Below are 57,671 nucleotides of genomic sequence, written 5' to 3'. Positions count from 1 at the left end.
GCTGTTTTTGAATAGATCAAAAGAGGAATGGCCCATTTATAATCACCCACAAATGAAGCCCATGATTTCCAACGGGAGATATGGTAAAATAGTAATGGGTAATAAGAGATAAGGGGGGTTAGTTTTGAAGGATCAGGCAGTTGTATTTTTTTCAGGGCAAGAAGAATACTCGTTACCGATTGAACACGTTCTTTCAATTGAAAAAATCGATTCTATTCATCCGCTTTCACATTTACAAGGTTATGTAAAAGGTGTTGTGAAAGTTAGAAATGAATTAATTCCTATCATTGACTTTGAATATTTGCTATATGAGAGAGAATTAAATCGACTAGATGATGGTCGTTTAATTGTCATTCGAACGGATTCTCTTACATTTGGAATCTTTGTGAAGGAGGCAAAGGAAATTATCAATATTCCTCCTGGCTCTATAAAACAAGTAGGTCTCATCGCTTATGGAAAGACAAAGTATTTTTCATCTGTCGTTCATTTAGAAAACAGACTCATCACCATGATAGATCCAGATATTCTTGTTTCCTCATTAGATGGGATAAAGGAAATAGAAGACTATATGACAAACTATCGGTCAGATGATGGGAACGTAGAATAAGTGAAGAATGATGTAATCTCGTGATAAATTGCCTCTTTTTAGCTTACTCTCTTCCTAAAAAGCATTCCTATGCCTTTGGTGAAATTTGACGAAAGTAGAAGAAATGTCTTTTCACATGGACTTTTATTCTTATGCTAAAATAGAAGAATATTCAGAATGTTTAAAGGGGGAGTATACTTGCGAACACATTTTATTGCTGGACATGCTAAACTACCATCTGGAATGGCTGCAAAGAGTATTTATGAAACCTTAACAATCACAGCAGAAGTGGACAAAAAATACGGGGTAATTATTAATGCTTCTTGTACATTGGCGACAGAGCACGGGAGAAGCTATATTTCGAACTTATTAAAAGGTTATAGTTTGCAAGATGGAATTGAAGAACCACTCATTCATTTAAACAATCATTACTTAGGAAAAGCATGCAATGCATTAACTTCAGCTTTAAAAGATTTATACAAGCAGTACAGAATTCTACATAAAGTTTCTTAAAGGCCAGAAAGTAGATCATACATCTCCTTTTGAAACCTAAGGCCACCGGTCGATTGCCGATGGCTCTAAAGTTTCCCTATCGGTATTCCCACTATTGGTTAATTATTTCCTCATTCCTTTTTTGTTCAACCCCTTCTATATTAGCAAATAAGAGGCTATCCCGTTAGCATCTAAAAGATAGGGGATAGCCTCATTCTTTATTGTCTAGGAACTTTATCTCAGTCGAAGACTATGAAATCCGTACGCCGCTGAACAGGCGCTTCCGCATTTGTTGACGTCTAGCTTCAGCGCCTATCGGCTAGCGAATTTCTCCGCCTTCTCCCTACGATAAGTCAACATCAGCTCGTGGAAGACCTCGCTGTGTTTCCTTTATCTCAGTCGAAGACTATGAAATCCGTACGCCGCTGAGCAGGCGCTTACGCATTTGTTCTTCATAAATTTTTCGTTACTTCTATAATCGAAGCTCTTAAGATCTCGAACACTTTTTCAATTTCTTGTTTATTGATAATGAGTGGTGGAGCAAATACGATTGTATCTGCCTCATTAAATGTAACGGTTCTTAATATGAGTCCTCGTTTTCTAGCTTCACTGACGACAAGAGCGGAGACTTTTGTTGGGAAGCGTTCGTTTGTTTTTTGATTTTTCACGATTTCCAACGCACCTATTAATCCTAATGAACGAACTTCACCGATGACAGGTAATTCACTTTGTAATGATTTTAGCTGTTTGTGAAGTTCCTCTCCCATTTTTCTTGAGTTCTCAACTAAATTTTCTTCCTCAATGATTTGAATATTGCGAAGTCCAACTGCACAAGAGGTAGGATGTCCACTATAGGTAAATCCATGAAGTAATGTTCCTTCTGATAATTCAATAAATTCCTTGTGAAGCTTCTCGCGGATAACGACCCCACCTAATGGGATATAGCCACTTGTAACTCCTTTCGCAATCAACATCACATCAGGTACAACATTCCAGTGTTCGCACGCAAACATTTTACCTGTTCTACCAAAGCCTGTAATGACTTCATCGGCGATCAATAAAATATTATGCTCGTCACAAATTTGGCGTATCTCTTGGAAATACTCGTTTGAAGGGATGTTTACTCCACCGGCACCTTGAATCGGTTCAGCAATGAAGGCAGCAATTTGATCGGCACCTTCTTGTTCAATTATTGCCCTTACCGCTTCTGTTGAAAAAGGATCGACATGTAAGAAATCTGGTGCAAGTGATGAAGTCATATTTTGGAATCCCTCAATACCTGTCGCACTCGTTGCACCGACTGCTACACCATGGTACGCTTTTTGACGAGAAATAATTTTTGATTTATTCGGCAGTCCTTTCAGCTTCCAGTAATGTCGCACCAATTTGTAAGCGGTGTCATTTGATTCAGAACCACCAGAAGTGAAAAAGACAGCATTTAAATCCCCAGGAGTAATTTGGGCTATTTTTTCAGCTAAACGAATAGCAGGTTCATTACTGAAAGTTGCGAAACAAGAGGAGAATGCAAGCTTTTCCATCTGTTCTTGAGCAGCTTGTGCAAGTTCTTTTCGTCCGTATCCAATATTGACATTCCATAAGGAGGCCATTCCCTCAATATATGTTTGACCATTTACATCTGTTAAGTATACTCCTTTTCCCTCTTTGAAAATGATAGCAGGACCATTTGCTTGTTGCTCTTTAATAGAGGAGGTAGGATGGATAAAGTGCTTTTTATCAAGTTCTACTAACTCATTAGTTAAGGTTGGTTGTTTGATCATTTTGAATCTCTCCTTCATTTATTACTTTTGTTTGTGTTGGTATTTTAAATAGGAAATAGAATCCTATGATCCACCATACAAGTGTTATAACCCATTCGTACGGCCAAACCAAAGCGGACGGCATTCCTGGCATGTATAATGTGATAAAGCCAATGGATAAAATAAGGGCGGTCCAACCGACGAAAGGACTTTTTCCTGCTCGGAATGGGCGATGTAATGTTGGTTGGTCCTTTCGTAAGTAAAGAAAAGCACAGGCAACAAAAAAGTATGCGAGAACAATCGCGAGTCCCCCCGCATTTGTAAACCAAACGAGTGCAGGACGTCCCAATAACGGTGAGAGTGTTGATAGAATTCCAATGACAAGAATCGCATTGCTAGGAGTTTTGTATTTTGGATGAATTTCACCAAACCATTTGGGCAAAATTCCTTCTTTTGCCATGGCGTACATGATTCGACTTGCTCCGATAATAAAAGCATTCCAGCTTGTCAAGATCCCGGCAATTCCGCCTAGAATTAATATTTTGGCAAAGGTCTGTGAACCGAAAACGGCTGCCATTGCATCCGCTGTCGCCAATTTGGCATTAGCTAATTGGTTCGTATTCAGACCGAGTGATACACCAAGAATAATGAGGATGTACCAGATAACAGCAAAACTGACGGATAAAATAAGAATCTTTCCAATTGCTTTCATCGGAATATTCATTTCTTCTGCTACTTGTGGGATGACATCAAAACCGACAAATAAAAAGGGGGTCATAATTAATACGGTCATTAAACCAGCACTACCACCGACAAACAGAGGTTCCATATTTTTTACTTCTCCGCCAGTAAATGAGCCAAATGTTAAGAGAAGGCCAACAGCAACGAGTGTAAGTGTTAACACTAACTGAAGAACAGCTGCTTGCTTCACTCCAATCCAGTTAATGATCGTAATAATAATCGATCCAACCATCCCGATTGCCGCCCAGGAGAAATATACATCCCAATCGGCAAGTGTCCACATATAACCTAGTTGATAATTGGGGAAAATATATTCAATAACGGTCGGCAAGGCAACAGCTTCAAAGGCTACTACTGAAATATAGCCAAATAAAAGAGCCCATGAAACAACGAATGCAAGACGTCTTCCGAGAGCCTCCTTAACGAAATAATAGGCACCTCCAGTTTTTGGGAAAATCGTTGTCAACTCAGCATAAGTTAAACCGACAAAAATGACAAGAATCCCTCCGAGGAAAAAGGCGATCATCGATCCAAGAGAACCGGCTTTTAAAATCCAGTCACCCGAAAGAACGACCCAACCCCAGCCAATCATTGCACCAAAAGCTAAAACTAAAACATCTACGCGGGATAAGACTTTATTAAAATCTTTATTTTGATTCATAGCATTCTCCTTTGTTTTTTTCTTACAGGCACCTTGATGGCTTCGGTTTCATGTTTTTAACCCATCCCAATGCTAGATTTCTACATCATTTGGAATATGAGGGGGGGAAGCCCCCCAGTGTGCAAATTATTTCACTTAGCTGTTTTTAAAGACTTGAGACTGGATTTTCAGTGAAAGGCCATGATGGCAACATATTATTAAGCGGTTTATCTTCACGATAACCAAGGACATATTCTGCTTGCATAATCGTATGAATTTCTCTTGTCCCTTCATAAATGACTGGTGCTTTTGAGTTACGTAAATAACGTTCAACTGGGTATTCATTTGAATAGCCATATGCTCCATGAATTTGAACCGCATCATCGGCTGCTTTATTGGCAAAATCACATGCTTGCCATTTTGCAAGAGATGTTTCTCTAGTATTACGTTTTCCTTGATTTTTTAGCTCGCCGGCGCGATAAACAAGCAGGCGGCTCATTTGAAGTCCAGCCTCCATATTCGCGATCATTTGTTGAACAAGTTGATGTTTTCCAATCTCTTTTCCAAATGTTTTTCTTTCGTGACAATATTTGACGCTTGCTTCTAAACACGCCATAATTTGTCCAACGGCTCCAGCTGCAACTGTAAAGCGGCCATTATCTAAAGCGGACATGGCAATTTTGAATCCTTCACCTTCTTGACCTAGAAGGTTTTCTTTCGGGACTTTTACATTATCAAAAAATATTTCGCCCGTATTTCCAGCGCGAATTCCAAGCTTTCCTTTAATCGCTTTTGAAGAGAAGCCAGGCATTGTTCGTTCTACGATAAAAGCGGAAATACCGTGATGTTTTTTAGACTTATCTGTATAGGCAAATACAAGGAAATGATCGGCCACATCACAAAGGGAGATCCATGTTTTTTGCCCGTTTAAAATATAGTAATCGCCTTCTTTTTTAGCGGTTGTATTGATGGAAGCGACATCTGAACCAGCCCCAGGCTCTGTTAATCCGAATGCTCCTATTTTTAACCCTTTTGCTTGTGGCACAAGATACTTTTGTTTTTGTGCTTCGGTTCCCCATTGGAAAATGGTTAGACTATTTAAACCGGTATGGACGGACACTGCTGTTCGAAATGCTGTGTCTCCACGTTCTAATTCCTCACATACAATTGCTAATGCGTTATAGTCCATCCCACTTCCACCATACTGTTCAGGAATACAAACGCCCATAAGACCAAGATCGGCTAATTTTGACATTATATTTGTTTCAAAATGACCTTTTGCATCCCATTCCCCAATGTAAGGCATAATTTCTTTATCAACAAAACTTCTTACAGTATTTTTTAATAATTGTTGCTCCTCAGATAAATTAAAATTCATTGTATTTTCACTCCTATATGATTTGATTTTTTTGTAAGTCTGCAATGGTTGCAGCGGAATATCCTAATTGTGTTAAAATTTCCTCCGTGTGTTCACCTGGCATAGGTGGATGCTTTTCAAAAGTTGGCGGTGTTTTTGATAATTTCAAAGGGCTGCCGACAAGACGAATATCTCCAGCTTCCGGGTGGTTCATCGATAAAAACATTTCCCTTGCTTGTAACTGTGGGTCAGCAACTAAATCTTCCATACTTTGAATCGGTCCACAAGGAATCGTATTTTGCTGACATAATTGTTGCCAATAGGCTGTTGGCTTCTTAATGAATTCATTTTGTAAAATAGGAATTAAGGTTTCCCGATGTGTTACTCGATTCGGATTTGTTGAAAACTGCGGATCTTGGGATAATTCTGGCAACCCAATGATGGAACAAAGATGAGCAAACTGACGGTCATTTCCAACGGCAATCACCATTTCGCCATCGGCCGTTTGAAAGGTTTGATAAGGAACGATATTAGGGTGACGATTTCCAAGCCGAGTTGGAATTTTTCCTGACATTAAATAATTGCTTGCAATATTAACGAGAGAACTAACAGCTGTATCATATAGCGATACGTCAATTTTCTGGCCAGTCCCTGATTGCTCCCTTTCATAGAGGGCAGCATGAATCCCTATACATGCGTATAAACCAGTCAGAACATCTGTAATGGCAACGCCTACTTTTTGCGGAGTTGAATCTTCCTCACCAGTGATGCTCATAAAACCACTCATGGCTTGGATAATGAAATCATATCCCGGTAAATGTTTATAAGGTCCAGTTTCGCCAAATCCTGTAATCGAACAGAAAATAATTTTCGGGTTTATTTTAGCTAAGGACTCATATCCAAGGCCAAGTCTGTCCATCGTTCCCGTTTTAAAATTATTAATGATGACATCACATTCACTTATTAGTTTTTGAATGATTTTTTTCCCTTCATCGGTTTTTAAATCAATGGTGATACTTTTTTTATTTCGGTTTGCACATAAGTAGTAAGCGCTTACGCCATTTTGGAAGGGCGGTCCCCATCCACGGGTTTCATCACTTCCTCCAGGCGCCTCCACTTTAATGACTTGTGCTCCTAGATCCCCGAGAATCATTGTGCAATAAGGACCCGCAAGCACTCTAGTTAAATCAAGAATTTTAACCCCATTTAAGGCACTGAACAATGAATTCCCTCCTTTCCTAATGAATAAAAAAACCAGTAATTTCAAATTCACTTGTAATGTAAGCGAATTGAATTTACTGGCTTCTATCTGCTGGAACCGATCTTGTAGGATGAGTGAGCAGACTGAACAGTTCATTTGATTAAAATATAAAGATAGCTCGTTTAAACAAATTTGGTTTAAAATTTGTACTCAAGCTTTAAATGTCTATTCCTTATGTTTAATCATATAAAATTCTGAATAGTTTGTAAATATATTTTTGAATATTTTTTTACATTTTTATTTTTTACTTGATTTTTATATTAGTTTTGAAATATATCGTATTTTATGATCAATATGTTTGATTGGTATAATATAGACAAGATCTATTAGGAAGTGACGATGATGCGAGAGCTCTATCCGAAAAATGGTCGAGTTATTTTACATGTGGATATGAATAGTTTTTATGCGTCAGTTGAGATGGCTTATGATTCGACACTCCGGGGAAAGCCATTAGCAATTGCGGGAAATCCGAAAGAGAGAAAGGGAATTATCGTAACATGTAGTTATGAAGCAAGAAAATTTGGTGTGAAAACGACGATGCCCCTCTGGGAAGCCAAAAAGCTATGTCCAAATTTAATCGTGCGCCGACCTAATTTCGATCGTTACCGTGCAGCCTCCCAAGAAATGTTTGCGATATTGCGACAATTTTCTGATTGGGTGGAACCTGTTTCAATCGATGAAGGGTATGTAGATATTACGGATTGTTTCGAACTTGGCTCTCCAGTCCATATTGCAAAAATGATCCAGAAGAGAATAATGGAACAATTAAATTTACCTTGTAGCATTGGAATTGCACCCAATAAGTTTTTGGCCAAAATGGCTTCCGATATGAAAAAACCGATGGGAATTACGATTTTAAGAAAAAGAGATGTCCCCCGTCAATTATGGCCACTACCTGTTGTTGAAATGCATGGCATTGGAAAGAAAACAGCTGAAAAACTGAACACGATACAAGTGTTTACGATTCAGGATCTAGCGAAGGCAAATGAATTACAACTAAGAAACTTGTTAGGGATTAATGGAATTCGATTGAAAGAACGGGCCAATGGAAACGATTCGAGAAAAGTGGATCCGAATGCAGTTAATGAATTTAAAAGTGTCGGAAACTCGATTACATTGCCGATGGATTTGACTAATCAAAAAGAGCTATTAGAAACACTCCGGAAATTAGCAGAGAAAGTTTCTATTCGTTTAAAGCATAAAAAAATGGTTTCCTTCAACATTGCCATTATGATCCGATATAAAAATCGAAAAACGATTACAAGAAGTCGTAAACTACCTACTCCTATTTTCACAAAAGAGGAGATATTTGCCGCGTCTAAACGACTATTCCTTGAACATTGGAACTTAAATGCTGTACGATTGCTTGGGGTTACCGCACAGGAACTACTTGAAAAAACGGCTAGTTCAGAACAATTAAATTTATTTAATTATGAGGAAAAAGCAAAATTGGAGCCACTTATTGATACTGTGAAGCATCTTCAAGATAAATATGGGAAAAATATTATTACAAAAGGAATCGATGTAACTGAAGAACAGAAGCTGTTTTCAACAGAAAAGGATACGAGTTTCAACAAAGATTTTCTCTATAATAGAGAGGACTAGTTTGTGAAGATAAACGTTTCATTCAATTGTTAAGAAGTTCTAATTTACCATGAAGGGAGATGGCGGATGATGGTTAAACAACAAATAGGTGTCATCGGATTAGCAGTGATGGGAAAAAATCTTGCCTTTAATATTGAGAGTAAGGGATATTCCGTTGCGGTCTATAATCGTTCAAGTGATAAAACCGATTCCATTTTAAAAGAAGCAAATGGGAGAAATCTTAAAGGGTTCTATACTTTAGATGAGTTTGTTTCATCTTTAGAAGCCCCGCGAAAAATTTTATTAATGGTAAAAGCAGGTCTCCCAACGGATGAGACACTTGCCCAATTGAAACCATTATTAGAAAAAGGCGATATCGTCATTGATGGGGGAAATACATTCTTTCAAGATACGAGACGCCGAAACAAAGATTTAAATGAATTGGACATCCATTTCATTGGCACAGGGGTTTCAGGTGGTGAAGAAGGGGCTTTGACGGGGCCATCAATTATGCCTGGCGGACAAAAGGCGGCTTATGATTTAGTAGCCCCCATTTTAAAAGATATTTCGGCAAAAGTAGATGGCGAACCATGCTGTACGTATATAGGACCAGATGGTGCTGGGCACTATGTAAAAATGGTACATAATGGAATTGAGTATGGGGATATGCAGTTAATTGCCGAAGCCTATTTTCTATTGAAAAATGTATTAGGATTACAGGCTGAAGAGCTTCATGAGGTCTTTGCAGATTGGAATAAGGGAGAGTTGGATAGCTATCTAATCGAAATTACCGCCGATATTTTCACGAAAAAAGATGAACAAACAGGTAGGCCATTAGTGGATATGATTTTAGACAAAGCAGGCCAAAAAGGAACAGGAAAATGGACAAGTCAAAGCGCATTAGACCTAGGGGTTCCATTACCGCTTATCACGGAGTCTGTATTTGCTAGATTTCTATCAAGCCTAAAAAAAGAGCGAGTCCATGCAAGTCAATTATTAAAGGGGCCAAACATGGATGGATTCGAGGGGGACCGTCAAATATTTATTGAAGCGGTACGCAAAGCGTTGTATATGAGTAAGATTTGCTCTTATGCTCAGGGATTTGCCCAAATGAAGGCCGCTTCAGATGAATATGGCTGGGATTTACGTCTGGGGGATATTGCGATGATCTTTCGTGGCGGCTGTATCATTCGCGCACAGTTTCTACAGAAAATTAAAGAAGCGTTTGATCGTGATGCGAATTTAGCTAATCTTTTATTAGATCCATATTTTAAGGAAATTGTGGGAAATTACCAAGCAGCACTTCGGGAAGTGATTGCGACGGCAGTTAAATTAGGAATTGCCGTGCCTGCCTTTTCAGCGGCACTTGCCTATTATGATAGTTATCGTGCTGAATTTCTACCAGCCAATTTGATTCAAGCTCAGCGTGATTATTTTGGTGCCCATACGTATGAGCGAGTGGACCAAGAAGGGCATTTCCATACGAAATGGTTTTAAACAAATAGTAAAAAGCTAAGGCTCTTTTAAGTCGATGATGGATTATAAAGAGCCTTGCTTTTTTTGAAATCCTATTTTTTGATAAAATGGATGAACTTATGAAAAAAGCTGCTGGATTTTTTCTTTTGAAGTTTTTTTTCCTTTGATTCGTTGATCCAAATTGATTCTTTTTCAACTGCATGTGGGTGGGTAATCACAAGACCGACATTTGTTTCAGCCTCTTGATTATGAACGATTGTGTAACGAATCTTCAGTTGATCAGCGAGTTGAGTATATTTTGATAAATAAGAATAATCGATATTTCCGTTTAAAAGCATCTGGACATCTTTATTTGTTTGGATCCATTGTTTTACTTCTGAATAGATTTCTTTCTTCATCACTTGCCCAATCGTTAAGGCACCTTCCACTCTTTCACGTAATGTCCCTAGGAATTTTTTTCTTTCTGCCGGTTTGATTTCCTTTTGACCATAGATTCCATTTTGTAAATAATCTTCTACATTCGGATTATTCAAATAAACACCACCTAATTATGCCATTTTTCTTAATGTTTTCATCTTTTACTCTTTCAAAAGCTTCTAGAAATGAGAACAGGTGAAAGAGCATAAACAAATGAATGTCTAGTTGGATAAAGAAAGCTATATTCAAGTGACCAAATGGTTAGAATGCCCCGTCAATAAGTATTATACGGGCGGGCGCGGCATCTGTTCCTTGAATAGGCAATGGGGCAGCCACCATAAAATAAGATCTAGCTTGTACGTCAGCTAATTGTACGCCTTCGATGATCGTAATATCGTTTCCTAGTAAGGCTCGATGGGTGGGATGATTGGTTTGGGAGCGTTCAATCCCTAAAGCATCAATTGCGACCCCCGCAATTCCAACATCCACCAAATAGTGAGCAGCATCCTCTGCCAAATATATAAAATCAAAATTAAATTTTTTATCAAATGAATTCTTTGTCTTCAAAAGGATAAAATCATCTTTTTGAATATCTTTTTTTTGTAAATCTATTGCTGTAATTTTTTCATTAACTTCGGTCAAGTCGATTACTTTGCAAGGACGGACAAGTTGTTCAATTTTGATGGTTTCAATTGTTTTTCCCTCATTCATCATATGAAGAGGGGCGTCCACATGAGTACCTGTGTGAACGTCTAAACATATACGTGATTCCGTAACATGCCCATTCGTTTTTTGAGTAATCGACGGTTGTTTTTCTGGTTTATTTTTATATACGCTCATGCCTTCATAAATAGGTGCTGTAATATCATAAATCTTCATTTAAAAGATTCACCCTTTCTTATTGCTTAGAAAATGATAAAATTTCTCCGTCTTCTCCCTACGATAAGTCAACTTCAGCTCGTGGACTACCTTTCAGTGTTTCCTTTATCTCAGTCGAAAACTCCAAAAATCTATGCCGATGGTCGAAGCGTTTGTTATTTACATTCATCTACATCAAGATAATCGATCGGCCACCAGAAAAAGCCATCCTGTTCTAATAGTTGATCTGCTTGTTTTGGCCCCATCGATCCTGCTTCATAATTCGGGAATTTCTCTGTTGTCTCTGCCCAATGATGGGAGATTGCGTCAATGAAATTCCAGGATAAGGCTACTTCATCCCAATGGGTAAAATTCGTTGCATCTCCTCTTAACGCATCGTATAGAAGTTTTTCGTATGCTTCAGGTGTATTGATTCCATTGAATCTATTATTGGAAAAGCTAAGTTTTACAGGTGTACGATCTAAATATGGACCGACTCTTTTCGCATTTAAATACAATGTGATCCCCTCGTCAGGTTGAATATGAATGACGAGCAGATTTGGAGTAAGGGGCTGATCTGTTTGATAGTATAAATTCATCGGAATATCTTTAAACTGTATGACGATTTTCGTTGATTTCTTTGCTAATCTTTTCCCAGTTCGAATATAGAAGGGGACACCTGCCCAACGGAAGTTATCAATTAATATTTTTCCTGCAACAAATGTTTCTGTATCGGACTCTGGGTCGACATTGTGTTCCTCTCGATAGCTAATTTGCTGTTCTTGATTAATTTTGCCAGCGCCATATTGCCCCCGGACAAAAAAATGCTGAATGTTTTGACCTTCAATGCGACGCATAGCACGCAAAACCTTCACCTTTTCACTGCGAATTTCATCGGTTGTTAATTTAATTGGTGGTTCCATCGCAAGTAAGGCGACCATTTGGAGTACATGATTTTGAACCATATCTCTCAAAGCCCCGTTTTTTTCATAATAGCGACCTCGTTCTTCGACTCCGAGGGTTTCGCTTGTTGTAATTTGAACATTGGATATGTATCGACTGTTCCATAACGGTTCGAATAAGGCATTAGCAAAACGAATGGCTTCGATATTTTGAACCATTTCTTTTCCAAGATAGTGATCTATTCGGAATATTTCACTTTCACGAAAGGCTGTTCGGATTTTTTCATTTAATGCTTTGGCCGATTGTAAATCATGCCCAAATGGCTTCTCAATAACAAGACGACTAAATCCGTTTGTATCCGTGAGTCCATCTCTTTTTAGATGTTCAGCAATGGTTCCAAAAAATTCTGGTGCCATAGCTAAATAAAACATCCGATTGCCGTTAAGATGGTATTTCGTATTTAACTGATTAGCCAGCTGCAGTAATTCAATATATGCTTCTGTATTCGTGACATCAAGTGATTGATAATAAAAATGAGAAAGGAACTCTTCCATCTGTTCATTCGAATGGATCGCAGCTATAACAGATTCCCGTACATGGTTTCGAAATTGCTGTTCTGTCCATTGTCGTCTAGCCACCCCTACACAGGCGAAATGGTTAGAAATTTCCCCTTTTTTAAATAAATTATATAAAGAGGGGAATAGTTTTCTTTTAGCTAAGTCACCTGTTGCTCCAAAGATAATGGTTAAAGCCGGAGTATCCGTCTGTTTCAATGTTATGACCTCACTTTTCTGGAAAAAACTTAAAAATGTACTGTATGAGTCTTTAATTTTAGCTATTTGTCCATTTAAGCGCAACTATTCCTGATGGATTCATTGTTGTATTGTTCCCTAATATTTTCAGTCTCACACTTAATGACAATGGGAAATAAATTTGATTTTAGTGGAGATTGCTCTCCTTTTATGTCAGAATAATAAATTATAGCCCTCTATCATTTGAAGGGAGAGAAAATGTTTTGGAATTATTATTTTTAGGAACAGGTGCTGGGGTTCCAGGGAAGGTTAGAAATGTTACTTCAATAGCGTTCAAAATGCTAGAAGAGAGAGGTGCCATTTGGTTATTTGACTGTGGAGAAGCGACGCAGCACCAAATTTTACACACGTCATTAAAACCACGTAGACTTGAAAAAATCTTTATTACCCATTTACATGGTGATCATATATTTGGATTACCTGGATTATTAGGTAGTCGTTCCTTTCAAGGTGGAGAGACACCGATTACAATCTATGGGCCAGAAGGGATTGCCGCTTACGTCCATACCAGTTTAACAGTAAGTGGTACAAGATTGAAATATCCCATTGAAATTGTTGAAATTTCAGAAGGAGTAATTTTTGAAGATTCTCAAATGAAAGTAGAAGCAGCCGTTTTAGATCACGCCCTGCCATGTTTTGGCTACCGAATGACGGAAAAAGATAAATCGGGTGTTTTGCTAGTAGACAAGCTGAAGGCAGATAAGGTACCCCCAGGTCCAATCTATAAGAAAATTAAAAATGGGGAAACGGTTCAACTGGAAGATGGACGGATCATTTCAGGGGATCAGTACGTTGGTCCTTCACAGAAAGGAAGAGTTGTCACAATTTTGGGAGATACCAGACCGTGTGAAAATGCTGTTCAATTATCTTTACATGCTGATTTACTCGTTCATGAGGCAACTTTTAATCGGGAGTCGGTAACAATGGCTCATGACTATTTCCATTCAACAACAGCCCAGGCGGCGATGACGGCGAAGAAGGCAGAAGTAAAAAGGCTATGCCTTACCCATATAAGTTCAAGATATAATGGGGAGGAGGCTGAACAGCTTCGATTAGAAGCAGAAGAAATTTTTTCTCCTGTTACATTAGCCCATGACTTTTTAGAAGTTCCGATTGTTCAAAGCTAAAAATCCCCGGGAAATTTCCCCCAGGGGATTTTTTAACTTTGTTAAAATTTCCATCCACGTTCATATGGTATAGGACTTTCAAGTGTATATTTCAGCTCTTTTGCTGCGTTCAGTGGCCAGTATGGATTTCTTAAAAACTCTCTGCCAATAAATATAAGATCGGCTCGCTCGTTTTGTAGAATTTCCTCAGCTTGAACACCAGAAGTAATCAGTCCTACAGCTCCAACGGCCATATCTGCTTGATGCTTAATCTTCTCAGCCAAAGTGACTTGATAGCCAGGATAAACAGAAATTTTCGCTGGCACAACAGCACCTGAACTCACATCGATGAGATCTACCCCTTGGCTTTTCATCCATCGGGTCATTGTTACATAATCTTCTACATCTAATCCATTTGGAGCATAGTCTTTTGCCGATATTCGGACGAATAATGGTCCATCCCATACTTCTTTAACAGCCTCAATAATTTCCCGTAAAAACCGATAACGATTTTCTTGACTACCTCCATAGAGATCCTCTCGTTTATTCGATAGGGGAGATAAAAACTCATTAATGAGATACCCGTGAGCCCCGTGAATTTCGATTACGTCAAAGCCCGCTTTTTTTGCCCGACTTGCCCCATCTTGAAACGCCTGAATCGTATCCTTAATATCATCGATTGTCATTTCTTTCGGGGTTTTCATTTTATCATTGAATGGAATGGCAGATGGTGCGATGATTTCACCTTCTACCATCGCTTTTCTCCCGGCATGTGCCAACTGTATTCCTGTTTGAGTTCCATGCTCTTTCATCATAGATACTAAGGTTGTGAGTCCTTCAATATGGTGATCATTCCATATGCCTAAGTCTTTAGAAGAAATACATCCTTGTTTCGTAACGGCAGTAGCCTCGACCATGATTAAACCTGCTTGACCTACTGCTCGGCTCGTATAATGTGTCAGATGCCAATTTTCAACTTTTCCTTCCTCATTATGTGCTGAATACATACACATGGGTGACATGACAATACGGTTTTTAAATGTTACATTTTTAATTGTATAAGGTTCAAATAATTTAACGGACATGATTCAACCTCCCCATTTCTTCGTGTTCCGAACTTCTTTAAGTATAGCAAGACTTGGGTATTGATGGAAATGAAAAGGCTAGGTAGGAACTTTAATTGTAAGGGAGAAAAGGTTGATGGGGGGTCTTGAAGTGTTGAAGAGGGGGTTGAAGCAATCGGCGAGGGACCGATTGCTTTTAGTAACGAACTATTTTTTCATTTCTTGCTTTTGAAACCGACTGCCTAATCTTTTCGACTGTGCCGTCGCCTCCGTAATGCATTCGATAAAGGCGTTTTTTACGTTATGTTTATTCAAAACATTGAGTCCAGCTTCTGTTGTTCCCCCAGGACTTGTTACAGCTTTCCGTAATTCTTCCGTTTTGGCACCACTTGTCTCAATCATTCCAGCGGCACCTGTTAATGTTTGGATGATCAATTTTTTAGCTAAATCTTTTTCCAGACCAAGTATTTCTGCTGACGATTCCATCGCCTCAACTACATAATAAATAAAGGCAGGACCACTTCCTGAAATACCTGTTACTGCGTCTAATAAATGTTCTTCAACAATAACAGTTAAGCCGATCGCAGAGAATAGTTGAAGAGCGAGTTCCTTTTGTTGTTCGGTAACAGCTGAATTTAATGAGATGCCAGTGGCTGATTTTCCAATCATCGCTGAAGTGTTAGGCATTGCGCGCACGACGGCCACCTGTTGTTTTAGTTCACTTTCGATAAATTCCATTGGTACACCCGCAAGTACAGAGATAATCAACGTATCGGAAGTAACATAAGATTGTATTGTTTGTAATGCTTCTTTCACATCTTTTGGCTTCATAGCTAATACAATGACTTTTGCCCCTTGAAAAATGGTTTCGTGATCATAGCTTGTGTTTACTTTATACTTTTCCGTTAACTCCTGTAGTCTTTTCTGATTGGAGTGATTTGTGACGACAATCTCCTCTTTTTGGAGTGCTCCATTTACTAAAGCCCCTGTTATGATTGCTTCCGCCATTGAACCCGCTCCGATAAAGGCCGTTTTCATCTTCATTCCTCCTGTTTATTTTATAAAGATAAGTCTGATTCCGTATTCTTTTTTGAAGCTTCTAAACCTTTTTCACATTTAGGTGAAAATAGGGATTTGCAGTAACCTGGCGATTAATCGATTGCTGCTTCTCCCACACTTTTTTTAGAAAAAAGCTTATCTTAAAATAAAAAACCTTTCACCCTTGTAATAAAGGGCGAAAGGATCTCCTCCGTGGTACCACCTTTGTTTGTAAATTTAGTACATTTACACACTCATGTCCGTTAACGCCGGTTACGTTTAGGTTTTCCTAACAGCTCATAAGGTAGGTTCAATAGAAAAGGGGGCGGTGATGCTTTCCAGCCTATGAGCTTCACTCTCTTTCACCATTTTCTATTTACTAATCTTATTCACAGCTTTTGGGTGTATGAAAGGGGAAGAAAAAGTTCTAGCTCCCACTTGTTTTTTGAATTTACTTATTATTATGCAAAAAACGTTGCTTGCCCGTCAAGGGGTAATCCCCTTCTTTTTTATTTTATCCAGATGTTCTGGTGAAATTATGCGGAAATAATGACATTTATGATGAAACAATTTAAACTATAAACTTAGTAGTGCAAAAAAATACGGGAAATATGCAATTATAGTGGGAAATGTTTAAATAAACGGAGAACAAGTGCAAAAAAGCTGAAGAGTAGTGCAAATCTTCATGGGAAATGATCAAAAGCGAATGGGAAATAAGCAAAATGAAAAAAGTAACTCGAGAAAAATTGAGCCAAGTGAAGTAGAAAAATCTAAAGAGATTTGAAATATGTTAAATAGGGGATGAAAAAATGTGTGCACAATGGTTTGGTAATATCGGAAAAATTTCCTTGCCCACACCGTTTCCAGTAGGAGACGTTAATGTTTATGTAGTGAAAGGGGATAAACTCACTCTTTTTGATGCTGGGATCAACACGAAGGAGGGCTGGGATACCTTTGTTTTTGAACTGTCGCAGCTAGGGTATACGCCAGAAGATATTGAACAAATAATCCTTACTCATCATCATCCTGACCATGTTGGGTTGCTAGATTATTTTTCTGAGGACGTTGATGTGTTTGCTCATGAGGGTGCTGAACGCTGGACTGTTCGTACGGATGATTTTCAACAGGTTTGCCATGACTTTTATCGCAAGTCCTTCACACAGTTTGGACTCCCAAGGGACCCTGAACCAGTTATTCGTCAAATGCAAGCTCCATTAAAGTTTAGTTGCAAAGGACGCTCTCTCACAAGCTATCTAAAAGAAGGAGACCGACTCCCTGGACTTGAAGAATGGCTTGCCATCGAAACACCCGGACATTCGCAAAGTCATCTTGTCTTCTATCGGGAAAAAGATGGAATCATGATTGTCGGCGATCATGTGTTAGCAACAGTTTCATCGAATCCTCTTCTCGAACCCCCACGAAAGCCAGACATGGAACGGCCTAAACCACAAGTTCAATACAATGATTCTTTAAAGAAAGTTCTTCAATTTCCAGTTGAAAAGGCATTTACAGGGCATGGGACAGAAGTGAGCAAAATGCACGACTTGATTGATCGTCGACTTGGGCGCCAGCATGAACGAGCTATGAGTGTGAAAGAGATGTTAAAAGATGAACCACGAACGGCTTTTGAGGTGTGTAAACAACTATTTCCGGCTATTTATAAAAAACAACCTGATTTAACGATTTCAGAGTCAGTCGGCCAGCTCGATTACCTTCTTGAACTCGGTGAAATCACAGTTCATCAAAATGATAATGATATATTATATTTTTCTGCTAAGAGGTCATGAAAGTGAATAAGCGTTTAAAAGGGAAAAATATTGTCATTACAGGTGCTTCTGGTGGAATTGGTGAGCAAATGGCTTTAAAAGCTGCACAAAATGGAGCCAATATTGCTCTACTTGCTCGCAGAGAACCAAATTTATTGGCTATTCAACACCGAATTGAACAACAGTTCTCCGTTCGCGTACTTGTGTTTTCTGTTGATATTTCAAAACGAGCGGAAGTAGAGAAGGCTTTCACCGCTATATTTTCCAAGTTGGGATCGGTTGACGTATTAGTTAATAACGCTGGATTCGGCGTGTTTGATGAAGCACATCAAGCAAGTTGGAAAGATATTGAAGGGATGTTTCAAGTGAATGTATTAGGGCTTATTTCCTGTACTCAATTTGTTATCCCTCATATGAAAGAGAGAGGAAGCGGCCATATTATCAATATTGCTTCCCAGGCAGGAAAACTTGCTACTCCGAAATCGAGTGTATATGCTGCTACTAAACACGCAGTATTAGGTTTTACAAATAGTGTTCGAATGGAGCTTTCGCGTGATGGAATTTACGTAACGGCTGTCAATCCAGGTCCCATTGCGACAAACTTTTTTGAGATTGCGGACCAATCTGGTTCTTATGTAAAATCCATACAGAAATTGATGTTAGATCCTGAAAAAGTAGCGTCCACCATTACGAAAGCGATGTTTACGAATAAAAGGGAAATTAATTTGCCTAAGTGGATGAATGTCGGTAGTGTGTTATATGCTTTATTTCCACGGATGGTCGAACGAGTTGGCAAAAAGGCATTTTTTAAAAAATAACAGAAAGAGCGCGGGAGATCTGCGCTTTTTTTATGTCGTAATATATTCATACACGACATCTTCTATAATTTCAAAAATCTCCCCTTCATGATTCATATATCGTTTCATAATTTCGTTATATAAACTTGTATAATCTTCCTTTTCCTCTATTAAATCCACCCGATGATATTGGAGTAAACTTTGTTGGATCATTTTTTGTATGAGTTTCCTTTCCATCACATTTTCACCTCAAGACTATTATAATGATTTATCGTTATATTCATAGCCTTTTACTTTGAAATGGAAGATAATGAATTCCCAACCATTTAAAACAAGTTGAAATCGAACGAATATTCGCCTACAATAGTGAATATAATAGGAACAAATGTTCTTAATTGAGGAGTGAAAGCAATGGCTGCTGATTACAGTCAGCTTCCGAATGATAAGATTTTATGTGTGGATATAAAAAGTTTTTATGCAAGTTGTTCCGCAGTTATGCTCGGATTAGACCCGCTTACCTGTTATTTAGCGGTTGTAGGAGAGAAAGAAAGACCAGGAAGTGTGGTATTAGCTGCTTCTCCAAAAATGAAAAAAGAATTTGGAATTAAAACGGGATCACGCTTGTTTGAAATTCCGAAAGATCCACGAATTCAAATTGCGGAGCCAAACATGTCTACGTATTTACGAGTATCAACTGAAATAACAAAACTCTTTAACCGCTATGTGCCGATGGAGGCGATTCATGTATACAGTGTGGATGAAAGTTTTATAAAAGTGGATGGGGCGTTTCTTTTATGGGGAGATGTAAGAGAGATTGCTGAAAAAATAAAGGACGACATGGAAAGGGAGTTTCAATTACCTTGTGCAATTGGGATTGGTCCTAATATGTTAATGGCGAAACTTTGCCTGGATTTAGAGGCGAAGAAAAAAGGAATTTCAGAATGGACCTACCAAGATATTCCGACGAAATTATGGCCCATTTCCCCTTTGAAAAAAATGTGGGGAATAGGAAGTCGACTAGAAAAAAAGTTGAATCGAATGGGGATTTTTTCAGTCGGCCAGCTGGCGCGTTTCGATTTGGAAAAATTAGAGACGAAATTTGGGGTTATGGGAAACCAATTATATTATCATGCTTGGGGAGTAGATTTATCTACACTTGGGGCACCGATTTTAAAAGGGCAAATCAGTTTTGGCAAAAGCCAGATCCTACTTCGCGATTATAAAGAAGAAGAGGAAATTAAGCATGTTTTATTAGAAATGTGTGAAGAGGTGGCAAGAAGAGCACGCACCCAGAAAAAAGCGGGGAGGACCATTAGTTTAGGGGTCGGTTATAGTCATGAAGATTCTGGGGGAGGATTTAATCGGTCTAAAACAGTGGTGGAACCGACAAATGTGACGATGGATATTTATCGTATTTGCTTGCAGCTATTTCACGAAAATTATATTGGAAAAACGGTTCGCCAACTTTCCATTACCTTATCGAACGTAGTGGATGACCAGAATGTCCAGTTAAGCTTATTCGAACCAAATGGTTGGAAAAAGCGAAAAATCGGCTATGTTGTCGACCATATTCGTCAAAAATATGGGTATAATGCTTTATTACGGGCGATTTCTTATACAGATGCGGGTACAGCACTTCAACGCTCCCATTTAATTGGAGGCCATAAAGGATAATTTTTAAAAATATCCTTTTTATCAAATGTATATAAAGTAGGTGTTTAATGTGATTCGTGACCGCGGGAATATAAAATGGGTTTCGATGATGTTACCAGAACATGTAAAATTACTAAGAGAATATAATGAGAGTTTAAATAAAATTAAAAAACCGGTTCTAGATGAGCAAAAATATGAGGAATTTAATATAGTAGTTTGTGAAGCGATGGAGGAAAACACCACTCTACAATTTACCTATTATCAAAAGGGTGAAAGTAAAAAACTAATCGGCCATATTCATGATGTTAATCTTTTAAAAAACGAATTGCGAATTATCGATTCTTTTGGTCAAAAACATTCTTTGAAATTGGAGGATATCATTGGAATTGGAAAAGATTATAAAGAGGAATCTAATTAGTTTATAACACCGTTTGAAGTGAAACGGCGTTATAAACTAATTGGTTTTACTCTTCAGCACGAACGGTAGATTCAAATTTTCCTTTATGCGATCCGTCGCAAAATGGTTTGTTGTCTGATAAGCCGCAGCGACATAAAGAAAAAGTTTGTTTTGTATCGAAAGCATTCCCGTCTGTATCTACCAATTCTATTTTTCCTGTCACACGTAGTGGACCGTTATTCATGACTTTGATAATGGATGGATCCAACTGTTTCACCCCTTTCAAATAATATATCGATTCAATAAAAGAAGTACCTAATCAATATGTTATGATGAAAGGAGAAAAATTATAAGGAGAAAATCCATTAATGAAAATAGCGATTACTGAAGAAGCTACTCGTAAATTAGCGGAAAAAATGAAGAACAAAGAGATATGGATTAAATTAAAATATGATACAGAGGGGTGTGGGTGTTCTGTGGATGGCGTTCCTACTTTGTGGCTTGTTCCAGAAAAGGGGGAAGATGATGATGCCATTCAAACCAATTCGTTTCCAATTTTAGTAGAAAGATCGAAAATGATTTTTTATGATGAACAATTAACGATTGGCCTATCAGATGTAGGGACATTCAAGCTGAGCAGCCCCAATGAAATTTTGAATGCCAGAATGAATATAGTAGAAAGAACCTGAGAAATCCGCATGAGTTAATGACCATGCGGAGACTCCACAAATTCTGTTAAAAAGTCATCAATAGCAGCCATGTATTGCTCCTTGTTCTCATTATACGATTGGGCATGTGCTCCCTTTTCGGCAAGAAATAATTTCTTTGCTCCTGGCTTTGCTTCGTATAACGCTTTCGTCATTTCAGGCAAGATGAAATCATCGTCTTGACTATGAATAAATAAAATAGGTTTTTGAATATGTTGCACAGCCTCGATAGGGGAAATCGCCTTTAAACGGTATTTACCGCGTAAAAAAACAGACCAATCAGCTAAATGAAGAATTGTTTTAGGGGCTATTTTTAATATTCGTTTCATTTGGTGGGTCACTTGCTCTCGAAAATCAGAAAAAGGACAGTCGGCAATATAAAAGTCTGCACGGTCTTCCAATAACCCAGCATATAGAAGCATGGTTGCCGCTCCCATCGATTCCCCATGTATTCCGAAGAAAACTTCTTCACCTTCCCGTTTAATTAGCTCATCTACAATCGCTTTTAAATCATGCTTCTCGTAATAACCGTAACTTGTCGTTTTCCCCTCTGATTCCCCGTGCCGCCGATGATCATAAAGAATGGCATTATACCCACGTTCTAAAAAAATATTCATATATTTGATGGAGTTCACTTTATTTTCAGTCACTCCATGGCAAAAAATCATGAATTTTTTCTCGGGAAAAGGACGGAGAAAAATCGCCTTTAATCGATAGTTGAAAGGGGAAGAAATCCAAACTTCTTCTTTTGGAATAGTGGAGAAAAGGTCCGGATCCAACCGTTTTGCCTTCACTTCCCGTTCATAAATAAACTGATCATCTTTTTTCTTTTTGTATAAAATTAAGTTAGATAAATAAACCCCAGTTCCAATGATGAAAGAAGCAATCATTCCCATACGGATCCACCATTTTTTCAACATCATTCCCCCTTAAAAAGAATTACGGTATTATTTTACCACTTTTTAAAAGAAAAAAGCCTCAAAAAAGAGGCTATCCTACATTATTGTTCTGCATTTTGTCGTCTAGTCGGATGAATTGCTTGACTCATTTCTTCTGCCGCCATCACCTTTTTAGGTGTATCGGTATTCTTTTTTCCCTTTTGGCTATATCCGCCATCACGTTTTTGACTCATCTTTCTCCCTCCTTTCCTTAAACTGCTCTTATCGTCTGCAATGAAACTGGAAATTATCCAATAAACGAATGTTTGAAAAGATTTAAACAGTTGTTTAAATTTTTACTTCCCTTATATACTTTTTTATAGTAGTCTTTAGATATAGAAAATTCCGAAAATGGGATGGGAGGAAATACGATTGAAAAAGGAAGTTGTCATTGTAGCTGCTACTAGGACAGCCATTGGACAAATAAACGGATCATTAAAAGACGTGAGTGCCGTTGATTTAGGAGCAGCTGTAATAAAAGAGGCATTAAATAGAGCGGGGATCGCTGCTAATTTAGTAGATGAGGTCATCATGGGGAATGTACTTCAAGCCGGTTTGGGGCAAAACCCTGCAAGACAGGCAGCGATTAAAGCGAATATTCCGGTCGAAACGCCAGCAACAACCATTAATAAAGTTTGTGGTTCTGGATTGAAAGCGCTTCACTTTGCGGTGCAGGCCATTATGGCAGAGGAAGCGGATATTGTCGTTGCCGGAGGAATGGAGAATATGAGCAGAGCTCCATATGTGCTCAATCATGCAAGACAAGGTTTTAAAATGGGGGACCAAAAGCTAGTAGATAGCATGGTAAATGATGGTTTATGGTGTGCCTTCAACGACTATCATATGGGGATTACGGCAGAAAATTTAAGCGAAAAATACGAGATTACGAGAGAAGAACAAGATCAATTTGCGGTATGGAGTCAGCAAAAAGCAGAAAAAGCCGTTCAAGAAGGGAAATTTAAAGCGGAAATTGTTCCGATCGAAATACCGCAAAGAAAAGGTGACCCGCTTATTTTTGATCAGGATGAATATCCACGTGCGGGAACAACAGCAGAAAAACTAGCAAAATTACGACCAGCTTTCAAAAAAGATGGAACAGTCACAGCTGGAAATGCATCAGGGCTAAATGATGGAGCTGCAGCTGTTGTCGTGATGTCAAAAGAAAAAGCAGATGAATTAGGAGTCAAGCCATTGGCTGTGATTAAAGCAAATGCAAGTGCGGGGGTAGATCCGAGCATCATGGGAATTGGCCCTGTATATGCAGTGAGAAAGGCATTACAAAAGGCTGATCTTTCGTTAAATGACATCGATTTAATTGAAGCAAATGAAGCGTTTGCAGCACAGTCTATTGCAGTGGACCGAGAATTAAAATTTACAAAAGACATTCTGAATGTAAATGGTGGAGCCATTGCGCTTGGACATCCAATCGGTGCAAGTGGAACGCGGATCCTTGTTTCACTTATTTATGAAATGCAAAAACGCGAGTCCCGATATGGATTAGCAACTTTATGTATCGGTGGTGGCCAAGGAGTGGCGACGATTATCGAGAAGGTTTAAATCAAATACAATGATATCCTCCATTTTAGACGAATGGGGGTTTTTCTTTGCAAACATAACGGAAAAAGATAAGATAAAAGAAACAGCTTAAAGGAAAAAGCATGGAAGTTAGAAAGGAAGACGAAGGATGAAGAAGAACAAGCAATCGCGTCAAAAGAAAGCGTCCCAACAAGAAAATCTTACGTTAAAAGATGCATTAAATTCTGACATACTTGAACAATTAAAAGAAAAACAGAAACAATTACAAAAAGAAGAGTTAAAGCGTAAGGAAGAAGAGGAGGAGAAAAAAAGAGAAGAGCGGAGACAAAGAGAGAAAAATAAAAGTTTCGAAGAATTGTTAGGGGAGAGCAATTTAAACTGGAAAGATTATAAATAACAAAAGAGGATGTCCTAACCTTAAAGGTTAAGACATCCTCTTTCATGAAAATGATTAACGATGCACCGTGTATTGTGCTTCTTTAGTCAGAGACTGAAGGAGAGAGAGCTCTTCTTTAGATAAGGGCTTTTGTTGAACCGCTTGCACATTGTCCTTCAGTTGCTGTACGGAGCTTGCTCCTGCAACAACTGAAGCGACAGATTTATGAGCTAAATTAAATTGAATGGCCAGTCTTGTTAAGGAATGCTCATGCTGAAAACGGTTTTCCAAGGAAACTAGTAATTCTGTAAGTTCGTTATATGAATATTGTAAATACCCGTTTTCTCGAACAGAATCTGTCAGCTTTTCTCTCCAATTATCAGTAAGTAATCCTTTTGCAATAGAACCACGAGTCACAATACTAATATTGTTGTCTGAAAGAAGTGGCATTACCACTTCTTCAGGCCGCCGATCCAGTAAACTATATTGCATCATAACGCTCACGATATTGGATGATTGGACGTATTTGCGAATAACATTCGGTCGGATAGAAGAAATTCCGTAATAACGGATGAAGCCTTCTGATTTTAACTCCTCAAATGCTTCAATGGTTTCATCGATGGGGTCTTCTATCGTTCCCCCATGTAACTGATAGAGGTCAATATAATCAACGTCAAGCCGTTGTATACTTTTCTTTACAGCTTCCTTTATGTAATGTTTGGAAGGATCCCAAACCCAACCATCTTTATTTTGTTCCCAGCGATTTCCAACCTTTGTTGCAATAATGACATCATCTCGGACATGTTTTAAAGCCTTGCCCACCATTTTTTCATTTTTACCGTAATCATATAAATCTGCCGTATCAAAGTAATTAATCCCTTCATCAAGAGCAGCCTCTATGATCTTTCTAGCATGATCTTCATCCAATCCGAGAGACATACAGCCGACAGATAATTCACTGACATATAAATCAGAAGAACCTAGTTTTCTCTTTCTCATTATGACAAATCCTTTCTCACATAGTTGATAAACTAAGTGTATCACGAAAACTTTCCTACTAACAATTTGGGGAATTCGCTTCAATCCAGTCTTTAACATAGGTAAACTGTTTTCTGTATTTTGTCAAAAGATATTGGATTTCCTGATAATTTCCAGTCAAGATGACTCGATCATGTTTTAAATAAACCTTCATTTTCTCCCTCCACGAATGAAAATTTTCTCTTTTTTACATTAAAGCCAAGGAACTCTTACACTGAATGAAGTGTTCTACTATGGTAAAATCTATGTCAGCATGGTGTGTTTAGAACAGGAGTGATGGAAATGAATAATCTATTTGAGGAAAAAACAATTCGTACCGAGGAAATTTTTAAAGGAAAAGTCATACAGGTTCAAGTGGATGATGTAGAGTTACCGGATGGAAAAATGGGGAAAAGAGAAATTGTAAAACACCCAGGAGCTGTAGCGATTATTCCCATAACAAATGAAGGGAAAATCGTCATGGTTGAGCAATACCGAAAACCGTTAAATCGTTCAATCGTGGAAATCCCTGCAGGAAAACTTGAGCCGGGAGAAGAACCAGAAACAACGGCACGCCGTGAGTTGGAGGAAGAGACGGGATATGTCTGTAAAAAAATAACGCCACTTATTTCATTTTATACTTCCCCTGGATTTGCTAATGAGCTTCTCCATGTTTTTCTTGCAGAAGGGCTGAAGAAAAAAGAAAATGCAAAAGCTGCAGATGAAGATGAATTTGTGCGATTGGAGGAATTGTCTTTAGAAGAAGCGGCATCCTATTTAAAAGAGCAGCGAATTATGGATGTCAAAACCGCATATGCTGTTCAATATTTACAGTTAAAAGAGGCGCGAAAATAAATGAATCCATATTTTGTAGATTTGCATATTCACATCGGTAGAACAAAGCAAGGAAAACCGGTTAAAATTACAGGGTCTAAAACATTAACATTAACCAATATTTTGAAAAGTGCTAAGCAACCAAAAGGTTTAGATGTTGTCGGCATCATTGATTGCCATGTACCAGATGTTTTAGAAGAACTGGAATCATTATTAGAACAGGAGAAATTAGTAGAGCTTCAAGGAGGAGGATTATTATACGAGGGGGAAGTAACACTAATTCCAGGCGTAGAAATCGAGGTTTATGATGAGAACTGCTTAGGTCCCCTGCATGTATTAGCCTATTTTCCATACGTAGAAACGATCAGGGAGTTTTCCAATTGGTTATCTAAACGGGTGAAAAACATCCATTTAAGCACCCAAAGAATATATGAAACAGCGAAAAATTTACAAATGAAAGTAAAGGAATTAGGTGGTCTTTTTATTCCAGCCCATGTTTTTACTCCATTTAAAAGTCTGTACGGAAAAGGGGTTCATTCTAGTCTAAGAGAAGTTTTGGATCCCGAATATATCGATGGGGTAGAACTAGGATTAAGTTCAGACACTGAAATGGCGGACCAAATTGAAGAACTTCATTCGTTCACGTTTTTGACAAACTCAGATGCCCACTCATTAGCTAAAATGGCTCGTGAATATCAAATTATTGGATTGGAACAGCCTGATTTTCAATGTTTAAAGAAGGCCCTTCATCATGAAGGGGATAACCGAATTTTGGCTAATTTCGGTTTGGATCCTAGGTTAGGGAAATACCATCTCACAGCATGTGCTCGTTGCTTTGCACCCAAAACGGCGGTAGTTTGTGAAAGCTGTGGTTCGAAACAATTTACAAAAGGAGTTTCTGAACGAATTCAGGAATTGGCAAGTGAAGGGAAAGCCCCCGCTCCCAAACGTCCTCCATACGTTCACCAAGTACCATTAGAATTTCTACCAGGACTTGGACCAAAAACGATGCAAAAATTATTAACTTGTTTTGATACGGAAATGAATATTATACATAAGGCAACATTTGAACAATTAACAAGTGTTGTGAAGCCACCCCTTGCTGAACGAATTCTGTCATCACGAAAAGGTGAGGTGACTGTAGAATCTGGAGGCGGTGGCAAATATGGAAAAGTGAAATAGTAAAAATCGCGAAAGGTTGAAGGATCTTTCGCGATTTTTATTTCAAAAGGAGAATAGGGAATACAAAGACTACAGATTTTACGGTTTCTATGGAAAATGAGGATATTTATGCGTTAGATGGGTGTTCTAAACGCGTTATTTTCCATTAAAATCTTGACGGGTTTTTGAATAGACACAAATGTCTCTCAAAGATGTCCCATCAGCACTTAAAGCACTGCTCCGTAGGATCCCCTCTAGCACATATCCTAGCCGTTCAGGTATTTTCCTTGATGAATGATTGTTTTGATCACAACGGATTTCTACGCGATTCACTTTTAGTGTTTCGAAGGCAAAATGGGTTAAGGTCTCAACGGTTTCGTTCATATATCCATTCTTTTCATGCTTTAGATCCAGCCAGTAACCAATTTCTACTTTCGGTATGGTCCAATCAATTCGATGGAAACCTGTACTACCGATAAATTGCCCATCTTTTTTGCGGAAAATATGTAAGCGGATGTCTGTTTTTAATATAAATTCAGCGTAGGATTTTCGAATATTCTCTTCTGTTTCCTCCAAAGTTTGATTTTTTTGCGCCCAATCCATCCACGGTTTTAAATGATCATGACAACGGGTGATGACCTCATGAACGATTGCTCCATCCCCAGGAAGACAAGGGCGAATAAACAATCTATCTGACTCAATCTTTTCAGGAAAGTCAAGCATCATTTCACTCATATAATTCCTCCTTCTGTTTTAAAAATTACGTAGTATCATTTCTGGTTATTAAAATAATAACAATCTCTTAAAAATGAATCAATCTATCATATTTTTCTTTTACTTTCATAGAGTATAGTAATCGAATTTTAGGAGGAAATTAAGATGCGGAAAAAAATATCATCTCAAATAGTGGTCCAACATGTACAGGCAAATTCCTCAATTTATTTATTCATTATTACACTCTTCTTAATGGGAGTCATTTTTGGTGCCATTGTAGTGAATAGCTTATCATTAACTCAAAAAGAAGACTTGTTTTATTATTTACAGAGATTTTTCGGACAAGTATCAGAAGGGCAAGTTGCTGTTTCTCAAGATATATTTCAACAAAGCTTTTTACATAATGTAAAATATTTAGGGTTCATTTGGATTTTGGGAGCCTCCATCATTGGTTTACCACTTATATTCGTTTTTTTATTTATGAAAGGGGTCGTCGTTGGATTTTCGGTTGGTTTCCTTGTGAATCAAATGGGATGGAAAGGATTTTTTATATCATTTGCGACAGTCCTACCACAAAACTTATTTATCATTCCAGCTTTTATTTTTATAGCTGCGAGTGCGGTCGCTTTCTCTTTACAGTTAATTCGGAAAATTTTTATAAAGAATGCTGCTAATTACCATATTACACCGTTATTTACGCGTTATGTGATCTTTTTTATTTTAGCTGTAGGCATCACAACAGTGGCTGCAAGTGTGGAGGCCTATATATCGCCAACCTTGATGAAGATGGTGATAAAATAATCATTATTAAATAATAAAAGTTTTAGTTTCCATTTTATAATAATTTTATTTTGCTTATTCCTCCCTTTTTGGTATAATAAGAAAGACATCGGCGAGGGAGGGAACGGAAATGGAAGGCCGTATAGAAAGAATAAAAAAATTATTGCATTCTGCAAGTTATAAATTAACACCTCAGCGCGAAGCTACAGTGAGAGTTTTATTAGAACATGAAGAAGATCATTTAAGCGCCGAAGATGTCTACCTCCTCGTTAAAGAAAAGTCACCCGAAATTGGGCTTGCAACGGTTTATCGAACATTAGAGTTATTAACTGAACTAAAAATTGTTGATAAAATAAATTTTGGCGATGGAGTATCCCGATATGATTTAAGACAGGAAGGTGCTGCTCATTTTCACCATCATCTTGTATGTATTGAATGTGGTTCTGTTGATGAGATACAAGAGGATCTGCTTGAAGATGTAGAAGCGATTGTGGAACGGGATTGGAATTTTAAAATTAAAGATCACCGCTTAACTTTTCACGGCATATGCTGGCGTTGTCAAGAAAAGTCAGATACAGATTCAAAGGGAGAACAATCAAAAGAAAATATCGAGTAAAAAACCTTTCAAATTTGAAAGGTTTTTTTGTTCATAAGCGAACTAAAGGAAACTATAAAATTAAGAAAATTTCTCTGTTTTCTCCCTCCGATAAATCCACATCAGCTCGTGAAAGACTTCGCTGTGTTTCCTTTATCTCAGTCTAAACTTAAGAAATCCGTACACCGATGAGCAAGGCGTTTCCGTATTTGATCTACCGCACCGATTGAAAGAATTTTTTTGGCTGAACGGAAGGATTTAAGTTATAAAACCTATTAAAACGGTCATAGCTTGTATTATAGAAGCATGGATGAGAGCTGTAATCAGTCGAAAGTAACGTTTTGGAGGATGAGGATGGTGCGGTCGAAGATGAAAATTTTATGGCAAATGTTTAAGGTGTTTATCCTTTTTACAGGATGCACGACATTATTTTATTATGGTATGATATGGATAAATCAAGAATATGAGAATTATCACCGCTATGAAGAGCCGGAGGGATCAGCGGTGAAGGTATATCAATCTTTAAATGAAGATCCCCCTAATTGGGTGGATCGATTATTACTTTTTTATTTAGATGGGGAGTAATGCTTCATGAATGATCAATTACAAGACTTCATTCATTTTATGGTAGTAGAAAAAGGATTGGCAAAGAACACAGTGATTTCCTATGAGCGAGATTTGAAACATTACATTCAATACTTAAAAAACGTCGAACAATTATCCTCTTTAAATGAAGTGTCAAGGGTGCATATTTTACAGTTTTTAAATCATTTAAAATCCCAGCAAAAATCAGTCAAGACGATTGCAAGACATATTGCCTCTATTCGGTCATTTCATCAGTTTTTACTACGGGAAAAAGCAGTGGATCAAGACCCTACTGTTCACATTGAAACACCACAAATGGAGCGAACTCTACCAAAAGTGTTAAATTTGGCAGAAGTTGAGGCACTGTTATCAACGCCTGATCGATCAAACCCCTATGGAATTCGAGACGAAGCAATGCTTGAACTTTTATATGGGACAGGGATACGTGTGAGTGAATTAGTAGGCTTGAATATTGAAAATGTGCATACGACGATGGGATTCGTTCGTTGTATTGGAAAAGGGAATAAAGAAAGAATTATTCCAATTGGCCAAACTGCGATTTCAGTGATGGAAAATTATTTACAAAATGCTCGGCCTAAGATCATATCGAACAAAAATTCAACAGAAGCTCTATTTCTAAACCATCATGGAAAACGATTGACAAGACAGGGATTCTGGAAAATTTTAAAAGGGCTTGCCCAAAAGGCCAATATTGAAAAAAGGCTTACCCCTCACACTTTGAGACATTCATTTGCGACCCATTTACTAGAAAATGGGGCAGACCTTCGAGCGGTACAAGAGATGCTAGGACATGCCGATATTTCTACCACCCAAATTTATACACATGTAACCAAAACAAGATTACGGGAAGTTTATAAAAAATTTCATCCTCGTGCTTAAAAATAACTTTTTAGTGACACCTCACCGCTTTCCGATAAAGGAAGACGGTTTTTTTCTTTTAAAAGAAAAGGAAATTCGATACAATATAGTTGTCAGACTTCTGACGTTTTAAACTATTCATATGGAAAGATTTTTGGGGAATAATATTGAAAAACCGTTCGTTTTTGAAACCGCTCCATAAGATTTTTGAACAAAAAAGAAACTTCAATTTACGAAGGAGGTTTAATAATGGGAAAATTTACATATAATCGAATTCACCTAATCGTAATGGATTCAGTTGGAATTGGAGAAGCACCAGATGCCGGTAAGTTCAATGATCAAGGTGCCGATACTCTCGGTCATATTGCTGAACATATGAAAGGCTTAAATTTGCCCAATATGGCTAAGCTTGGCCTATCCAATATTCGTGAAATTAAAGGAGTTCCGAAAGTGGAAAAACCGCTAGCTTACTATACAAAAATGCAAGAGGCCTCAAATGGGAAAGACACTATGACAGGCCATTGGGAAATCATGGGGCTTAGAATTGACACCCCTTTCCAAGTGTTCCCTGAAGGATTTCCCGCTGAACTTATTGATCAATTGGAAGAGAAGACAGGACGAAAAGTAATCGGAAATAAACCAGCAAGTGGAACGGCTATTTTGGATGAACTAGGAAAAGAACATATGGAAACAGGAGCCATTATTGTGTATACATCTGCTGATTCTGTGTTACAGATTGCAGCCCACGAAGAGATCGTTCCATTGGATGAATTGTATTCCATTTGTAAAATTGCTAGAGAGCTAACATTAAATGAAAAATATATGGTAGGCCGGGTGATCGCTCGTCCGTTTATCGGTGAGCCAGGGAATTTTACGAGAACTTCGAATCGTCACGATTACGCCTTAAAGCCATTTGGAAGAACGGTCATGAATGAATTGAAAGATCGTGGGTTTGATTGTATCGCCCTTGGGAAAATTTCTGATATTTATGATGGGGAAGGAGTAACACAAGCCATTCGAACTAAATCCAATATGGACGGAATGGATCAATTTATTTCTGTATTTGATCAGGATTTCACTGGTCTTAGTTTTATAAATTTAGTGGATTTTGATGCGATGTATGGTCATCGCCGCAATCCTAAAGGGTATGGGGAAGCGTTGGAGGAATTTGATGCGCGGCTACCAGAAGTATTTGATAAAATGACAAAAGAAGATTTATTAATCATTACGGCCGATCATGGGAATGACCCGGTTCATCATGGAACAGACCACACTCGTGAATTTGTACCGCTTCTCGTCTATTCACCGACATTAAAAGGTGGAAATGAGTTGCCAATTCGACAAACCTTTGCGGACATCGGAGCCACAATCGCCGATAATTTCCAAGTAAGTATGCCAAAATACGGAAAAAGTTTTTTGGAAGATTTGAAATAAGGAGCCATGACCATGAATTTTGATCAAATCAATCAAGCTCGTCAGTTTTTGCAAACAAAATACAGACAAACTCCAAGTATAGGGCTGATTCTTGGTTCAGGGCTTGGAGTACTTGCTGATGAAATAGAAAATCCAGTGAAAATACCTTACGAAAAGATTCCAAACTTCCCTGTCTCAACAGTGGAGGGGCATGCAGGTCAACTCGTCTTTGGAGAAATAAAAGGAAAAGAAGTATTGGCCATGCAAGGGCGCTTTCATTACTATGAAGGGTATCCATTTGAACAGGTGACATTTCCGATAAGAGTGATGAAAACATTAGGAGTCAAAACTCTAATCGTCACGAATGCAGCAGGAGGGGTCAATGAATCATTTGAACCAGGTGATTTAATGATTATAACCGATCATATTAATCAAATGGGAGGGAACCCTCTGATCGGTTCAAATGATTCTCGATTAGGACCAAGATTTCCAGATATGTCTGAAGCCTATAACAAAGAACTCATTCAATTGGCAAAGTCCATTGCGGAGAAAATCGGATTAAAGGTGCGTGATGGAGTTTATGTTGGAAATACAGGTCCATCGTATGAAACTCCTGCAGAAGTCCGCATGGCCCGTTATTTAGGCGGGGATGCTGTTGGAATGTCAACTGTGCCAGAAGTAATTGTGGCGCGACATGCAGGATTAAAAGTATTGGGGATTTCTTGTATTTCTAATATGGCTGCAGGAATCCTAGATCAACCGTTAACGCATGATGAAGTGATCGAAACAACAGAGAAAGTCCGAAATGATTTCTTAACGTATGTGAAAGAAATCATTCAGAAAATAGAATAAAAAATTTTTATATAAAGTGGTGGTAGAAGATGAGAATAGTCGATATTATTGAAAGAAAACGAGACGGCCAACAACTATCCACTGAGGAAATTCAATTTGTGATTGATGGAGTCACAACCGCTTCTATTCCTGATTATCAAATTAGTGCTTTATTAATGGCCATTTACTTTCAAGGGATGAATGAAAGAGAACGTGCAGATTTGACAATGGCTATGGTACGATCCGGTGATCAAATTGATTTATCAGAAATAAAGGGCATCAAAGTGGATAAACATTCTACGGGAGGAGTTGGGGACACCACGACCCTTGTGCTTGGTCCCCTTGTAGCTTCTGTGGGAGTCCCTGTAGCGAAAATGAGTGGACGGGGTCTTGGGCATACAGGTGGAACGATCGATAAATTAGAATCTATTGACGGTTTCCATGTTGAAATCGATAATCGCCAGTTTATTCAACTCGTCAATGAAAATAAGCTCGCGGTCATTGGGCAGAGTGGAAATTTAACACCAGCGGACAAAAAATTATATGCTTTACGAGATGTAACGGCGACAGTAAATAGCATTCCTTTAATTGCGAGCTCCATTATGAGTAAAAAAATTGCAGCAGGGGCTGATGCCATTGTTCTTGATGTGAAAACAGGTGCAGGTGCTTTTATGAAAACATTAGAGGATTCAAGAGAACTTGCAAAAGCCATGGTGAAGATCGGGAATAATGTCAGACGTAAAACAATGGCCATCATTTCAGACATGAGTCAACCACTCGGATATGCGATTGGGAATGCTTTAGAAGTAAAGGAAGCAATCGATACACTAAAAGGAGAAGGCCCAGAGGATTTAACAGAGCTTTGTTTAATTTTAGGAAGCCATATGGTCGTTCTATCTGAGAAGGCTGATAATCTGAATGAGGCAAGATCCTTATTAGAGCAGGCGATGAAAGATGGATCTGCCTTACAAACATTAAAAACCTTTTTACAAGCCCAAGGTGGGGATAGCTCGATTGTTGACTACCCGGAAAAACTTCCACAGGCAAAATATAAAATTGAGATTCCTGCGTTAGGTGATGGTTATGTTTCTAGTATGATGGCTGATCATATCGGCACTGCGGCGATGTGGCTAGGAGCCGGGAGAGCAACAAAGGATTCCGTCATTGATCTCGCAGTCGGATTGCATTTAAATAAGAAAATAGGAGATCAGGTGAAAAAAGGGGACTCACTCGTTACAATATACAGCAATCAAGAAGATATCAAGCAAGTGAAGGAAAAACTTTATCAAAGCATCACCATTTCCAAAGAAAAGCCCCCCGTCCCAACACTCATCTATGAAGAAATAACCGAATAAAGAACTTAAAAACCCGTTACCCAAAATGTAACGGGTTTTTCTTTGATGACAACTGTAAATTTCTGTTTACAATTTCTGGATGGTGCCAGGCACCATCCAAATTTTTGTAACACGGTGTATAAAAGTGGGGTTTTTGGAAAAAATAGGGCTATATCGTTTGAATATTTGAAGATGGAGGTAGTGTGATGAAACGGTTTGTTTATGGATTTATGGCAATGGTCGTAACATTCTTTTTTTTAACCCCACTCACACATGCGGAAGAGAAACAAAGTGAGCAGAAATCGGTTGAGCTTGCAGATAAAGCGAAATCGGCAATCTTAATGGAAAGAGATACAGGGGCAATTCTTTATGATAAAAATAGTGACGAACGATTGGCTCCTGCCTCCATGACAAAAATTATGACTATGATTCTCATCATGGAAGCTATTCAAAAGGGGAATATTAAATGGGACGAGAAAGTCCGCACTAGTGAATATGCAGCATCTATGGGAGGATCCCAAATATTCCTCGAGCCAGGGGAAGAAATGACCGTTAAAGAAATGTTGCAAGCAATCGCGATCGGTTCAGCAAATGATGCATCTGTTGCGATGGCGGAGCATATTTCAGGTAGTGAAGAAGAGTTTATAGACATGATGAATAAAAAAGTAAAAGAACTAGGTTTAAAAAATACGAAATTCAAAAACCCAACAGGTCTACCAGTCGATGGACATTATAGCTCAGCTTACGATATGGCCATTATGGCAAAGGAACTATTGAAGTATAAGGACATTACCCAGTTTACTGGTATGTATGAGTCTTATTTACGTGATGAAACAGAGAAAAAGTTTTGGCTTGTGAATACAAATAAATTGGTGAAATTTTATCCAGGGGTTGACGGATTAAAAACCGGTTTTACTAGCGAAGCGAAATATTGTTTAACCGCAACGGCGAAGAAAAATAATATGCGTGTCGTCGCTGTCATTTTTGGGGCAGATACTCCGAAAGAACGAAATGCCCAAATCACTAAAATGCTTGATTATTCTTTTTCTAAATATCAAACTCACCCCCTGTATAAAAGTGGGGAAGTATTAGGTGAAGTGAAAGTTTCAAAAGGAAAAGTGAATAAAGTAAAAGCGAAAACGGACAGCAGTGTTTCAGTATTAACGAAAAAAGGAGAAAAACCTAATAAACTGCAAAAGAAAATCAAAATAATGGAAAATGTAAAAGCTCCTATCCAAAAAGGGGATAAAATTGGGGAACTAATTATCAAAAAAGAAGGAAAAACTCTTTCGAAGACCCCATTAATAGCTGATCAGAATGTGAAAGTAGCGAGTTGGTGGCAACTATACAAAAAATCGTTCAGCATGTTTACCAAAATGGAATCATAAAGATCTGTCCTAATTTCACTACTTTTGACGAAAAATAACTAGTTTTGTCATGGGGAAGGATTCGACGAGTAAAGAATCGAATTGACTCACTATACACGAACGATAAGGAGGCTGTGGATAGTGAGTCTTACTATTGACATGGAAGTAAAAGAGGATGTTCTTTGTATTCGATTAAGTGGTGAACTAGATCACCATACAGCGGAAAATTTGCGCACAAGGGCAACAGAGACAATTGAAAATCATGAAATCCGTCATATTGTCTTAAACCTTGAGCAATTGTCTTTTATGGATAGTTCAGGGTTAGGGGTTATTTTAGGAAGATATAAACAAATTAAACAAAAACACGGGGAAATGGTTGTATGTGCAATCTCTCCTGCCGTTCAACGATTGTTTGAAATGTCGGGTCTATTCAAAATCATTCGTATGGAACCTTCAGAGGCGAATGCTTTAGAACGATTGGGGGTTGCTTAAATGAGAAATGAAATGAGTATCCAATTTAGTGCTTTAAGTCAAAATGAATCATTTGCACGAGTTACCGTAGCGGCCTTTATTGCCCAGCTGGATCCCACTGTGGATGAATTAACAGAAATCAAAACAGTGGTTTCTGAGGCGGTAACCAATGCGATTATCCATGGATATGAAAGTAACCCAGTTGGAATCGTCTATATTTCTGTTGTCCTTGAAGAAAATTGCATTGACATGGTAATACGTGATGAAGGGGTTGGGATTTCCGATGTGGATGAAGCTAGACAACCTTTATATACAACAAAGCCGGAATTAGAGCGTTCAGGTATGGGATTTACAATCATGGAGAATTTTATGGACGAAGTAGAAGTCACATCGCAACAAGGTGCAGGCACCACTATTCGGCTAAAAAAGCATTTAGCGACAAGTAAAGCGCTTTTGTATTAAGGAGTCGTGCCTATGGATTTAGAACTGAAAAATAATAAGGAAAAAACCCCTATATTAAAAGATCATGAAGTCAAGGATTTAATCAAGAAAAGCCAAGAAGGAGATCAGGAATCAAGGGACCTGCTCGTCCAAAGAAATATGAGACTTGTTTGGTCTGTCGTACAGCGTTTCTTAAATCGAGGTTATGAGCCAGATGATCTTTTTCAAATTGGATGTATAGGATTATTAAAATCAGTCGATAAATTTGATTTGTCCTATGATGTAAAGTTTTCAACCTATGCTGTCCCGATGATTATTGGGGAAATTCAGCGATTTATTCGAGATGATGGAACGGTCAAGGTCAGCAGGTCTTTAAAAGAAATGGGAAACCGAATTAGAAAGGCAAAAGATGAACTCACAAAGAAATTTGGCCGTGTTCCGACCATTAATGAACTGGCTAACTTTCTAGAAATTTCTCCCGAAGAAATTGTGATGGCCCAGGAAGCGAGTCGTGCTCCATCCTCTATACATGAAACGGTATATGAAAATGATGGGGATCCAATTACATTATTAGATCAAATTGCCGACCAAAATGATCATCAATGGTTTGACAAAATTGCCTTAAAAGAGGCCATCAGGGAATTAGATGAACGTGAACGTCTGATCGTTTATTTACGATATTATAAAGATCAGACACAATCTGAAGTGGCAGAACGTTTAGGAATCTCGCAAGTGCAAGTTTCTAGATTAGAAAAGAAAATTCTTGTTCAAATGAAAGAACGCATGAACCATTCATAGGTTTATGCGTTTTTTTCGTGCTTGTAGTGATAGAAAAGTCTACATGACCACGCTTCATACTCCTAAAATTGGTCTTCTATTAACAATAATTCCCTTGATGAATTTATCGTTTACTTACTCATACTAATCCATATACAAACAAATTTCGTGCAGGAAGTGAAAGTGATGGAAGCATCCGTACATTTACGAATGAGACATCGGGTTCAAATGAGACCAAACGGAAAGGTCTTTTTAAAAGATCTTGCTCAAATTGTTGCTCCTGATCGGTATCTAAAGAAATTACAGAATATCTTTATTTATGAAATTCAACCTGAGGATCATAACATCATCGTGATTGATGCAATAAGGGTTTTAAAAGCGATAACCGACACGCTCCCGCAAATCGATATTCAATTGGTTGGACCCTCACAAACCATTATTGAAATTATCTATCAAAAGAAAAAAGTGTCTGTTCCTTTTTTTATTCTTGTTTGGTTCACTTTATTCATTGGAGCGGGTCTAACGATCATGAATTTTCACGAAGATGTAAGCATGCAAAAAGTTCAAATTCAACTATATGAAATGATGACAGGGGAGAAAAACATTCGACCTTTAATTTTTCAAATCCCGTATTCCATCGGGCTTGGACTAGGAATGATTTTATTCTTTAATCATGTGTTTAAGAAGCGTATTAATGAAGAACCAAGCCCACTTGAAGTTGAAATGTTTAACTACCAGCAAGACTTAGATCATTATGTTGTCATGAATGAAAATAAGGAAAGTATGAAAACACTCCATGACAATTAAAATACTGCTAGTAATGTTTGTTGGATTTGCTGGTGGGATTGCAGTAGGGAGTGGGTTTGTAGCTTTTTTTACCGTTCTTGGAGTGTTACCAAGATTAACTCAATTAACGAAAACAATGAAAATGATTCGCCACTATGAATGGTCTGTTGTAATAGGGGCTATGGTTGGTTGTTGGTTAAGCTTCACCCCCATCACATTTAATCTGACCTCCTTTATCCTCGTCCCCATTGGTCTTGCTAGTGGTGTTTTTGTTGGACTGCTTGCAGCCGCTTTAACAGAAGTCATCAATGTTCTGCCTATTTTAGCGAAAAGAATAGGTGTTCATGATCAAATCGTGTTTTTATTAATGGCCATTGCTTTAGGAAAGGTTTTTGGTTCCTTATTCCAATGGATTTATTTTGTAAAACACACGAATTAGAAAGAAATCTATCTAGGGAAGGAATATGAGAAATGAAACGAAAACGTAAGGTGATTATTGTGACAGATGGAGATGAATATGCAAGGCGTGCAATTGAAACGGTTGCGAGACAAATGGGGGCAAGATGTATTTCTCGTTCCGCTGGTAATCCAACGTTACTTACGGGAGCTGAAATCGTCCATTTCATTAAAAAAGCTGCTTGTGACCCAGTATTCGTCATGTTTGATGATAGCGGATGGATTGGGGAGGGGCCTGGTGAGGAAGCATTGAAATATGTTGTGAACCATGGGGATATAGAAGTATTAGGTGCCTTGGCAGTTGCATCCAACACTCATCAAGCAGAATGGACGAAAGTGGATATAAGTATGGATCGAACTGGGGAATTGACCCATTTTGGTGTAGATAAATTTGGAGTTCCTGAGATGGACATTGGTCGAATTAACGGGGATACAGTGTATTGCCTGGACCGGCTACCGATTCCGATAATCGTCGGAATAGGAGATATAGGAAAAATGACAAAAAAAGACCACTATCTAAATGGATCACAGATCACAAAAAAAGCAGTAGATATCCTATTAGAAAGGAGCGGTTATGATGACAGAAGAAGTTCACAAAAAGGCGCCCATACCTAAAGATTTAGATAAGTTAGAGGAAATCATGAAGAAACGAGTCGGCCTAAAAAAGAGCTTTGATTTAGGCGTTCGAAAGTTGAAAATTCTTAAAAAAGATGTCCATTTGTATTATGTGAATGGATTATCAGATTCGATGATGATTATAGAGTTAATGGAAGAACTCGTGGAAATCAATGATCATGAAAAAATGTCCACACATTTAGGGGGAATTGTAGCGAACCGAATCGTTCATCAATCAGTGGAACCTGTTGATACGATTGATGAAATGGTCGATCAAGTATTATCGGGTTTATTAGCGGTGTTAGTTGAGGGAGAACAAAAAGCTCTCATTGTCGATGTTCGCAGTTATCCCGGTCGCCAACCAGAGGAACCAGATACAGAAAAAGTAGTAAGAGGTTCTAGGGATGGATATGTTGAAAATATTATCGTGAATACGGCCTTAACAAGAAGAAGAATTAGAGATGAACGTTTAAGGTTTGAAATCCTAAAAGTAGGGGAAAGGTCTAAAACAGATATCGCGATCGGTTATATTGAAGATATCGCCGATCCAAGCTTAATTGAAGTCATTAAGAAAGAATTGGAAAGTATTAACATTGACGGGATTACAATGGCTGATAAGACGATAGAAGAATTTCTTGTAAAGCAGGGGTATAATCCTTTTCCACTTGTTCGCTATACCGAAAGAGCAGATATAGGAGCGACTCATCTACTAGAAGGACATGTACTGATCTTTGTCGATACATCGCCTAGTGTTATCATCACTCCGACGACTTATTTTCATCATGTTCAACATGCAGAGGAATATCGTCAATCGGCAGCGGTCGGGACATTTGTTAGGTGGACGAGGTTTATCGGTCTTTTTATTTCGATATTCTTATTGCCACTGTGGTTTTTAGTCGTCTTAGAACCTTCATTACTCCCGGAGAAAATTAACTTTATTGGCCCAAATGAACAATCTCGTATTCCAATCGTCCTTCAGCTTTTTTTATCTGACCTAGGGGTCGAATTTTTAAGAATAGCGGCCATCCATACCCCTACACCGCTTTCGACAGCCATGGGGTTAATCGCCGCTGTGTTAATTGGACAAATTGCCATAGATGTAGGTTTGTTTGTTCCTGAGGTGATTCTTTATGTCGCGATTGCCTCAATGGGGACATTTGCTACTCCTAGCTATGAATTAAGTATTGCGAATAAGTTAGTGAGATTAATGTTATTAATCCTTGTGGCGCTTTTCAAAGTTCCAGGGTTTGTGATTGGAACGACATTATTTATTTTATATTTAGTCCGTATCCGTTCTTTAAACACTCCATATTTATGGCCGTTTCTTCCATTCAACCCGGCAGCATTTATGCAGATTATCGTGAGACGGTCTGTACCAGGTTCGAAAATAAGACCAAGTATTGTTCACCCGCGGAATAGGACGAAACAACCTTTAAAATCATCCTAATTTTCCATTAACCCATTTAGCTGAACATATTGAGCTTATCAAAATTGTATGGTATAGTACCGTATAAACTTTTTTCATTGAAAAAGACAGTTTGATCTAGCCCACAACTGTCTATTTCTTTCCTTTCACTTTTCAGAATATTTGATGTAGAGGGACAATTCCTGGTAAGTAGGGATGTTTGTTGAATTTTTCAGTATAGTGAAGGATAAGAATTAGGACAATGTATGGTTCGATTTTGAGAGCGTTGAATTATAATAGTAGTAAAACCGGAAAATAGAGCGAGGGGAAAAATAAATGATAAAATATGGAACAGCAGAAGTGAATGAATTAGGGCATCTTCAAATTGGTGGAGTCGATACAATGGATCTGGTCGAACAATTTGGAACTCCATTATATGTATACGATGTGGGATTGATTAGAGAACGGGCTAGAGGATTTAAAACCACTTTTGAAAACCTAGGTGTTACCGCTCAAGTCGCTTATGCGAGTAAAGCCTTTTCAGCAATTGGAATGATCCAACTTGTTGCACAAGAAGGGCTCTCCCTCGATGTAGTATCTGGTGGGGAGTTATATACAGCCATTAAGGCTGAATTTCCAACAGAAAAAATTCATTTTCACGGGAATAATAAGAGCAAGGAAGAATTATTAATGGCTATCCAATATAATATTGGCTGTGTCGTTGTAGATAATTTTTATGAGCTTGAATTATTGCAATCACTTTGTGTTGAAATGAATCATACGATGAAGATTTTGCTCCGAGTAACCCCTGGAATTGAAGCACATACACATGATTATATTTTAACTGGCAAGGAAGATTCGAAGTTTGGCTTCGATTTAAATAATGGTCAAGCAGAAGAGGCGTTAACGGTAGCATTAAATTCGTCTCATCTGCATGTGTTAGGATTGCATTGTCATATCGGCTCACAAATTTTCGAAACAATTGGTTTCGTCTTAGCAGCCGAGAAATTAATCAAAAAATTGGCCGACTGGAAAAATCAATTCAATTTTGAAGCGAAAGTACTTAACTTAGGCGGGGGATTTGGGATTCGTTATACAAATGAGGACACTCCGTTAGAACCTGAAGAGTACGTAGCGGAGATTATTCAAAAGGTTCAAACTGGAGTTGAGCAATATCAATTAACAATGCCAGAAATTTGGATCGAACCTGGTCGTTCCCTTGTTGGGGATGCTGGCATAACATTATATAAAACAGGTTCAAGTAAAACGATTCCTGAGGTTAGAAAATATTTAGCCATTGATGGCGGAATGAGTGATAATATTCGTCCGGCATTATACGATGCAAAATATGAAGCAGTTCTTGCCAATCGTGTAAATGACCCTGTAGAGGAGACCGTTTCCGTCGCGGGGAAATGTTGTGAATCAGGGGATATGCTCATTTGGGATCTTCCATTACCAAAAGCAAAGGAAGAGGATATTTTAGCTGTGTTCTGTACAGGGGCATATGGTTATTCGATGGCGAATAATTATAATCGAATTCCAAGACCTCCAGTCGTATTTGTTGAAAACGGTGAAGCCTATCTTATAATAAAGAGGGAGAGTTATGAAGATATTGTTAAGTTAGATCTTCCACTTTCTGTTTCAGTTAAACAATAAAGATAAGGGAGTACCAATTGATATTATGAAAAAAAACGCTCTACTGTTTCTCATATTACTTCTAGTTTCATTGGGATGGGGATGTTATTATTGGCTTTTTATAAAATGATTCAAATAAAGCCCGGTCATTGATTTTCAAAGCTTGATCATGGGGACAGCTTTGGTTTCTGGAATCATACTTTTAAGGGAAATTTGATTCATTTTAATATTTTTAGTAAAATAGTAAAAAGAGTAAATGAAATAACATATTCAATTTTTTTGAAAATAGATTTAAGAGGGATTTGGGATGTTAATTCGATATAAAAAATCTTTTGAAAAGATTGCGATGGGTTTACTTTCTTTTATGCCATGTGAAAAAGATATTAAACAGTTACAACAAACGATGAAGACGTATGAATCGGACGATCAATGGCAACTTTATATGTGGAAAGATGAAGACATCATCGGAATTATTGGAATTCATATTTTGGATGATCAAACGGCGGAAATACAGCATATTTCTGTTAATCCATCCTATCGTAAAGAGGGGATCGGAAAAGCTATGCTTAAGGCTTTAAAAGAAATGCATAAAAATAAGCAGCTGAAGCCGAACGAGTATACCGCTACTTTTTTTCAAAAGTGTCATTTAGAAGAAGACTCATGATCTAGGATCATAAGTCTTCTTCTACTTTTTTTTTTTAACGGGAGTAAAACCTCCACGGAATGAAGTTTCACTTTATCGCACTCTTGACAAGGGGCAAAACTATAATAAAACTTTTCTTTCAGCTAAGGCATGTGCTCTTGCCTTGATCACATCTGATCTGTCTCGTAATTTATGGAAATGAATGATCTTATAAGATGGATTAACATTAGATTTCCAGATTAAATTTAATCGAGAACAAGCGGCTTGACAAATTGCCACAATCTGCTGATTATTAAAGGGAATCCATAATGGTGTATACTCTATATAATTTTTCATTTCGACTAAGCGCTCATTCAATAGTTTTACCCATGATGAATGATCAATCCCTAATTGCTCTGTTTCATTCATTTTCCCATTGAATTGAACGAGGGCTTTCTTCATCAATTTATAGGCACCAACAAAATTTTCTCTTCGTTGGTGGTATAAGGCAACGGCCACTTGAATGAGGCCTACCCAAATGGAATCTCGTTGTGTATTCGCATGTTCCTTCCAATAGTCCTCTAATTGTTCATGACATTCAAAATAGTCATAGTCACTATGAAAATGTACGAGATATTCAATATAAGCTTGTGGATATGATTCAACATACATGAAAATCAACCTCACTATTCCCGTTTGGTAAGCATAAGTTTAACACGATTTCCCTATGAATGCATACCCAATTTTTGAAAAATCATACTTTTCTTATCGAAATTCTTCGAAAATGATTCAAATATCTTGTATGGGTAAAAAATAAAGGATTTTTTCCGAAGCTTATTATTTTTATATAAAAAATTTGGATTGTGGAAATCAAGGGAACGATGAGTAACTCAATTGCCTTTTTCGAAAATAAGAGCGTTCCGAAATAAAAAACGACATTCTTAAGAAATATTTTTATTGGATAAAGAAAATGAATCTACTATACTATTATAAGGGTTGGTTAACCATCCCCCATATGAAAGTTTGAAAATGCAAGAAACAGCCTAGTTAAAGAGAACCCATCAGTGGATCGATGTCCACTGCATTTTTAACAGAGCAGACGCTTAGAATTGGTGGTAAACATGCAATATAAAGTAAAAGTTGACTCATTTGAAGGGCCTTTAGATTTACTTCTTCATTTAATCCAACGATTAGAGATCGACATTTATAACATTCCTATGGCTGATATAACAGAACAGTATTTAATGTTTGTCCATACAATGAAAGAACTAGAATTAGATATCGCAAGTGAGTATTTAGTAATGGCAGCCACATTGCTAGCGATAAAAAGCAAAATGTTATTGCCAAAACAAGAAGAGGAATTGATGGATGATGAAATGGAAGTAGAGGAAGACCCCCGTGATGAGCTTGTTGAAAGACTAATTGAATATCGGAAATATAAAGAAGTGGCGAGAAAACTAAAGGAAAAAGAACAAGAACGGGGAAAGTTGTATACGAAACCCCCTGAAGACCTTTCCTGTTATCAAGAGAATGATGAATCTCAGCCGACTGAATTAAATGTCACCATTTATGATATGTTAGGTGCATTCAATAAATTATTAAGAAGGAAAAAGTTCCAAAAACCATTGACAACAAAAATTAAAAAGCAAGAAATATCGATAGAAACAAGAATGAGTGAAATCATTCATGAGTTAACCAACATGCAAAGTCGAACCCGATTTTCACAATTATTTCCTTATGAGGATAAAGAACATATTGTCGTAACATTTTTAGCTGTATTGGAATTAATGAAGAGGAATGAAATCGAGGTTGAGCAGGATAATAATTTTGCGGAAATCCTCTTGTCTGCAAAGAAAGGTGAATGAAACAATTGAGTATTATTCAATGGAAAGGCATTTTAGAAAGTTTATTATTTGCTGCAGGGGACGAAGGGCTCTCTTTAAAGCAAATTATGACAGTGTTGGAAATCAATGAGCCAGAGGCTATCGATATTATTGAAGATTTGAAACAGGAATATGAAAATAATGACGATCGAGGTATTCTGCTTATTGAAATGGCGGGAGTGTTTCAATTAGTCACCAAAAAAGAGCATGCACCCTATTTGAAAAAATTAGTGGAAGTCCCGAATGCTCATACACTTTCGCAAGCAGCACTTGAAACACTAGCGATTATTGCTTATAAACAACCAATTACACGAGTGGAAATTGAAGAGATACGGGGTGTGAAAACGGAGAGACCCCTTCAAACATTAACATCAAAAGCTTTAATTAAGGAAGTGGGCCGAGCAGAAGGAGCAGGTCGTGCCATCTTATATGGGACGACGAAAGAATTCCTAGATTATTTTGCATTAAAGGATTTACAGGAATTACCTCCATTAGCAGAGCAAGAAGAATTTGTTCAGGAAGAAGCCGATCTGTTTTTTGAAAAATTCCAACAAACAATGGGAGAATCGAACGATTAAAAGAGATGCTGACATTCTATTGAATGTGGGCATTTTTTTTTTTACAAATGTTTTTAAAAATAAGGACGATAATGAATCGCCCATTCTTTTAACCTACATTGTCTTTGGGTTAATTTCCACAAAGTTTGGAAATAGCTAAGAAAAATGTTCATATGCTGCCATCCCCTGCATAAACTTGTACAAATACACAAGGAGGGGCTAACATGATGAAAAAGATCATATACATATGTTTTTCATTTATTCTCCTGTTCACTTTAATCCCCAAACCGGCAATTGCATCTCCTCCGGTCAGTGCTTCCAGTGCGATCTTGATGGATCAAAATAGTGGACGTGTCCTTTATGGTAAAGATCCTCACGAAATAAAGCGAATTGCGAGTATTACGAAAATCATGACCGCTATTCTTGCGATTGAATCGGATAAGCTTGAAGACGATGTGAAGATTAGTGATCAGGCGGTTCGAGCTGAAGGTTCATCTATTTTTCTTAAGCCAGGGGAAAAAATGAAATTGGAAGATCTTGTATATGGTTTAATGCTACGATCAGGGAATGATGCGGCAGTGGCGATAGCAGAACATGTAGGAGGGAGTCAAGATGGTTTTGTTCTGTTAATGAACCAAAAGGCAAGGGAAATTGGAATGAAAAACACCCATTTTGCGAATCCCCATGGATTAGATGATCATGAAAATCATTTTTCAACGGCTTATGATATGGCATTGTTAACAAAATATGCGATGCAAAATAAAAAGTTTCGGCAAATCTCAGGTACGAAGGTGCATAGAGCTCCACTTCCCGATAGTGAATGGCAGCGAGTATGGAATAATAAAAATCGATTATTAACAGAGAAGTATGAATATTGCACGGGTGGAAAAACAGGTTATACAAAAAGAGCGAAACGTACTCTTGTCACTACTGCTACTAAAGGAGATTTAGATCTTATTGCAGTCACCTTAAATGCACCAGATGATTGGAATGATCATATTGGAATGTTTGAATATGGCTTTGATCAATATCACCCAAAAATAATCGTGTCTGAAGGCGTGATCAAAAAGGTTAAACATCCAGTATACAAAAATAAAGTGTTTGTAAAAAATGAGTATATTTATCCACTAAAACCAAAGGAAGAGAAAAAAATCCGGGTGGAATATAAAATGTTAAAACCGAAGAAACAATGGGAAAAGGGGAAAAATGTCCCCGATACTGTAGGAAAAGTGGTCATTTATTTTAATGAATCCCCAGTGAAAACGATGCCTATCTATTATAAAAAAGGAAAACAAGAAGAGAAGAAAGACTGGAAATCAATTTGGAAGAACTTATTTTACATTCAATTAGGTGTGAGAAATCATGGTTAATTATATTTGGATTGGAATGGTGGTTGTCGGGTTAGTCTTTGCGGTTGTGAATGGAAAAATGGAGGAGGTAAATGCGGCCATTTTTCAGTCAGCAAACGAAGCGGTTACCTTATGTATTGGGCTTATTAGTATCCTTGTTTTTTGGCTGGGAATCATGCGTATTGCTCAAGATTCTGGATTATTGGATAAACTATCTAGAATATTTCGTCCATTTGTCAAACGATTATTTCCAGAGATACCAGATGGACATCCCGCAATGGGGTATATTTTGTCCAATATGATGGCCAATATGTTTGGACTTGGAAATGCAGCTACCCCATTAGGTATTAAGGCGATGGAACAATTAAAAGAACTCAATGGTGGAAAAAATTATGCAAGCCGATCAATGATTACATTTTTAGCAATCAATACATCAAGTATTACGATTATTCCTACGACAGTTATCGCGATCCGAATGAATTATGAATCTGCCACCCCAACAGATATAGTGGGACCTGCCTTGATCGCGACTACATGTTCAACGATTGGCGCCCTCATGATTGATCGTTATTTTCATTACCGAAGAATGCGTAATGGAGTGAAATAATATGCAATGGATTTCTACAATCTCCTTATGGATTATCCCGTTAATTATCGGGTTTATATTAATCTATAGTACATGTAAAAAAGTGCCTGCCTACGAAAGTTTTGTGGAAGGTGGGAAAGAGGGAATTAAAATTGCTGTATCTATCATCCCTTTTTTAGTAGGGATGCTTGTGGCGATTGCTATTTTTAGAGCATCGGGAGCACTTGAGTTTTTGATGGAGTTGATTAGACCAGCATTGTTTGCAATAGGGGTTCCGCCAGAGATTGTCCCATTAGCGATCATAAGACCCATTTCGGGAACAGCTGCACTTGGAATGGTGAGTGATCTTATCGGTACACATGGACCTGATTCATTTATTGGAAGATTAGCGTCTGTCATACAAGGAAGTACGGACACGACCTTTTATATTCTCACCGTATATTTTGGTGCAGTAGGGATTAGAAAGATGGGAGATGCCTTGAAAGTCGGCTTATTAGCAGATCTCGTTGGAATAATTGCTGCAATCGTCGTGGTCACGATGATGTTTGGTTAAACCAAAACCTAATGCATTTGAATCAAGCCTTTTAAGAACAACATCACATACTGATGTTGTTTTTTCGGCTGTCTGGGAAACTATAAAATTTTGTACGAGTGAAAGAAAATAGGGAAAAATAAATTGGATGAAAACGAATTCTTTGATTTTTTGTCGCTATATGTAATAATGCAAGAAAGTGGGCTAAAAATTTTAAAAGTAATTAGTCAACAGATGGAAAATATCAGAATAAACAAGAGATGATTTAGAGGTGAAGGAAATGGAAAGGCTGCAAAAAGTCATTGCCCACGCTGGGGTTGCATCAAGAAGAAAAGCAGAACAGCTGATTCTGGGCGGGAAAGTAACAGTAAATGGAAAAGTCGTGACAGAACTTGGAACGAAGGTATCTAATCATGATCGAGTTGAAGTAGAAGGAATTCCAATTGAAAGAGAGGATAAAATCTACCTATTATTTTATAAACCACGCGGTGTGATATCCGCTGTTTCAGATGATAGAGGACGGAAAGTGGTAACCGATTTTTTTCCGTTTGTTGAAGAAAGAATTTATCCAGTAGGTCGATTAGATTATGACACTTCTGGGTTACTATTATTAACAAATGATGGAGAATTTGCTAATTTACTAACACATCCGAAATTTAAAATTGAAAAAACATATATCGCCAAACTTCAAGGAATCCCACCACGCCCTGTATTAAGGCAACTGGAGAGAGGGATTAAACTTGAAGATGGACCTACAGCACCTGCTAAAACAAAAGTCGTTAGTATTGATAAGAAAAAGCAAAAATCGATTGTTGAATTAACAATCCACGAAGGAAGAAATCGCCAAGTAAGAAGAATGTTCGAAGCAATTGGTTTCCCGGTCCAAAAATTAAGAAGAGAAAGATTTGCTCATTTGAACTTAACAGGACTGAATGCGGGAGAATTTCGCGAGTTGACTCCACATGAAGTAAAGCAATTACGAGCTTTGGCAGAACAGGGAAATCATTAACCTGTCCCCAATAGAAAATGGAAGTGTGAAACAACCATTTCAAAACTGTCACATTTCCTTCAAATATGGATAAAACGATTCAATGCTATAATGGACATAGTTTTGTAAGGTTTCCATGATACATATTATCGGAAATATCTTGCATAGGGAGGTCGTTCAATGGAGAAAAAGAAAAAAAGATTGATGATCCGTACGATTATACTGGCTATTTTAGTGCTTGCTGTCGGATATACACTCTATTCCAATTTGACCCAGCAGTCAAAAGGGAAAATAACCGAAGGGGAAAAGGCTCCTGATTTTGTTCTAACCGATTTGGATGGAAAGGAACATCACCTCTCTGATTATAAGGGAAAAGGTGTATTTTTGAATTTCTGGGGTACATGGTGTGAACCTTGTAAAGCTGAGATGCCCTATATGGAAAAGCTATATCCTGAATACAAAAAACAAGGTGTTGAAATTCTTGCTGTCAATGTGGGAGAATCTAATTTTCAAGTAAAGAAATTCGTTGAACAATTTGAACTGACATTTCCGGTCGTCATCGATGAAAAGAAGGAAGTTCAAAAAGATTACAACATTGTTCCGATTCCCACGACTTTTTTAATTAACTCTGAAGGAGAAATCGTGAATGCTAAACCGATTAGCAAAAGTTTAACTGAAGAAGAAATAAGAGGATTATTAGATCAAATAAAACCATAAATTAGGGGAGTTTTTTCATGGAAAAGGTAAAATGTGAATGCGGCCATGTGAATCCGCATGGGACCATTTTATGTGAATCATGTGGGAGAGCTTTAACAGTTGAAGCTCAGAAAGAGAAACTTCATGATATGCGATATGAGGGAAGTGCAAGGCGTTCACAAACATATAATAAATCAATAGTCGATAAAGTTTGGAACTTTTTTTCATCTGTAAAAGTTGGCGTATGGTTGATTATTATTACGTTGATTGCATCGTCCATCGGGACCATTCTTCCGCAGGAAATGTATATTCCGCAAAATCGTCCGGCTAAAGATTATTATGCTGATGTGTATGGCGTATGGGGGGAAATATATTATTCGTTAGGGTTTCATGACTTATATGATTCGGTTTGGTATGTTGCGTTAATCGCTCTAATTGGTGTATCCCTTGTTATATGTAGTATCGACCGGGTTGTCCCTTTACATAGAGCCCTAAAGAACCAGAGAATTGTTCGCCATCCTACATTTATGGAAAAACAACGTCTATTTTCGCGGCAGGAGATCCAAACGTACGACCAGGATGTTGAAAAGGTAAAAGAACAATTAGAAAAAAAGCATTATAAAATTCGAGAAGAGAATGGCAATATTTTAGCAGAAAAAGGTCGATTCTCCAGATGGGGGCCATACGTAAACCATATTGGTCTGATTATCGTGTTAATCGCTGCCATGCTTCGCTCTGTAGATGGAATGTATATTGACGAAATGTTATGGATTCGTGAAGGAGAAACATTAGAAATTCCAGGTACAAATGGCGAGTATTATTTGAAAAATAATAAATTTACTGTCGATCAATATGATAAAAATGATAATTCTGCTGTATTCAAGGACGCTCTTGATAAGGCCGGAGCCGTTGTGAAGAATTATCAATCAGATGTTGTCCTATACAAAAATGAGAATACTGAGGGTGCGAAACCAAACTTAAAGGAAGTTACTGACAAAAGTATTCGAGTGAATGAGCCGTTGAAATTCGAAAATTTTGCCGTTTATCAAAATAGCTTTGTTCAAGATGAACCTAAGGCAATGGAGTTTACATTAAAAAATAAAAAGACAAATGAAGAAATTGGCGATGTGAAAATAGATTTATGGGAGCAACAAGAAGTGTACGACATTGCCGATGGATATAAAATTGAATTATTAGGGTATTATCCGGACTTTGATGGATTTGCAGAAAATGGTGAGCCAAAGTCTAAATCACCGGTTCCGAATAACCCAGCTTTTCTATTTAAAATGATTTCTCCGGAACATAAAGATGGAGAAGTAAGTTTTGTTGCCATCAGACAAACGATCGAGCCATTAGGTGACACGGAATATAAGATGGCTTTTAAAAATTTTGAAACTCTTAATAAATCAGCATTAACCATTCGTAAAGATTTAACATTATGGATATTTGGAATTGGCGGCTTAATCTTTATGATTGGGGTGATCCAAGGGGCCTACTGGAATCATCGTAGAATTTGGATTCAAAAGGTAGGGGATGAAGTTTATTTAGCAGGTCATACAAATAAAAACTGGCACGGTTTAAAAAGAGAGATATCAAGTGCGTTAGAAGGAACGAGTATACCTGAGCCACTAGATCGGAAAAAATAAAAAAGAGGAGGAAGTCAATTGGAAGAGTTGGTCAAATGGAGCGGCAATTTACTCTATGCCGCTTTCGTTCTTTATTTAGTTGCCACCTTGTTATTCGGCGGAGCCATTAAACAAGGTCAAAAAGATAGGAAGCCTAATAAATGGGGAAAACTTGGATTTATTGTTACAATTATCGGCTTTATTGCACAACTTGGTTATTTTATATTGAGATGGATCGCATCAGGGCATGCACCAGTAAGTAATTTATTCGAATATGCGACCTTTTTTGGAATGATGCTTGTTGCGGCTTTTATTGTTCTCTATTCTATTTATAAAGTAGCTGCATTAGGGCTGTTTGCACTACCTATTGCTATTGTCATGATTGCTTATGCAAGCATGTTCCCTAAAGATATTAGTCCGTTGATTCCGGCGTTACAGAGTGATTGGCTACATATTCATGTAACGACTACAGCCGCTGGACAAGGGATTTTAGCACTTAGCTTTATAGCAGGTGTCATTTATCTAGTGAAAAATATTGATCAATCGACCCGGAATTTACGAACATTTTTTCTAGAAGTGATTATGTATTCAATTATTACCGTAGTTGGATTCGTTTTTGTTACAATGACCTTTAATTTCATGAACTATGAGGTTTCCTTTGATTTTGTGACGAAAGATGGACAACAACAGGTCGTAGAATATACACTACCTGCAATCGCGGGTCCTCATGAGGGAGTTATTCAAACGAAAGATCGTATGGAGCCCTTTTTCAATGTCCCAGCCTTTATTAATGGAAAAAAATTAAACACAGTGATTTGGTCAATTTTTGCAGGTACAATCCTTTATATCCTGATCCGTCTTATAGCTAGAAAACGAGTCGCTGCAATATTCCAACCTTTAGTCAAGAACTTAAATTCCGATCTAATAGATGAAATTAGTTATCGGTCCGTATTAATTGGTTTTCCAATCTTCACTTTAGGTGGATTGATCTTTGCGATGATTTGGGCTCAGATTGCTTGGACCCGTTTTTGGGGATGGGATCCAAAAGAAGTTTGGGCATTAATCACTTGGTTGTTCTATGCGGCATTTTTACATCTTCGCTTATCAAAAGGATGGCATGGTGAAAAATCGGCATGGTTAGCTGTAATTGGATTTGCCATTATTATGTTTAACTTCGTTGCCGTGAACTTAGTAATTGCTGGTCTCCATTCTTATGTAAGTTCGTAATTGGCTCACAGGAGATCCAATTATGTAGCCCCCATCGTTTTAATAAGGAGCCTTCACTAGCATGGGGGCTTTTTTTCTAATAATATTAGCAGTATAGTAACAATATAGGGTATTCTAACAATAGTTAGGAGGAATGGTTGTGGAGAAGGATGTTAAAATCTTAGTGGTAGACGATGAAGAAAGAATTCGTCGATTATTGAAAATGTACTTAGAGAGAGAGAATTACATAATAGAAGAAGCGGAAGATGGGGAATCTGCCGTTGAACTTGCCTTACGTAATGAATATGATCTGATTTTGTTAGATATCATGATGCCAGGTAAAGATGGGATCGAAGTGTGTAAGGAGATAAGAGAAACGAAAGCGACCCCCGTGATTATGCTTACGGCAAAAGGGGAAGAGGCTAATCGTGTTCAAGGGTTTGAAGTCGGTACCGATGATTATATTGTGAAACCTTTTAGTCCACGTGAAGTAGTGCTACGTGTTAAGGCGTTATTACGGCGCTCTTCATCAACCAGTTACTTGCAAACTGATACATCATCAAAGGATTTAATTGTCTATCCAAATTTAACCATTGATAACGATGCCCATCGGGTCTTAGCAGATGGAAAAGAAGTCAATTTAACTCCGAAAGAATATGAATTATTATATTTTCTAGCCAAATCCCCTGACAAGGTATTTGATCGTGAGCATTTATTAAAAGAAGTGTGGCATTATGAATTTTTTGGTGATTTACGGACTGTTGATACGCATGTGAAAAGATTACGTGAGAAATTAAATAAAGTTTCCGAGAATGCGGCAAAAATGATCGTCACTGTTTGGGGTGTCGGTTATAAATTCGAGGTTATGAATGGATGAAACTTTGGCGTAGTGTTGTCGGAAAACTTTGGATGACCATTTTATTACTCGTTTCCTTTTTATTATTTTTATTAACGATTCTTTTACTAGAATTCTTTGAAAATTACCATGTTAGTCAAGTAGAAAATGAATTATCTGAAACAGCTAATAAAATCGCGAATATCATGACCGAACATAAAGATAAAAAGCTAGGGATGAAAGTAGCTTGGGAAATTATTGATAAGCCTGATCATGTAATGATCGCATTGAATAAAGATCAATTCTACTACTCACCAAATATAGATCAAGATAATAGAATTAAACCGGAAACGATTTTGAATGACCCTGAACTATCCAAAGTATTAACAAAAAATGAAACGATCCGAAAGGAAATCCCTTTTAATGGAGATAAGGGGGAAATGAGTCGCTACGACAACTCCATTGTGATTGGCGTCCCCCTCCATGTTCAAGATAAAGAGGATGGTGGGGTCTTTATTTATCAGTCGTTAGATGTCATTAAGGAGACTTCCCAGCAAACAACCAAATTAATTATCTTGGCGGCAGGTATCGCCATTGTGTTAACAACGGTTTTTGCCTTTTTCCTATCGACACGGATTACTGCCCCTTTAAGAAAAATGCGACAAGCCGCTACTGAGGTAGCAAAGGGAAAATTCGATACGAAAGTACCAATTTTAACAACAGATGAAATAGGTGAACTCGCCATTTCATTTAATAAAATGGCGAAAAAACTCAAATATAATATTAATGCTCTTAGTCAAGAAAAAGAGCAACTTTCCAGCATATTAAGCAGTATGGCAGATGGGGTTATCACATTTAATCAAGATGGGACGATTTTAATTACGAACCCTCCTGCGGAACGATTCTTACAAAATTGGTATTATGAGAAGGATGAGAATTCTCCTGATACGGCTCCGACCTTAGTTCAAACATTATTAAAAGAGGTAGTAGACTCAGAGACAGAAGAAATCGGAGAGATCAGTCTTCAAGGTCGATCCTATGTCTTTATTGTAAGTCCGCTTTATAATGATGATCATATAAGGGGGGCGGTTGTAGTGATTAGGGATATGACGGAAGAGCGAAGATTAGATAAATTGCGAAAAGATTTTATCGCAAATGTCTCTCATGAACTTCGAACACCTATTTCGATGTTACAAGGCTATAGTGAGGCAATCATTGATGATATTGCCGCATCTGATGAAGAGAAGCGGGAAATTGCCAAGATCATTTATGATGAGTCTCTTCGCATGGGGCGGTTAGTAAATGAACTGCTCGACTTAGCCAGAATGGAAGCTGGGCATATTACCTTAAATTTAAGTGAAGTAAACCTTCCAAATTTTCTAAAAAGGGTAACGAATAAATTTCAAGGAATTGCTAAGGAAAAAAATATCGAATTATCTTATGAAGGAACGGATGAGTCCCTTCACTTACAAATTGATTCCGATCGAATTGAACAAGTATTAACGAACCTAGTCGATAACGCTTTAAGACACACCCCAGAAGGTGGCAATGTGAAAGTGATCTATCAATATTCTAAGCATAACCATCATGTTAGCGTAGAAGATTCAGGTGCTGGAATTCCAGAAGAAGATTTACCATTTGTGTTTGAACGTTTTTACAAAGCAGATAAAGCCAGAACGAGAGGAAGATCAGGAACAGGTCTAGGGCTTGCCATTGCCAAAAATATTATCGAGGCTCATAATGGTTCTATAAAAGTCCAAAGTAAACTAGGTCAAGGAACGACATTCTCATTTGATTTACCAGAAGAACTGTCGAAATAATGATCATCCTTTTGAAAGCTGGCGATAAATCTTGTTTCTCAAGAAACAAGATTTTACAAAAATTGAATCATGATAGACGAAAAAAGCATGATATAATAAAGAAAAAAAGGAAGGATTGTTTTAATGCAACCTTCCTTTTTGTGTTTTTACAAATCATTTAAAAAAAGTGTAACTTTTTCTCTCAGAAAGACGACTAATAAAATAGATGGGAGGAGAGTGAATGGACTCCGACTTTATTACTATATATGAAACATACCATCAAGATGTATATCAATTTCTCTTTTATATGGTGAAAAATCAGGAAACGGCTGAAGATCTTATGCAAGAAGTATATATTCGAGTGATGAATTCATTAAATAAATTTCAGGGAAAGAGTTCGGAAAAAACTTGGTTATTTGCTATCGCCCGAAATGTAGCCTTAGATTATTTTCGTAAACAAAAAGGATGGAAAAATAAATTATTTCAGAAATTTGATTGGTCTAATAGCAAGATCATTGATAGCACACAGCCTTTACCGGAGGAAATAGCTGTTCAGAATGAAGAAAGTCGTCTGCTTTATCACTGTTTAGATCGTTGCACGATCGACCAGAAATCAGTGATTATACTTCGTTATATCCAGGACCTCTCCATAGCAGAAACAGCTGCCACTCTAAATTGGAGTGAGAGTAAGGTGAAAACGACCCAACATCGTGCAATGAAGCAGTTAAAGAAAATGTTAAACGAAGAGGATAAAAAGGGGGAACTGACAAGTGAAAATGCGGAATTGGGATGAAAAGAAAATCGAACAGCTTTTAAGGGAAATGCCTCATTTTAAAGATCAGCGACCTGCTGAAGAAATTTATGAAACGATTAATGAATGCCTCCATTCTCAAAATAAAAAGACGCCTTTTACTTGGATCAGCACGATTTCGTCAGCTGCCATCCTATTTTTATTATTATCTGTTATCGCAACTTTTCAAAAAAGCTCCAATACAATGGTTGATCAATATTCAACAACTGCGAATTTAGAAATGAAAACAAATTCACCAAATCAGGAAATGGCTAATATCTTACCATTGAATGCTATTTTTTCTACAAAGGTTCCTGAAGCCATCCCTAATCATTATTTACCTGCTCCTAATCAAATTATTGAATTAAATAATAAAGTAGTCATTTCGGATGATCATGAATATAACGGAATCAATGAGCAACTTTACCCGTTTCAGACCAAAACCATTGACGGTCACTTTATCGTTTTAATGAAGGAAGGGCATAGTTATATACCATTATTTGTCATGACCCCACGTTCAAAGAAAATTGCGAATGTCCGTTTTTATAACACCTTATTATTAAATGATAAATCTCCAAAAGGAATTCAACAGTTAATCGAGGCTATTATTTTTACAGCAAAAAATAAGGGATATGAAGCCGTACAATTTCAAAATGTAACACCGAAAAGATGGAGAACATACAACTTTTATCATCCGGTTTATGATTTTGATAACCAACAATCTCTACTGACATCAGAAATAATCGGTCAATAATGAATAAATTCAAACCTTTGCAGTGAATAATTTCCTCCTTCTTTCAAATACTAACAAGGTAGTGAAAGAGTTCATCCTAATGACCCAATCTGAGGTGAAAGAAAACATATTTTTAAAACTCATTTTTACTTTTTCTTCAGATCGGTGAATATTCTGGTCTTATTTTTTACATTCATTCATATGATGGATGATGTGGGAAAAATGTGAGGAGGAATAAATAGTATTATGCTAGACTATTTAAAACGTTTTATCATTGCCATCATCATGGCAATATGTGTAGGAATGCTTATTGTTGGTGGTCGAATGGCACATGCTGAAACGGTGTCGGGTACAGAGGATTGGATGTTCCCAGCAGAAGGGATTATTTCTGACGTCTATGGATCAAGGGGCGGTACACATAAGGCCGTGGATATTGCCGCCCGAACAGGGACTCCTGTTTTTTCAGTTGATGATGGGGTCGTCTCGAAATCATATATTTCAGATACATATGGGAAAGTTGTATTTGTTCAACATACAAGTGGCTTTGAAACAGTATATGCTCATTTACACGAAATAAAAGTGACACAAGGAGATTCAATCAAAAAAGGGCAACAAGTTGGCTCGATTGGAAATACCGGCAAATCAACAGGCGCCCATTTACATTTTGAAGTCCATAGAGGGGATTGGACATATGAAAAGGAGAATGCGATCAATCCCTTCACAATTTTTGGACAAGCCCATAAAGGGGATTATGTCATTGCAAGCCATGATCCTTTTCGAACGGTTGAAACGGCTACCCATTCAAAATATCATGTGCAAAACGGAGATACATTATGGAGAATTGCTAGTAAATTTTCTATAAGTGTAGATCAATTAAAAAGTCGGAACCATTTACATACGAACGATATATACCCAGATCAAATATTGATTATTCCCTTCAGCTAGCTATGTCAAGGATTTTCTTTAAAAAAAGTTCAGTTAAATGGAAATCATTTTGAATTCGAAGTATTTGCTTCCCAATGGAAATATTATTTAGTATAATTAGCTTGAACATAATATTATATGATTCATCTTCGGGGCAGGGTGTAATTCCCGACCGGCGGTATTGAAAT

At 37.7% G+C, this 57,671-nt stretch carries 62 protein-coding genes, 1 riboswitch and 1 other annotated feature (1 of these 64 only partly in view); of the genes, 45 read left to right on the top strand and 17 right to left on the bottom strand.

Translation table 11 applies throughout. From position 1 onward, the window contains the following. Nucleotides 1–124: 124 nt before the first annotated feature. Nucleotides 125–607 carry a chemotaxis protein CheW gene (locus J2S13_RS00920; RefSeq protein ID WP_307255781.1) on the top strand — a complete coding sequence of 161 codons (483 nt, stop codon included), beginning with the start codon at nt 125–127 and terminating at the stop codon, nt 605–607. A gap of 177 nt (nt 608–784) precedes the next feature. Continuing rightward, the gene (locus J2S13_RS00915; RefSeq protein ID WP_307255779.1) at nt 785–1,099 is read left to right on the top strand and encodes a DUF3870 domain-containing protein; all 315 of its coding nucleotides are present in this window, start codon (nt 785–787) and stop codon (nt 1,097–1,099) included. 431 nt (nt 1,100–1,530) lie between these two features. Here the strand turns inward: J2S13_RS00915 and J2S13_RS00910 are convergent, their stop codons facing one another. From J2S13_RS00910 to J2S13_RS00895, 4 genes are all read right to left on the bottom strand, one after another. Further along, the gene (locus J2S13_RS00910) at nt 1,531–2,856 is read right to left on the bottom strand and encodes an aminotransferase family protein (RefSeq protein WP_307255778.1); all 1,326 of its coding nucleotides are present in this window, start codon (nt 2,854–2,856) and stop codon (nt 1,531–1,533) included. Further along, entirely contained in the window at nt 2,831–4,237 is a 1,407-nt protein-coding gene (locus J2S13_RS00905) for an APC family permease (RefSeq protein WP_307255777.1), read from the bottom strand. The genes J2S13_RS00910 and J2S13_RS00905 overlap by 26 nt, the downstream gene beginning before the upstream one ends. Nucleotides 4,238–4,382: 145 nt before the next feature. After that, the gene (locus tag J2S13_RS00900; RefSeq protein ID WP_307255776.1) at nt 4,383–5,594 is read right to left on the bottom strand and encodes an acyl-CoA dehydrogenase family protein; all 1,212 of its coding nucleotides are present in this window, start codon (nt 5,592–5,594) and stop codon (nt 4,383–4,385) included. Nucleotides 5,595–5,607: 13 nt separating this feature from the next. Beyond that, nucleotides 5,608–6,795, bottom strand: a complete 1,188-nt coding sequence (locus J2S13_RS00895) for a CaiB/BaiF CoA transferase family protein (RefSeq protein WP_307255775.1) — start codon at nt 6,793–6,795, stop codon at nt 5,608–5,610. Between the two features lie 381 nt (nt 6,796–7,176). Here J2S13_RS00895 and J2S13_RS00890 point away from each other — a divergent pair, with 381 nt between their 5' ends. Then, entirely contained in the window at nt 7,177–8,439 is a 1,263-nt protein-coding gene (locus J2S13_RS00890; protein ID WP_307255774.1) for a DNA polymerase IV, read from the top strand. Between the two features lie 69 nt (nt 8,440–8,508). Then, complete coding sequence (gnd, locus tag J2S13_RS00885) at nt 8,509–9,915, top strand: NADP-dependent phosphogluconate dehydrogenase (RefSeq protein ID WP_307255773.1); 1,407 nt, start codon at nt 8,509–8,511, stop codon at nt 9,913–9,915. A gap of 71 nt (nt 9,916–9,986) precedes the next feature. Here the strand turns inward: gnd and J2S13_RS00880 are convergent, their stop codons facing one another. The 3 genes from J2S13_RS00880 to zwf form a co-directional block, all read right to left on the bottom strand. Then, nucleotides 9,987–10,427 carry a YueI family protein gene (locus tag J2S13_RS00880; protein ID WP_307255772.1) on the bottom strand — a complete coding sequence of 147 codons (441 nt, stop codon included), beginning with the start codon at nt 10,425–10,427 and terminating at the stop codon, nt 9,987–9,989. Nucleotides 10,428–10,572: 145 nt separating this feature from the next. After that, entirely contained in the window at nt 10,573–11,190 is a 618-nt protein-coding gene (locus tag J2S13_RS00875) for a cyclase family protein (RefSeq protein ID WP_307255771.1), read from the bottom strand. A 155-nt stretch (nt 11,191–11,345) separates the two neighbouring features. Further along, nucleotides 11,346–12,845 (bottom strand): glucose-6-phosphate dehydrogenase, encoded by a 1,500-nt coding sequence (gene zwf, locus J2S13_RS00870; RefSeq protein WP_307255770.1) that lies wholly within the window; start codon nt 12,843–12,845, stop codon nt 11,346–11,348. Nucleotides 12,846–13,087: 242 nt separating this feature from the next. Between zwf and rnz the strand changes: the two genes are divergently transcribed. After that, a complete protein-coding gene (rnz, locus tag J2S13_RS00865; RefSeq protein WP_307255769.1) occupies nt 13,088–14,011 on the top strand; it encodes a ribonuclease Z in 924 nt (307 codons plus the stop codon). Between the two features lie 41 nt (nt 14,012–14,052). Here the strand turns inward: rnz and namA are convergent, their stop codons facing one another. Then, entirely contained in the window at nt 14,053–15,075 is a 1,023-nt protein-coding gene (namA, locus tag J2S13_RS00860; protein WP_307255768.1) for an NADPH dehydrogenase NamA, read from the bottom strand. 186 nt (nt 15,076–15,261) lie between these two features. Next, nucleotides 15,262–16,092, bottom strand: a complete 831-nt coding sequence (gene proC, locus J2S13_RS00855; protein ID WP_307255766.1) for a pyrroline-5-carboxylate reductase — start codon at nt 16,090–16,092, stop codon at nt 15,262–15,264. 189 nt (nt 16,093–16,281) lie between these two features. After that, nucleotides 16,282–16,494 (bottom strand) — a binding site (T-box leader). A 407-nt stretch (nt 16,495–16,901) separates the two neighbouring features. On the opposite strand from proC, the gene J2S13_RS00850 reads away from it, so the two are divergent. Together J2S13_RS00850 and J2S13_RS00845 are read left to right on the top strand one after the other, a co-directional pair. Further along, nucleotides 16,902–17,879, top strand: a complete 978-nt coding sequence (locus tag J2S13_RS00850) for an MBL fold metallo-hydrolase (protein ID WP_307255765.1) — start codon at nt 16,902–16,904, stop codon at nt 17,877–17,879. Next, the gene (locus J2S13_RS00845; RefSeq protein WP_307255764.1) at nt 17,876–18,676 is read left to right on the top strand and encodes an SDR family NAD(P)-dependent oxidoreductase; all 801 of its coding nucleotides are present in this window, start codon (nt 17,876–17,878) and stop codon (nt 18,674–18,676) included. Before J2S13_RS00850 ends, J2S13_RS00845 begins: the two co-directional genes overlap by 4 nt. Before the next feature lie 30 nt (nt 18,677–18,706). Here J2S13_RS00845 and J2S13_RS00840 read toward each other — a convergent pair whose 3' ends face one another. After that, complete coding sequence (locus tag J2S13_RS00840; protein WP_307255763.1) at nt 18,707–18,892, bottom strand: YqzH family protein; 186 nt, start codon at nt 18,890–18,892, stop codon at nt 18,707–18,709. Between the two features lie 174 nt (nt 18,893–19,066). On the opposite strand from J2S13_RS00840, the gene J2S13_RS00835 reads away from it, so the two are divergent. Together J2S13_RS00835 and J2S13_RS00830 are read left to right on the top strand one after the other, a co-directional pair. Beyond that, nucleotides 19,067–20,329, top strand: a complete 1,263-nt coding sequence (locus tag J2S13_RS00835) for a Y-family DNA polymerase (RefSeq protein ID WP_307255762.1) — start codon at nt 19,067–19,069, stop codon at nt 20,327–20,329. Nucleotides 20,330–20,378: 49 nt separating this feature from the next. Continuing rightward, nucleotides 20,379–20,726 (top strand): YolD-like family protein, encoded by a 348-nt coding sequence (locus J2S13_RS00830; RefSeq protein ID WP_307255761.1) that lies wholly within the window; start codon nt 20,379–20,381, stop codon nt 20,724–20,726. A 46-nt stretch (nt 20,727–20,772) separates the two neighbouring features. Here J2S13_RS00830 and J2S13_RS00825 read toward each other — a convergent pair whose 3' ends face one another. Continuing rightward, the gene (locus J2S13_RS00825) at nt 20,773–20,949 is read right to left on the bottom strand and encodes a CDGSH iron-sulfur domain-containing protein (protein ID WP_307255795.1); all 177 of its coding nucleotides are present in this window, start codon (nt 20,947–20,949) and stop codon (nt 20,773–20,775) included. A gap of 124 nt (nt 20,950–21,073) precedes the next feature. Between J2S13_RS00825 and J2S13_RS00820 the strand changes: the two genes are divergently transcribed. Further along, complete coding sequence (locus J2S13_RS00820; RefSeq protein ID WP_307255760.1) at nt 21,074–21,394, top strand: iron-sulfur cluster biosynthesis family protein; 321 nt, start codon at nt 21,074–21,076, stop codon at nt 21,392–21,394. Between the two features lie 14 nt (nt 21,395–21,408). Here the strand turns inward: J2S13_RS00820 and J2S13_RS00815 are convergent, their stop codons facing one another. Then, a complete protein-coding gene (locus tag J2S13_RS00815; protein ID WP_370873921.1) occupies nt 21,409–22,329 on the bottom strand; it encodes an alpha/beta hydrolase in 921 nt (306 codons plus the stop codon). Nucleotides 22,330–22,412: 83 nt separating this feature from the next. Then, complete coding sequence (locus tag J2S13_RS00810; RefSeq protein WP_307255758.1) at nt 22,413–22,544, bottom strand: hypothetical protein; 132 nt, start codon at nt 22,542–22,544, stop codon at nt 22,413–22,415. 157 nt (nt 22,545–22,701) lie between these two features. Here J2S13_RS00810 and J2S13_RS00805 point away from each other — a divergent pair, with 157 nt between their 5' ends. Both J2S13_RS00805 and J2S13_RS00800 read left to right on the top strand, forming a co-directional pair. After that, nucleotides 22,702–23,907 carry an acetyl-CoA C-acetyltransferase gene (locus J2S13_RS00805; protein WP_370873920.1) on the top strand — a complete coding sequence of 402 codons (1,206 nt, stop codon included), beginning with the start codon at nt 22,702–22,704 and terminating at the stop codon, nt 23,905–23,907. Between the two features lie 127 nt (nt 23,908–24,034). Beyond that, the gene (locus tag J2S13_RS00800; protein ID WP_307255756.1) at nt 24,035–24,283 is read left to right on the top strand and encodes a YqkE family protein; all 249 of its coding nucleotides are present in this window, start codon (nt 24,035–24,037) and stop codon (nt 24,281–24,283) included. A 54-nt stretch (nt 24,284–24,337) separates the two neighbouring features. Here the strand turns inward: J2S13_RS00800 and J2S13_RS00795 are convergent, their stop codons facing one another. Together J2S13_RS00795 and mciZ are read right to left on the bottom strand one after the other, a co-directional pair. Further along, the gene (locus tag J2S13_RS00795) at nt 24,338–25,261 is read right to left on the bottom strand and encodes an aldo/keto reductase (RefSeq protein WP_307255755.1); all 924 of its coding nucleotides are present in this window, start codon (nt 25,259–25,261) and stop codon (nt 24,338–24,340) included. A gap of 58 nt (nt 25,262–25,319) precedes the next feature. Continuing rightward, nucleotides 25,320–25,454 carry a Z-ring formation inhibitor MciZ gene (gene mciZ / locus J2S13_RS00790; protein ID WP_307255754.1) on the bottom strand — a complete coding sequence of 45 codons (135 nt, stop codon included), beginning with the start codon at nt 25,452–25,454 and terminating at the stop codon, nt 25,320–25,322. Between the two features lie 128 nt (nt 25,455–25,582). Between mciZ and J2S13_RS00785 the strand changes: the two genes are divergently transcribed. Both J2S13_RS00785 and J2S13_RS00780 read left to right on the top strand, forming a co-directional pair. Beyond that, entirely contained in the window at nt 25,583–26,134 is a 552-nt protein-coding gene (locus J2S13_RS00785; protein ID WP_307255753.1) for an NUDIX hydrolase, read from the top strand. Further along, complete coding sequence (locus tag J2S13_RS00780; protein WP_307255752.1) at nt 26,135–27,295, top strand: endonuclease Q family protein; 1,161 nt, start codon at nt 26,135–26,137, stop codon at nt 27,293–27,295. A gap of 135 nt (nt 27,296–27,430) precedes the next feature. Here the strand turns inward: J2S13_RS00780 and J2S13_RS00775 are convergent, their stop codons facing one another. Further along, on the bottom strand, nt 27,431–28,009 hold the full coding sequence (locus J2S13_RS00775; RefSeq protein WP_307255751.1) for a GNAT family N-acetyltransferase: 579 nt from the start codon (nt 28,007–28,009) through the stop codon (nt 27,431–27,433). 144 nt (nt 28,010–28,153) lie between these two features. Here J2S13_RS00775 and spoIIM point away from each other — a divergent pair, with 144 nt between their 5' ends. The 17 genes from spoIIM (at nt 28,154) to J2S13_RS00690 (ending at nt 43,022) form a co-directional block, all read left to right on the top strand. Continuing rightward, nucleotides 28,154–28,789: a stage II sporulation protein M gene (gene spoIIM, locus J2S13_RS00770; RefSeq protein ID WP_307255750.1), complete on the top strand. Its 636-nt coding sequence runs from the start codon at nt 28,154–28,156 to the stop codon at nt 28,787–28,789. 109 nt (nt 28,790–28,898) lie between these two features. Further along, the gene (fur, locus tag J2S13_RS00765) at nt 28,899–29,384 is read left to right on the top strand and encodes a ferric iron uptake transcriptional regulator (protein ID WP_307255749.1); all 486 of its coding nucleotides are present in this window, start codon (nt 28,899–28,901) and stop codon (nt 29,382–29,384) included. Between the two features lie 348 nt (nt 29,385–29,732). Continuing rightward, nucleotides 29,733–29,948: a YqzK family protein gene (locus J2S13_RS00760; protein WP_307255794.1), complete on the top strand. Its 216-nt coding sequence runs from the start codon at nt 29,733–29,735 to the stop codon at nt 29,946–29,948. A 6-nt stretch (nt 29,949–29,954) separates the two neighbouring features. Beyond that, nucleotides 29,955–30,848 carry a site-specific tyrosine recombinase XerD gene (gene xerD, locus J2S13_RS00755; protein ID WP_307255748.1) on the top strand — a complete coding sequence of 298 codons (894 nt, stop codon included), beginning with the start codon at nt 29,955–29,957 and terminating at the stop codon, nt 30,846–30,848. A gap of 228 nt (nt 30,849–31,076) precedes the next feature. Continuing rightward, on the top strand, nt 31,077–32,261 hold the full coding sequence (gene deoB, locus J2S13_RS00750) for a phosphopentomutase (RefSeq protein ID WP_307255747.1): 1,185 nt from the start codon (nt 31,077–31,079) through the stop codon (nt 32,259–32,261). A gap of 12 nt (nt 32,262–32,273) precedes the next feature. Continuing rightward, entirely contained in the window at nt 32,274–33,092 is an 819-nt protein-coding gene (locus tag J2S13_RS00745) for a purine-nucleoside phosphorylase (protein WP_307255746.1), read from the top strand. A gap of 29 nt (nt 33,093–33,121) precedes the next feature. Continuing rightward, entirely contained in the window at nt 33,122–34,426 is a 1,305-nt protein-coding gene (locus J2S13_RS00740) for a pyrimidine-nucleoside phosphorylase (RefSeq protein ID WP_307255745.1), read from the top strand. Nucleotides 34,427–34,611: 185 nt separating this feature from the next. Further along, on the top strand, nt 34,612–35,793 hold the full coding sequence (locus J2S13_RS00735) for a D-alanyl-D-alanine carboxypeptidase family protein (protein ID WP_370873918.1): 1,182 nt from the start codon (nt 34,612–34,614) through the stop codon (nt 35,791–35,793). Nucleotides 35,794–35,913: 120 nt separating this feature from the next. Then, the gene (spoIIAA, locus tag J2S13_RS00730) at nt 35,914–36,264 is read left to right on the top strand and encodes an anti-sigma F factor antagonist (protein ID WP_307255744.1); all 351 of its coding nucleotides are present in this window, start codon (nt 35,914–35,916) and stop codon (nt 36,262–36,264) included. Further along, entirely contained in the window at nt 36,265–36,705 is a 441-nt protein-coding gene (gene spoIIAB / locus J2S13_RS00725) for an anti-sigma F factor (protein ID WP_307255743.1), read from the top strand. It abuts the gene before it with no gap. A 12-nt stretch (nt 36,706–36,717) separates the two neighbouring features. Further along, nucleotides 36,718–37,482: an RNA polymerase sporulation sigma factor SigF gene (gene sigF, locus J2S13_RS00720; protein WP_307255742.1), complete on the top strand. Its 765-nt coding sequence runs from the start codon at nt 36,718–36,720 to the stop codon at nt 37,480–37,482. 165 nt (nt 37,483–37,647) lie between these two features. After that, the gene (locus J2S13_RS00715) at nt 37,648–38,268 is read left to right on the top strand and encodes a stage V sporulation protein AA (protein ID WP_307255741.1); all 621 of its coding nucleotides are present in this window, start codon (nt 37,648–37,650) and stop codon (nt 38,266–38,268) included. Then, the gene (locus J2S13_RS00710; protein WP_307255740.1) at nt 38,258–38,686 is read left to right on the top strand and encodes a stage V sporulation protein AB; all 429 of its coding nucleotides are present in this window, start codon (nt 38,258–38,260) and stop codon (nt 38,684–38,686) included. The genes J2S13_RS00715 and J2S13_RS00710 overlap by 11 nt, the downstream gene beginning before the upstream one ends. A gap of 32 nt (nt 38,687–38,718) precedes the next feature. Continuing rightward, the gene (spoVAEA, locus tag J2S13_RS00705) at nt 38,719–39,318 is read left to right on the top strand and encodes a stage V sporulation protein SpoVABEA (protein WP_307255738.1); all 600 of its coding nucleotides are present in this window, start codon (nt 38,719–38,721) and stop codon (nt 39,316–39,318) included. After that, nucleotides 39,281–40,765, top strand: coding sequence for a spore germination protein (locus tag J2S13_RS00700; protein ID WP_307255737.1), 1,485 nt, complete (start codon nt 39,281–39,283; stop codon nt 40,763–40,765). The genes spoVAEA and J2S13_RS00700 overlap by 38 nt, the downstream gene beginning before the upstream one ends. A gap of 294 nt (nt 40,766–41,059) precedes the next feature. Beyond that, on the top strand, nt 41,060–42,379 hold the full coding sequence (gene lysA / locus J2S13_RS00695; RefSeq protein WP_307255736.1) for a diaminopimelate decarboxylase: 1,320 nt from the start codon (nt 41,060–41,062) through the stop codon (nt 42,377–42,379). A 286-nt stretch (nt 42,380–42,665) separates the two neighbouring features. Continuing rightward, complete coding sequence (locus tag J2S13_RS00690) at nt 42,666–43,022, top strand: GNAT family N-acetyltransferase (protein WP_307255735.1); 357 nt, start codon at nt 42,666–42,668, stop codon at nt 43,020–43,022. Nucleotides 43,023–43,121: 99 nt separating this feature from the next. Here the strand turns inward: J2S13_RS00690 and J2S13_RS00685 are convergent, their stop codons facing one another. After that, a complete protein-coding gene (locus J2S13_RS00685) occupies nt 43,122–43,652 on the bottom strand; it encodes a DUF309 domain-containing protein (RefSeq protein ID WP_307255734.1) in 531 nt (176 codons plus the stop codon). A gap of 449 nt (nt 43,653–44,101) precedes the next feature. On the opposite strand from J2S13_RS00685, the gene J2S13_RS00680 reads away from it, so the two are divergent. The 14 genes from J2S13_RS00680 (at nt 44,102) to J2S13_RS00615 (ending at nt 57,504) form a co-directional block, all read left to right on the top strand. Beyond that, nucleotides 44,102–44,845: a segregation/condensation protein A gene (locus J2S13_RS00680; RefSeq protein WP_307255733.1), complete on the top strand. Its 744-nt coding sequence runs from the start codon at nt 44,102–44,104 to the stop codon at nt 44,843–44,845. A 5-nt stretch (nt 44,846–44,850) separates the two neighbouring features. Then, on the top strand, nt 44,851–45,441 hold the full coding sequence (scpB, locus tag J2S13_RS00675) for an SMC-Scp complex subunit ScpB (RefSeq protein WP_307255732.1): 591 nt from the start codon (nt 44,851–44,853) through the stop codon (nt 45,439–45,441). Between the two features lie 203 nt (nt 45,442–45,644). Next, nucleotides 45,645–46,790 carry a D-alanyl-D-alanine carboxypeptidase family protein gene (locus J2S13_RS00670; protein WP_307255731.1) on the top strand — a complete coding sequence of 382 codons (1,146 nt, stop codon included), beginning with the start codon at nt 45,645–45,647 and terminating at the stop codon, nt 46,788–46,790. Next, complete coding sequence (locus J2S13_RS00665) at nt 46,783–47,376, top strand: nucleoside recognition domain-containing protein (protein WP_307255730.1); 594 nt, start codon at nt 46,783–46,785, stop codon at nt 47,374–47,376. The genes J2S13_RS00670 and J2S13_RS00665 overlap by 8 nt, the downstream gene beginning before the upstream one ends. Before the next feature lies 1 nt (nt 47,377). After that, nucleotides 47,378–47,908, top strand: coding sequence for a spore maturation protein (locus J2S13_RS00660; RefSeq protein ID WP_307255728.1), 531 nt, complete (start codon nt 47,378–47,380; stop codon nt 47,906–47,908). 259 nt (nt 47,909–48,167) lie between these two features. After that, the gene (locus J2S13_RS00655; protein WP_307255727.1) at nt 48,168–48,896 is read left to right on the top strand and encodes a pseudouridine synthase; all 729 of its coding nucleotides are present in this window, start codon (nt 48,168–48,170) and stop codon (nt 48,894–48,896) included. Nucleotides 48,897–49,055: 159 nt separating this feature from the next. Then, nucleotides 49,056–49,592: a thiol-disulfide oxidoreductase ResA gene (gene resA, locus J2S13_RS00650; RefSeq protein WP_307255726.1), complete on the top strand. Its 537-nt coding sequence runs from the start codon at nt 49,056–49,058 to the stop codon at nt 49,590–49,592. A gap of 17 nt (nt 49,593–49,609) precedes the next feature. Beyond that, nucleotides 49,610–51,217 carry a cytochrome c biogenesis protein ResB gene (resB, locus tag J2S13_RS00645; protein ID WP_307255724.1) on the top strand — a complete coding sequence of 536 codons (1,608 nt, stop codon included), beginning with the start codon at nt 49,610–49,612 and terminating at the stop codon, nt 51,215–51,217. A 27-nt stretch (nt 51,218–51,244) separates the two neighbouring features. After that, on the top strand, nt 51,245–52,423 hold the full coding sequence (gene ccsB, locus J2S13_RS00640) for a c-type cytochrome biogenesis protein CcsB (RefSeq protein WP_307255791.1): 1,179 nt from the start codon (nt 51,245–51,247) through the stop codon (nt 52,421–52,423). A 139-nt stretch (nt 52,424–52,562) separates the two neighbouring features. After that, on the top strand, nt 52,563–53,279 hold the full coding sequence (locus J2S13_RS00635) for a response regulator transcription factor (protein WP_307255723.1): 717 nt from the start codon (nt 52,563–52,565) through the stop codon (nt 53,277–53,279). After that, on the top strand, nt 53,276–55,057 hold the full coding sequence (locus J2S13_RS00630) for an ATP-binding protein (protein WP_307255722.1): 1,782 nt from the start codon (nt 53,276–53,278) through the stop codon (nt 55,055–55,057). The genes J2S13_RS00635 and J2S13_RS00630 overlap by 4 nt, the downstream gene beginning before the upstream one ends. 220 nt (nt 55,058–55,277) lie before the next feature. Beyond that, nucleotides 55,278–55,829: an RNA polymerase sigma factor SigX gene (gene sigX, locus J2S13_RS00625; protein WP_307255721.1), complete on the top strand. Its 552-nt coding sequence runs from the start codon at nt 55,278–55,280 to the stop codon at nt 55,827–55,829. Next, nucleotides 55,807–56,580, top strand: a complete 774-nt coding sequence (locus J2S13_RS00620; protein WP_307255720.1) for a hypothetical protein — start codon at nt 55,807–55,809, stop codon at nt 56,578–56,580. Before sigX ends, J2S13_RS00620 begins: the two co-directional genes overlap by 23 nt. Before the next feature lie 225 nt (nt 56,581–56,805). Beyond that, the gene (locus J2S13_RS00615) at nt 56,806–57,504 is read left to right on the top strand and encodes a peptidoglycan DD-metalloendopeptidase family protein (protein ID WP_307255719.1); all 699 of its coding nucleotides are present in this window, start codon (nt 56,806–56,808) and stop codon (nt 57,502–57,504) included. A 120-nt stretch (nt 57,505–57,624) separates the two neighbouring features. After that, a riboswitch (FMN riboswitch) is annotated at nt 57,625–57,671 on the top strand (it continues 89 nt past the right edge of the window).

The organism is Oikeobacillus pervagus (assembly GCF_030813365.1).
Taxonomy (GTDB): domain Bacteria; phylum Bacillota; class Bacilli; order Bacillales; family DSM-23947; genus Oikeobacillus; species Oikeobacillus pervagus.
This window is presented reverse-complemented; position numbering and strand designations above follow the sequence as displayed.

Excerpts from the sequence above, each read along its gene's own strand:
- J2S13_RS00910 (WP_307255778.1), bottom strand. The coding sequence starts at position 2,856 with ATGATCAAACAACCAACCTTAACTAATGAGTTAGTAGAACTTGATAAA.
- J2S13_RS00905 (WP_307255777.1), bottom strand. The coding sequence starts at position 4,237 with ATGAATCAAAATAAAGATTTTAATAAAGTCTTATCCCGCGTAGATGTT.
- J2S13_RS00900 (WP_307255776.1), bottom strand. The coding sequence starts at position 5,594 with ATGAATTTTAATTTATCTGAGGAGCAACAATTATTAAAAAATACTGTA.
- J2S13_RS00890 (WP_307255774.1), top strand. The coding sequence starts at position 7,177 with ATGCGAGAGCTCTATCCGAAAAATGGTCGAGTTATTTTACATGTGGAT.
- gnd (WP_307255773.1), top strand. The coding sequence starts at position 8,509 with ATGGTTAAACAACAAATAGGTGTCATCGGATTAGCAGTGATGGGAAAA.
- J2S13_RS00875 (WP_307255771.1), bottom strand. The coding sequence starts at position 11,190 with ATGAAGATTTATGATATTACAGCACCTATTTATGAAGGCATGAGCGTA.
- namA (WP_307255768.1), bottom strand. The coding sequence starts at position 15,075 with ATGTCCGTTAAATTATTTGAACCTTATACAATTAAAAATGTAACATTT.
- proC (WP_307255766.1), bottom strand. The coding sequence starts at position 16,092 with ATGAAAACGGCCTTTATCGGAGCGGGTTCAATGGCGGAAGCAATCATA.
- J2S13_RS00850 (WP_307255765.1), top strand. The coding sequence starts at position 16,902 with ATGTGTGCACAATGGTTTGGTAATATCGGAAAAATTTCCTTGCCCACA.
- J2S13_RS00845 (WP_307255764.1), top strand. The coding sequence starts at position 17,876 with ATGAAAGTGAATAAGCGTTTAAAAGGGAAAAATATTGTCATTACAGGT.
- J2S13_RS00840 (WP_307255763.1), bottom strand. The coding sequence starts at position 18,892 with ATGGAAAGGAAACTCATACAAAAAATGATCCAACAAAGTTTACTCCAA.
- J2S13_RS00835 (WP_307255762.1), top strand. The coding sequence starts at position 19,067 with ATGGCTGCTGATTACAGTCAGCTTCCGAATGATAAGATTTTATGTGTG.
- J2S13_RS00825 (WP_307255795.1), bottom strand. The coding sequence starts at position 20,949 with ATGAATAACGGTCCACTACGTGTGACAGGAAAAATAGAATTGGTAGAT.
- J2S13_RS00820 (WP_307255760.1), top strand. The coding sequence starts at position 21,074 with ATGAAAATAGCGATTACTGAAGAAGCTACTCGTAAATTAGCGGAAAAA.
- J2S13_RS00810 (WP_307255758.1), bottom strand. The coding sequence starts at position 22,544 with ATGAGTCAAAAACGTGATGGCGGATATAGCCAAAAGGGAAAAAAGAAT.
- J2S13_RS00805 (WP_370873920.1), top strand. The coding sequence starts at position 22,702 with ATGGGATGGGAGGAAATACGATTGAAAAAGGAAGTTGTCATTGTAGCT.
- J2S13_RS00800 (WP_307255756.1), top strand. The coding sequence starts at position 24,035 with ATGAAGAAGAACAAGCAATCGCGTCAAAAGAAAGCGTCCCAACAAGAA.
- J2S13_RS00795 (WP_307255755.1), bottom strand. The coding sequence starts at position 25,261 with ATGAGAAAGAGAAAACTAGGTTCTTCTGATTTATATGTCAGTGAATTA.
- mciZ (WP_307255754.1), bottom strand. The coding sequence starts at position 25,454 with ATGAAGGTTTATTTAAAACATGATCGAGTCATCTTGACTGGAAATTAT.
- J2S13_RS00785 (WP_307255753.1), top strand. The coding sequence starts at position 25,583 with ATGAATAATCTATTTGAGGAAAAAACAATTCGTACCGAGGAAATTTTT.
- J2S13_RS00780 (WP_307255752.1), top strand. The coding sequence starts at position 26,135 with ATGAATCCATATTTTGTAGATTTGCATATTCACATCGGTAGAACAAAG.
- J2S13_RS00775 (WP_307255751.1), bottom strand. The coding sequence starts at position 28,009 with ATGAGTGAAATGATGCTTGACTTTCCTGAAAAGATTGAGTCAGATAGA.
- spoIIM (WP_307255750.1), top strand. The coding sequence starts at position 28,154 with ATGCGGAAAAAAATATCATCTCAAATAGTGGTCCAACATGTACAGGCA.
- fur (WP_307255749.1), top strand. The coding sequence starts at position 28,899 with ATGGAAGGCCGTATAGAAAGAATAAAAAAATTATTGCATTCTGCAAGT.
- J2S13_RS00760 (WP_307255794.1), top strand. The coding sequence starts at position 29,733 with ATGAAAATTTTATGGCAAATGTTTAAGGTGTTTATCCTTTTTACAGGA.
- xerD (WP_307255748.1), top strand. The coding sequence starts at position 29,955 with ATGAATGATCAATTACAAGACTTCATTCATTTTATGGTAGTAGAAAAA.
- deoB (WP_307255747.1), top strand. The coding sequence starts at position 31,077 with ATGGGAAAATTTACATATAATCGAATTCACCTAATCGTAATGGATTCA.
- J2S13_RS00745 (WP_307255746.1), top strand. The coding sequence starts at position 32,274 with ATGAATTTTGATCAAATCAATCAAGCTCGTCAGTTTTTGCAAACAAAA.
- J2S13_RS00740 (WP_307255745.1), top strand. The coding sequence starts at position 33,122 with ATGAGAATAGTCGATATTATTGAAAGAAAACGAGACGGCCAACAACTA.
- J2S13_RS00735 (WP_370873918.1), top strand. The coding sequence starts at position 34,612 with ATGAAACGGTTTGTTTATGGATTTATGGCAATGGTCGTAACATTCTTT.
- spoIIAB (WP_307255743.1), top strand. The coding sequence starts at position 36,265 with ATGAGAAATGAAATGAGTATCCAATTTAGTGCTTTAAGTCAAAATGAA.
- sigF (WP_307255742.1), top strand. The coding sequence starts at position 36,718 with ATGGATTTAGAACTGAAAAATAATAAGGAAAAAACCCCTATATTAAAA.
- J2S13_RS00715 (WP_307255741.1), top strand. The coding sequence starts at position 37,648 with ATGGAAGCATCCGTACATTTACGAATGAGACATCGGGTTCAAATGAGA.
- J2S13_RS00710 (WP_307255740.1), top strand. The coding sequence starts at position 38,258 with ATGACAATTAAAATACTGCTAGTAATGTTTGTTGGATTTGCTGGTGGG.
- spoVAEA (WP_307255738.1), top strand. The coding sequence starts at position 38,719 with ATGAAACGAAAACGTAAGGTGATTATTGTGACAGATGGAGATGAATAT.
- J2S13_RS00700 (WP_307255737.1), top strand. The coding sequence starts at position 39,281 with ATGACAGAAGAAGTTCACAAAAAGGCGCCCATACCTAAAGATTTAGAT.
- lysA (WP_307255736.1), top strand. The coding sequence starts at position 41,060 with ATGATAAAATATGGAACAGCAGAAGTGAATGAATTAGGGCATCTTCAA.
- J2S13_RS00690 (WP_307255735.1), top strand. The coding sequence starts at position 42,666 with ATGTTAATTCGATATAAAAAATCTTTTGAAAAGATTGCGATGGGTTTA.
- J2S13_RS00685 (WP_307255734.1), bottom strand. The coding sequence starts at position 43,652 with ATGTATGTTGAATCATATCCACAAGCTTATATTGAATATCTCGTACAT.
- J2S13_RS00680 (WP_307255733.1), top strand. The coding sequence starts at position 44,102 with ATGCAATATAAAGTAAAAGTTGACTCATTTGAAGGGCCTTTAGATTTA.
- J2S13_RS00670 (WP_307255731.1), top strand. The coding sequence starts at position 45,645 with ATGATGAAAAAGATCATATACATATGTTTTTCATTTATTCTCCTGTTC.
- J2S13_RS00665 (WP_307255730.1), top strand. The coding sequence starts at position 46,783 with ATGGTTAATTATATTTGGATTGGAATGGTGGTTGTCGGGTTAGTCTTT.
- J2S13_RS00660 (WP_307255728.1), top strand. The coding sequence starts at position 47,378 with ATGCAATGGATTTCTACAATCTCCTTATGGATTATCCCGTTAATTATC.
- J2S13_RS00655 (WP_307255727.1), top strand. The coding sequence starts at position 48,168 with ATGGAAAGGCTGCAAAAAGTCATTGCCCACGCTGGGGTTGCATCAAGA.
- resA (WP_307255726.1), top strand. The coding sequence starts at position 49,056 with ATGGAGAAAAAGAAAAAAAGATTGATGATCCGTACGATTATACTGGCT.
- resB (WP_307255724.1), top strand. The coding sequence starts at position 49,610 with ATGGAAAAGGTAAAATGTGAATGCGGCCATGTGAATCCGCATGGGACC.
- J2S13_RS00630 (WP_307255722.1), top strand. The coding sequence starts at position 53,276 with ATGAAACTTTGGCGTAGTGTTGTCGGAAAACTTTGGATGACCATTTTA.
- sigX (WP_307255721.1), top strand. The coding sequence starts at position 55,278 with ATGGACTCCGACTTTATTACTATATATGAAACATACCATCAAGATGTA.
- J2S13_RS00615 (WP_307255719.1), top strand. The coding sequence starts at position 56,806 with ATGCTAGACTATTTAAAACGTTTTATCATTGCCATCATCATGGCAATA.